The organism is Vibrio nomapromontoriensis (assembly GCF_050337205.1).
Taxonomy (GTDB): Bacteria; Pseudomonadota; Gammaproteobacteria; order Enterobacterales; family Vibrionaceae; genus Vibrio; species Vibrio nomapromontoriensis.
Genome location: NZ_JAKJSS010000016.1, coordinates 1 through 57,671, shown reverse-complemented (window position 1 = coordinate 57,671; position 57,671 = coordinate 1). Strand labels below are relative to the sequence as shown.

Sequence of the window (57,671 nt, the reverse complement as noted above, 5' to 3'; positions counted from 1 at the left end):
AGTCACTGTCTGTCGCTCGAATATCCTCTAACTTATCGAAAGTTAGGTCTTTAATCTGCCAAGCTAAATCTAGCTTACCTCGCCCCTCTGGCGCCCCATAGCTATAACGTATTTCACTATTTAAAAACTGGTTTTGTAGCGGTGTGGTCACGCCAAAAACACTCAATTGGGTCGGGCTGAGACCTTCGGTTAACTCAGTGCCCCTCTCTTGATGCCCCCAGTCTTGTTGAATAAACCATTCCAATCCATGCTTAAGGCCAAATCGCCAAGAAGATTGAAGCATTAAAAAATGATCGCTGTAGTCTTCGTCCGTTGCATTTTGGTAGCGAGCGTAATCGCCGGAGTAGACGAATACGTAACGATCTTCACCACGTTCACCAACCGCTCGCACATAAGGCGTCACCTTGGCATAATCTGAATCAATCGCGTTCGTCGGGTTAACTTGATAGGTCACATTAGAATCGTGACCGTATTCCACGCCAACCTGAGACTGAACATCAATACCCGCAACGCCAATATGTGACTTAGGCGTTAGCTCAGCGTAACAAGCGTTGCTGGTCAACCCCAGAAAAGCGGCAGCACCAATACTTAATAGGCTAGTACGCCTTTTCACTTACAAACCCTTTAAACACCGTCAGAAATACAATTTTTACATCCAGCCAGAGCGACCAATTTTGTAAATAAACAATGTCATATTGAACACGTTTACTCATTTTATCGACGGTTTCTGTTTCTCCCCGATAACCATTAATCTGAGCCCAACCAGTGATACCCGGCTTAATTTTATGTCTGATCATGTAGTTCGATACAATTTTACGATACTGTTCATTATGTGCCACTGCATGAGGTCTAGGGCCGACAATCGACATGGAACCTTGCAGTACATTGAAAAATTGCGGAAGCTCATCTAACGATGTACGACGAATAAAAGCACCAAACTTGGTCACCCTTGGATCCGATTGTGTGGCCTGCTTGAAGTCTTCTCCATTCTCCATCACATTCATCGAGCGAAATTTCCAAACCTTGATTTTTTTGCCCCCCAACCCGTAGCGATCTTGCTTAAACAAGATTGGGCCTTTGGAGCTTAGCTTTACTCCAATCGCCACGGCAGCAAGAATGGGAGCGATGAGTAGCAAAATGAGGGTAGCTAAGACAATGTCTTCAATACGCTTAATCGCCCCACCCATTCCATCAAATGGTGTACCGAAAATGCTTAATGTTTGTACATTACCAATAGACTTAAATTGGGAGGCGGAAAGGTTATAGCTGTATAAATCAGGCACCATAAAAGTATCGACGGTTGTGTCAGACAAAAGCGTTAAACAATCAATTATCCGCTCTTTTGCAACCATAGGGAGGGCGATATAAACTTCATCAACTTGGTTGTTTTGTGCCTTTTCAACCAGCATGTCGACTTTGCCTACGTAGCGAGATTTAATCATATACCCAAACCGCTCTTCCTTTCGGTCGTCATACAGCTCAATCTCAATATCCTGACGCCTATAAAAAGTCAGTAATTGTTTTTCAAGCGCGATCGCCGCTGGCGATAATCCAACAATCGCGATTCGCTTTACCTTTTTGTATTTTTTAAAGCACTGTCGATAGATCGCAAAAGCAATCACTCTAAATAACATGGTTGATAAAATAGCGCAGACAAACCAGATGTAATACAGACCATCACGAAAGTGGTTGATTCGGCTGCCCGCCAGATCCTCGACGTTATACTTAACGATTTCCATTGCTACCAATGTGAGTAAGGCTGTCGCGACAATGCGAACGATAGAAGACCCAAGACGGCGGCGTATGTGAACTCGGTATAAATGACAATACTCACCAAACAGCAAAAAGAATGTTGCGACAAAAAAAGCCGCAGCCACATCGATCGCGGTTTCATCAACAAACGCCGTATTGATAATAATCGCTAAAGATAAGTTTATTAATAAAAAGTCCGTAGCTTTAAATAGTGGCGCATAACCATCTTCTGCAATTTTCAGGGCTTGTTTTATGTTCATAGGCGAAAAAAGCTCTCTTGTTGCATATGCTGTCGGCGAAGTATAAGGGGTTTCCCCGCTGTACACTCGTAGGATTCGTAACTAAATGATTCTATAGAGTAAAGTTTAATACTTGGCCGCACCGTGTGGTTTCTTTGAGGTGATTCAGCTCATGAGCCTAACGCACTAGCCACCCAACCTAAAACCAAGCCTCTATAAAATTACATTCACTGCATGCTAACTATCTAAATTAGTATAAACCACATTTCCAGAAGGTATTGATTTAATGAATTAATTTTTGAAATACATCCGATCAGCGCACAATAACAGCACTAATTCGCAATCTTTGCTTACTAAAATGAAACATAATTTTTGTCAGAGTCCCCCTACTTTCTGCTGATTATCGGCCCATTTAAATAAATTAACTCCCACATCAATGCAACATCAACTGTTGCGTGCGCAACAATTGATGTGTATAGTCTACGTAAATCCACTATTCCTCACTAATCACTAAGGAAACGTTATGACATTCTCCGTATCCATTATCCACCGTATAGCTGCTATGACTGGCTTTAGCATTATTCTAACGTTTTTTCTTAGTACGCTATTCGTCGAATTATTTGCTTCAACCGCCGAGATCCTAGCGGTTAAAACGTTTATATTATACGCGGTTTGGCTACTCATTCCTGTTATGGCTATCACTGGTATCGCGGGCAATAAAATGGCACCAAATGTCACTTCTGGACCGATTGGAAATAAAAAAAGACGCATGCCATTTATTGCTATGAATGGTCTATTCGTCTTACTGCCTTGTGCGGTATATCTTCAGCACCTTGCACAGTTAGGGCAGTTTGATGTGATCTTTTATTGTGTACAAGCGGTCGAATTACTTGCCGGGTTCACCAACTTAACACTGATGACACTCAACATTCGTGATGGATTGAAGCTGAAGCGACAAAAGAAATAGCCAACCAGTGTTAATAAGAGGATTTAGTCTCATTGCCGAAATAAACATCATTCTGATTCTCCAACCACAACTCATGTTTTTCCATCACTTTTGAAAACATCCGGCTTTGCAAGTAATTGTCGAGCCAGCGACGTAAGTTAGGGTAAGGGCTTTGCAAATACCACTGTCGCTCGATACGAGCAAATTTTCGAATAAATGGCATAATGGCAATGTCCAATACGCTTTCAGACTCTGAAAATAAGAACGACTGTTTCGATAGTCGTTCTTCTAGTGTTGATAACACCGCTTCGCAAGCCTTACGACAAGCGTCTAAATTATCATCATGGTATCGTTTTGCGCAGCTGTAAGCTTCCAAGGCTGGCACAAATTCCGCTTCAAAATTGCTAATAAGATCGACCATTTCTGGTAAAGATTGAGGTTGCGTTGAGTCCAGTAAATCATCAGCATCGCTCTGTGCTAACGCCCATAGCATGATCTCTAAACTTTCTTCTAAGACAGTTGGCCCTAATACTAAAACAGGTACACTGCCTTTTGGCGAAGCCTCCAGCATATCGCGAGGCTTATTATTGAGTTTAATCGCTCGAATTAACACTCGTTGCTGAGCTCTATATATCGCAATTCGGGCTCGCATCGCATAAGGGCAATGCTGCAGCGAATACAATATAGGCAGTCCATCACTTTTTACATCCAGCCTGATCATATCTCGCATCCCATATTTATATTAAATCACATGAGTGTTACACAATACATGGTAGGGTTCAAAATCCACAGTACCGTGTCATCACTTAATTAGCGCTTGCTATTTAACGCCTTAACCCCAATAACTTATCTAACAGAGATAAAATAAAGGCGCGCTATGCAATCTCCTGAGGCATCCAGCAACATCGCTAATCTTGCCAAAGATTATACTCAGACGAAGAGCCAAAATCTGGGTATATTATTTGAGTTGATGGCATTTATCCGTCCCTATAAATGGAAGGTCATCGCGGCACTAATAGCATTAATCTTTACCGCCTCCTTAACACTTTCTGTCGGTCATGGCGTCCGCATCTTGATTGACGAAGGGTTCTCTCAACAATCGATACAAGACCTTGGACGTGCAATTCAATTTATTCTCATCGTAACCCTGCTCATTTCTATCGGCACATTTTTCCGGTTTTATTTGGTTTCGTCTGTTGGAGAACGAGTCAGTGCTGATATTCGGTTGGCGGTCTTCAATCATGTTATTACCCTGCATCCCAGTTACTTCGAAACCAACAGCAGTGGTGACATCATGTCACGAATCACAACCGATACCACCTTACTACAAAGTATCATCGGTTCATCATTTTCGATGGCGATGCGCAGTGCACTCATGTGTGTCGGTGCTATTGTTATGCTCTTTGCCACCAACATTAAATTGACGCTTATTGTCTTAGCCTCAGTCCCGTTTATTCTGATCCCGATTTTGTTATATGGTCGACGAGTTAGGGCTTTATCGCGTCAGAGCCAAGACTCTATGGCGGATGTGGGTAGCTATGCAGGTGAAGCCATTGAGCACATAAAGACGGTGCAAAGTTATAGTCATGAAACGCAAGAACGTGCTGCTTTTGCAAAAGAGGTGGAAAAGGCCTACGAGATTGGTCGCCAACGAGTCAAACAACGGGCAATTTTAATTTCTGGTGTAATAGTCATTGTCTTTAGTGCTATTGCTGGAATGCTTTGGGTGGGCGGAAGTGACGTCATTTATGGGACGATGTCGGCGGGTGATCTGGGCGCATTTGTTTTCTATGCCATCATGGTGGCCTCTTCACTTGCGACCATCTCCGAAGTATTAGGAGAACTGCAACGCGCCGCGGGTGCCACTGAAAGGCTAATTGAGATTTTACAAGTGGAAAGCCACATCATAGCGCCAGTAAACCACGTTCTAACGAGTCAGGTTCTGTCTTCTGATGTCCATTTTGATGACGTGACGTTCCACTACCCTTCTAGGCCCGACGAAGCTGCCACGCGCCATTTAACGCTGCATGCACAAGAAGGCAAAGTACTCGCATTAGTCGGTCCTTCTGGCGCTGGGAAAACGACCTTATTTGAACTATTGCAACGCTTTTACGACCCTCAATCGGGCTCAGTCATGTTGGGTGGCGTGGATGTTCGTGACTTTGATCCTATCGAACTACGTAAACAAATGGCGCTGGTTCCTCAGCAACCCGCGCTATTTAGTCACGATGTTTTCCACAATATACGTTATGGCAACCCAGACGCTACTGACGAGCAAGTGATTGAAGCCGCAAAAAAAGCCCATGCGCACGAGTTTATTATGAGCCTACCTGAGGGATATCATAGTTTTCTTGGAGAACGAGGAGTAAGGCTGTCTGGAGGGCAACGACAACGTATTGCCATCGCTCGCGCGATTTTAAAGGATCCAACTATACTGCTACTCGATGAAGCGACCAGCGCATTAGATAGTGAAAGCGAGTACCATGTACAGAAAGCCTTAGAAGCCTTGATGCGTGGAAGAACGACCATTATCATCGCCCATCGATTGTCGACGATACAGCATGCAGACAACATTGCGGTACTCGATCGCGGACAGTTAATTGATGTCGGTAATCATCAATCTTTGCTAAAAAGTTGCGAACTATATCAACGGCTCGTCGAGCTACAATTCAAACATTTAGAGCAATAAATCAAACATTTAGAGCAGTAATTACCACGCAAATTGGGCACAAAAAAACCACCGTTCAAGAGAGCTTAAACGGTGGTTTTAAAACGCTTACAACGCAAATCAACGCCGAAGCTAGAAGCTAGAAGCTAGAAGCTAGAAGCTAGAAGCTAGAAGCTAGAAGCTAGAAATAGTACCCGTCCTCTTCCTAGAACTACACTTATAACCCTTGAACATATTGGGCATTGGTACGCACTTCAACTAAACGATCTAACTGTTGTTGAGAGCCCTCAACACCCGCTAATAATCCTTCAAAGTGTTTGATCAATTCAACTTTATCTTGTTGCTCTTTTGAACCCGCGCCAATGTTAGTCAGATCGATAAAGAATTCGTCAAACAATCCAGACAAATCATTCACAATGTCGTAGTTTAAGAATTGCTCGTGATTGTAGATACTTGGATAACCGCCCTTCTGCTTATCAACAGCGAACGAGATACCTTTAACATTGGTAATCGTCGTTGCTTTCTCACATTTAAGCATACAACCCGCTTCTATCGCGGCTTTGTTACAACCCACAGTGCGTTGGAAGAAACACTGACGGCTCGTCATCATCAGAATTGGATGATAAATGCTGTAGAAAAGCTTAAAGTTTTCAGGGCGAGAAATATGACGAATCTGGCCATGATTGATTTCGTTAGAGATAAACGCACCCGCACAGTTCAACTCTTCTTTTAATGTAATAAGCGCGTGAGAGTTAGTGGTGTTCATAAATGGACCTGCCACCCATTCAATACCCATCTCATAGGCTTTATACGCGATACCCGTGTTGTTAGTCACAATACGCGCTGGTTTTACTTCTTCTAACACACGTACCGCTTCATCGTAATCTTTACCAATGAGTACTGCAGGGAACCAAGGGATTAATCTTGGGTTAGCAGCAAGAATATCAATGTATTTGTTGCAGCGCTTTTTAAAGCTTTCCGGCAATTTGAAGTAAATATCAGCCTCTGTCACATCACATAAATGCAGGTCTTTTTCATCTGCAATCAACATAGACAACGTCGGCTTATCGTTCACTTTGGCGAACTTTTCCAATGCTGGCACATCAACATGCTTAACGACGGCTACCGAGCCATTCAAAATAAAGTCAATCTCATCTTTCACAACCGACACTTCTCTAAACGGAATGGAAAGGTTCGCATCAACCGCAGAGAAATCATAAGATTCAATAGTATGAACGGCACTTTTTAGAGATTTAAAACGTTTTTGCAAGAATTCTTGGGTAATAGACTTCTCATCGGCAGCGGATAAAATCGATGTTGATGTAACCGTAAACGTGTCTGTATCCGAAGTCACCGTCACTGTTAATGGTTGACCCATTTTAGCGGTAAAAATCAACGTAACCGGTGTTTTACGAATGTCTAAGAACTCGATTTTTTCTCGCATTTCTTGGCCAAGTGCGTTCTTATCCGCATGAAGTTCACTGTTTACTTCTTGGATCTGAACAACCGATATCGCCCCTTTCTTCTCAGCTGCGTAGTTAGCGCTGTTATCACGAGGGTTATCGATAAACATGTCTTTCGTTAAATTGCCTTTTAAGAAAGAGTTAGTGAAGTCACGATTGAATACCTTGTGCAAGTTAGAGTCATCTTCAAGCAATAGCCCTTTCTCCACAAAACTATCAATCTGCTTGCGCCATGTATCAATAACCGTGTAAACGTAGTGCGCGCCTTTAATACGACCTTCAACTTTCAACGAATCGACTTTTGCATCAACCAATTCTGGTAAATCATAGTATGCCGAGTTGTCTTTCAAGTTAAGCGGGAACTTGTTACCTGCATTGGTAATTTCATACTCATCGCGACACGCTTGGCTACAACGACCACGGTTGCCTGAGTTACCCACACTCACGGAACTTGAATAGCACTGCCCAGAGAAAGCAATACACAACGCACCGTGTACAAACACTTCGGTTAATACATCATGATCATGAGCAACTTGCGTCAGCATTTTGATTTCAGGCAGATTTAACTCCCGAGACAGGTTGACGCGCGTTGCTCCAATCTTAGAAAGGAACTTGATTTGACCTTCATTGTGCGTAGTCAACTGAGTCGATGCATGGACATCTAACGTTGGGAAGTATTTCTTCACTAAGTCAAACAGACCTAAATCTTGAACGATAATGCCATCAACTTTCGTGTTCACTAATTGATTAAGCAGTTTAACAATGCTCTTAATTTCATACTCAAGCAGCACCACGTTAAGAGTAAGGAACACCTCACAGCCATATTCATGAGCAAGGCGAATGACACCATTTAACTCATCAAGAGATAAATTCGACGCTCGGTTACGAGCGTTAAAGGTGTCCAACCCACAATAGACGGCATTCGCGCCTGCAACAATTGCTGCTTTGATGGCTTCTACATCGCCGCCCGGTGCCAATAACTCAATTTTTCTGCTCATTAGAAAGTGCTCACTTGCTAGACTTGTATTTTTTTGAGGGCGTATTCTACCTAGATCACACTATTATTACCACTCGCGATACCCGCGATGTAAAAACTAATTTAAAACCATGTTAATAGCCCTAATATAAGCATGGACTAATCAGGTGGTTCTGTGTGATCGTACTCAATGAATAGCGTGTAAATCGATATGTATGACCCGTGACGCATTAGAAGAATAATGCTCTTGTGGCTCTATCTGTGAAATACAACAAATACAGCCACGATAAGAAAGCAGAATTGATTTCGGCGCTAGTTTAGAAAATGCAGCGCCCGTAGATTAGCTTTGTAGAATCAATAACGGCAGCCCAAGCATAGCGTCACCTGAGCTAGCAAGATACCAAATGATCCCCACTAAACTTGCCACGGTGACCACATACCAAATTGCAGAAACAATCTGACCAGAGCGATCAAGTGGCAATAGATGGCTAAAGTGACGAGCACGCCATTCAAAACCTATCTCTATACTACCAATCAGTAACATCAAACCCAAAAGAGTCAGGTTCAATGTATAGCTCAAATAAACCCCAAATGCCGCTCCCGCAATACACATCACCAATCCAACTAAAGAGTTCATGGAAAAGCTGATACTTTTTAAGATATGTCCGCCGTCGAGTGGCAAGATAGGCAGCAAATTAAACAAATTTAGCAGCGCATTAAACGCAGCAAGCCCTGCAAAAATGTCGGCCCCGGTAATCCAGTATGCGACCAAAGATAACAGCGACATAAACAAACCAAAGGTAGGCCCCATGATGGATATCACTACGTCTTGCCAGCGAGTATTAATTCTTTCGTCACTAAGCGCGAGCCCGCCCATAAACGGAATCAAATAGATCCCTTTGGTTTTCATACCAAAATACTTCATCGCTCGAATGTGCCCATACTCATGAAACACCAGACAGGCAATCAGCGCCAAAGCAAATTGTAAAGAAAACAGCCAAGAGTACGCCGCAACACTTGCCCCCATTAGCACCACTTTGATCACTTTGGCACTTTTAAGCAGCTTGAAGCCTAGCGAAGCCAAGCCAATTACACTCAGTTTGTTCTGTTTTTCAATGGGCGTAACAGGCGTCTGCTGTTCAATATCCTTTGTGTTTCTATCCCCTTCGGTCACTTGTTCATCATTAACAAACAATTGATAGCGAATAGTAAAAGGCTGCCAAGTTAGATCCGTAATAAGCCGAACTGTTATGCACTGTGCAGCAGCGACATCCACTGCAGTATCTGAAGCCGACACACCTTGCATAGGTTGCACAGAAAGTTCAAATTGGTGCTCTTTAACACCCTCATAATCCGTGGAAGCAGGAATGACCGAAACAACCTCCCCTCCCCAAAAGAGCTGCTGCCAACCCGCCATAGATCCTTCCAAGCGAAGTGATTTACCCAAGCAATCGATGTTTAATAGTTCCAATGTAGTCTCATTTAATCCAAATAATGAAAGACGGTGTTCGCCTTAAACGCTGGATATCAATATACAACGCCGCGTCGCGTTGTTCCATAAGAGGCTATAGTTCTAACCTATTTATAATGAAGATGGGTGGCATTCAATCACTACCTAGGGATCACAATAACTATCAACTCAATTAGTGTCGTTCGCGTTGAGCCATAAGGTGCTGGGTATCACCGTATCAGGGAGAGCCCCTACCTAACGAACATATTACAATGTTAACTCTGGGACCATCATTGACATTTCTTTGCTTTTCCTGATTTCACTGGGGCTAAATCCATAGTACTTTTTAAACACTCTGCTGTAATAATTAGGACAATCAAAACCGCTATTATAGGCACTTGTTTTGATTGACTTCCCTCCATAGAGTAACCTTATCGAGTGCTTTAGCCTTATAATATTAAGCAGCTGATTGAAAGTGATATTCTCTTTATAAAGAACACGATGCAGTTGTGTAAAAGTCATATTGGCTGATTGGCTCAACTCCTCTGCAGACCACTTCTTGGTAATATCCATACGCATAGCATTGGCAATTCGGTCTATTTCATGGGGAAAAGAGATAACATTAATAATTTCATTGTTTGATGCATTGCGAATATATTGAACCATAGCTAAAGAAAACAGTGCGTACAGTGAAGAGATATCACCGATCTTTGAGGAAATCAATTGAGCGGATTTGAAACTATCGATAATATTTAAGTTATCATTCGATTTATCATCTCTAATGCCAGCAATGTCAAAGCCATTAATAAGTGGTCTAAACTGGCTCTCCTCAATAGAGAACCGATTAATATTGATCGTGCATTCCTTCTCAACAGCACTCAACGAAATGCCAACATTCGTATATGCTGGAATAAAAAACACTTTTGACCCACTGCTTTCATGCATCCTGCCATTAATACATATAAAGCCTTTCGCATTCTCAACCATGACCAAATTATGCTTAGTCACCAAGTTAGATGAGGTTAATGTTTCGCTCTGAAACCGAATTGTACGAAATAACCCCTTGAAGTTATTCAATGGCTAAACTCACAGCCAATGACATAGGTTGACGCTGCTTTTTTACCCCACTATTAGCCAGAGAAGGACGATGACTTTTATCTTCTAACAGTGGGATCAAATTATCAATATTCGTTGGGTAATAATAGTAATAACCTTGCATATACACATGCTCCGTTAAGTGCATCTTCCTTTGACTTGCAGTTTCCACCCCTTCAATAATAAGCCTAGGCGCATACAAGCTTAATAGTTCAGCCAACATTTTAATTATTTCATCGTTATCATGATATAGCAGATAAGATTTATCGAGCTTAATTACATCCCAAGTAAAATACTGCAAAGCGTGGGTCTTACTTCTGTCCTTGTGACAGTAGTCATCTAACCAAAACTCTACACCATGGCTTCTAAGTTTCTTAATGTTCTTCGCTAATCCATGATGGTCTAATGATAGCTGCGTACACGTAATTTCAATCGCAATTGAAAAGTCTAAAATAGCAAGAAGATTATTGACGAAATGATCGTTATTCAAGCACGACAGCGGTAAGTTAAATGACATCAACATATCGTATTTCTTTATATATTGACGATAGTAATCGAGCTGAGCAAACATAAGTTTCTGAAGAAACTGGTCATTAATTTGAGCAAAAAAGTCCTCACCACTAATTTGTTCACCACTACAGTCCGTAACTTGTGTGAGAACCTCATAAGCATATACTGTAGCACTGACTGGATGTACTATTGGCTGGACCTTAAACTCAAACTCGGCAAATACTGCACAATCAACCGTTGAATATGCCAAAAATCGACTACTAGAACCTGCTTGTTGAATGGCGACTGACATACCACTATTTCCTTAAATTTCCATTGATATTGGAGAAGTAACTCCTAACGAATTTCGATGATAACGAGAAGTCGCTCATAACTTAATGAAAAAAATTCGTTGAACATAAAATAGTGCTTTATTGAAAGAAGATCCCAATTTCGTCAAAATTGTGACGCAAATGGTACGGCTACCCATTAACCCACTTAAAAATTATCATTTTCAGCATGAAAAATAGCGCTACAGGCTAAGCATCAATGAGTATTTAGTATAAAAGAGAGTCGGTTTCAATTGATACAAAGTAGAGTTATTACTTTATTGATAGAGTTGATTTTAATATACATGAAAATGTGGGTTCATAATCGACAAAACTATTTGTGTTGCCATCTTTACTTTATTACCTAGAAAAAGTCGCGGTAACATCGATTAACTCGACGTTACCGCGACCCTTTATCCAAATATTCTGACCATTAAATCACTGTTGGTTCAATTGGGCTTTGGCTGCTTCAACTTTCGCAAAATCCAAACCTAGTTCTTCGACAGCTTCTTTGATCAATGCTGGGTTCTGCATCACTTGAGTCATCAATTGCTGAAGTTGCTCTTGTGGAAGACCTAACTGGCCAATGGTTGCCATTGCTGCTAGTGGGTTTTGAGTGAGAGTTTGGAATAGCTCGCTTACCTGCTCATCACTGATATTATTTTCTTTTAGAATAGCTAGAATCGGGTTCATGTTACAGCCTCATTGAGTCTATTAAATCAAGTAGACACGCATTCTACCATCCAGACCTATACTGTGAAGTGCTTTCATTACCAATCCGATTAAAATACTTGGGCTAACATAGAGCTAGAACAGACAAGTACTTTGTTAGGGCAACAATGGACGCTTGGCAACACCAAGACGCTGCGTCGTTTGCCAATTGGGTGCAATCCATGTTGGTGCTTCAGACTTAGTAAGTGGCGATTGATTTAAGATAACGTCGGCGATTTTTTCTGCCACCATGATCGTCGGCGCATTTAAATTACCGTTCGGGATAGTGGGAAATACGGATGAGTCGACGACACGTAAACCACTAACATGTCTGACTTGGCAGTTTGGATTGAGTACCGCCATCGCATCATCATCCGCGCCCATTTTACATGTGCATGATGGATGATAGGCACTTTCGACATTTTGACGAACCCAAGCATCAATCGCTTCATCACTCGTCACATCGCTACCGGGTTGAATCTCTTCACCACGGTATGCATCCATCGCTGGTTGAGCCAAGATTTCTCGGGTGAGACGAATGCAGTCTCGCCAGTCCTGTTTATCTTGTTCTGTACTGATATAGTTAAATTCAATGTGTGGTTTTTGATGTGGATCGTTCGAGGTGACAAAAATCCGACCACGACTTTGTGGCTTATTAGGACCAACATGTACCTGAAAACCGTGTCCTGAAAATGCGGCCTGCCCATCATATCGCATCGCTGCAGGCAAAAAGTGGTATTGCAGATTTGGCCACTTTAACCCCGCACGTGAACGAATAAACGCGCACGACTCGAAGTGATTCGTCGCACCTAACCCATCCCTTCGCAATACCCAGCGCGTGCCTATCAAGCCTTTGCTGATTAAACCAAGTTTACTGTTTAATGTAATAGGCTGATGACACGCATATTGAAAATAGATCTCTAAATGATCTTGTAGATTTTCACCCACGCCAGGTAAATCAACCTCAACGTCAATACCCGCACGCTCTAGCACCTGTTTAGGTCCAATTCCCGATAATTGCAGCAGTTGCACCGAACCAACAGAGCCTGCGCAAAGCAAAACTTCCTTATTAATAAAAAATGATTCGACGCTGCCGTTGTTTTCAATTTCCACGCCAACGGCTTGCTTGTCTTGCAATAGAACCCGCCTAGTAACAACACCGGTCTTGACCGTAACATTTGGACGTTTCATTGCCCGTCGCAAGTACGCATTGGATGTGGATGCACGCACACCTTTATCCACCGTCATATGCATTGGGCCGAAACCCTCTTGCTGATAACCATTGTAGTCGGCGGTCTTTGGATAACCCGCTTGCTGCCCTGCATCAATAAATGCATCATACAACGGATTCAGTGTCATGTTATTGCCATTACAGGTTCCAACAGGGCCATCCACACCACGATAGTCATCTTCGCCCCCCATCCATGACTCTGCACGACGAAAATAAGGTAAACAATCTTGATAACTCCAACCTGCCGCACCTTGATCGTGCCACTCATCAAAGTCACAAGCATGACCTCGCACATACACCATTCCGTTGATAGATGAGCTTCCTCCTAACACTCGCCCGCGAGGACAATGCAAACGGCGAGCCTCTAAGCCAGCTTCTGGCTGCGTTTCAAATTGCCACGCATATTTTGCGCTGTTCATTGGATAAGACAGTGCCGTAGGCATTTGAATAAAAATACTCTTATCACTGCCTCCAGCCTCAAGTAACAGCACGCGGTGCTCTCCCGACGCACTGAGTCTATCGGCTAATACACAACCAGCTGAGCCTGCTCCGGCAATGATGTAGTCATACTTGGTGTTCATTTCCCTTCCCTTTGAATTCAATTGTGAGAATGCGCATTACGACTCAGCTAACCTTCTTAGTGAAGACGCTGATTTTCTATTCGTAAGGGCATTCCAGATCGCCGAGCTCGATCAGTACGCTCTTGTTTTGGGTATAGTGATTGAGCGTTTCAATGCCATTTTCACGGCCGACTCCTGATTGTTTATACCCTCCTACTGGCATCTCTGCCGGTGAGCCACCCCACGTATTGACCCAACAAATCCCGGCTTCTATTTGAGCAATCACGCGATGTGCACGAGAAAGGTTTTGCGTAAACAATCCCGCGGCCAAACCATATTGAGTATCATTGGCACGGCGAATCACGTCGTCTTCTTCAGAAAAACGCAGCACCGACATCACAGGGCCAAAAATTTCCTCTTTGACTTGAGGCATATCATCCGTGCAATCGGCAAAAATTGTGGGTTGAACAAAATAGCCTTTATCAAGACCATGTTTTGTTTCACGCGCGCCACCACAAACCAGTCTCGCACCTGACGCTTTGCCCGCTTCAATAAACCCCAGCACCTTTTCTAAATGCTCAGCCGAAATTAACGCACCAATTTGAGTGGTCATATCCGCTGGATTACCAATGACTAACTTGCGTGTTCTGTGAGTCAATTGCTCTAAAAATTCGTCATAGATCGCATCATGAACAAACACGCGTGTGCCATTGGTACAAACTTCACCTTGGGTATAAAAATTGGCAAGCATGGCGGCCGAGACCGCGTTATCGAGCTTAGCATCATCAAATATAATAAGAGGTGATTTACCACCTAGTTCCATAGTGACGTCTTTCAACGTACCGGCCGCATCTGCCATCACTTTTTTCCCGGTCCCTGACTCGCCTGTAAAAGATACTTTGGCAATATCAGGATGACGCGAGAGGCACTGCCCAACGCGATAGTCCCCTTGAACCACATTGAATACGCCATCAGGAACACCCGCTTCGGTATAAATCTCAGCCAGCTTCAGGACCGATAAAGGTGTTTCTTCTGATGGCTTGAAGACCATTGCGTTACCCGCAACTAGAGCTGGGGCCGATTTCCACATGGCGATTTGAATAGGATAATTCCATGCGCCTATACCCGCGCAAACACCCAACGGCTCTCGGCGAGTGTAGAAAAACTGACCATGACCTAAATCTTGTTGTTGGCCCTGAATACTCGATGCTAGCCCAGCGTAGTATTCAATAACGTCTGCGCCCGTCGCGATATCTACTTCCATCGCTTCTTGAATAGGTTTGCCTGTATCTTGCATTTCTAACTCAGCGAGTTGGTTATTGCGTTCGCGAAGTAGCGCAACCGCGCGCATCAAAATACGCCCTCGTTCCACGCCACTCATTGCCGACCATACTTTAAAGCCTTGTTTAGCGGATTCCACCGCGCGGTCCACGTCTTGAACGCTCGCTTGTTCGAGTTCTGCTAATGTTTCGCCAGTCGCTGGGTTACGCGTTAGAAAGGTTTCATTTGAAGAGGCTTGCACGGTCTTGCCGTGAATATAGAGAGACTTCATTGATATCCATGTTCCTTGATAATTCATCTAATTTAACGTGATACATCTAATTACGATTGAGACTGTGGCGCCGGGGGTAGTTGCTTTTCGAGATAGTCTGAAATAATCAACTGTGCGTTTTGAGCACAAATACCTTGCGGATTGAGCGCACCGCGCAACCAAATACCATCGATCAATGCAGCAATACCTTGCGCGACAAACTTTGCCTGTTGATCAGGCAACGCTTGTTTTAACTCTCGACGCAAGTGTGACAATAAACGACGTTCATTGACACGTTGAAGTCGATAAAGCTCCTTGTCATGCATTGACTGAGCCCAAAAAGCGAGCCAAGTCTTTGTCACCTTACTTTCAACTTGATAGCCATCAAAGTTCGCCGCCACTATGGCTTTCACTCTGGCACTGACATCTTGACCATCAACCGCGCTTAAATGCTTAATTGACGTAGCAGAGAGCTGACGTAAAACCGACCGCATGGTTTCTTCTAACAACCCATGCTTACCGCCAAAATAATGATTAATAATGCCAGCTGAGACGCCTGCTTTGCGGCTAATTAAGGCAACACTCGCACCGGACAACCCTACCTCATCAATCACGGCCATTGTTGCCTCTACAAGTTGTGGGCGACGGATCTCTGGCATTCCTACTTTTGGCATAAATGTTACCCGAATGTTTTTTAATTGAACGTTCAATTAAAAATAAATTTACACTTAACACATAAAAAGTCAAAGAAACCTCGAAAATCCCAATCAATAACATGACAAGAAACCGCACCTAGGAACTCATAAAACCATGAAATAATTATGTTTATTTAATTGAGTGCTTTGTTTAAAAAATTGATTCATTCGCACGCTTGCACGCTATTTTCGTGTCTGTAAAAACGCTATATCCCTAATCAATGAGAACATTCAATCCGTAGGTATGAGCCGGAAGCATTTTTGATCCATAGAAAAGGGAGCTGACCAATAGCGATCTGCTCCCTCTTTTTTATGCTGTTGATGTTTATAGCTCCGCGACCAGCTTTCTACTCGGGCGCTTATAGTAAATAAATTATAATTACTGGTTAAAGTTATATTCCATCACTGCACCATAGAAAGTCACATCATTAAGACGAATAAAATATCGCGTTGCCTGAATGCCAACCGAAAACTGACTCGTTATCTTGCCGTTAAATGAAACGCCTAGATAAGGGTCAATGCCTGATTCGCTAGATGTAATTGTCTTATTCTGATAGTCACTGGTAAAATCGGTTTTCCACGCATAAGCACCAGCAGCACCATTGACACTTAGCCACTCATTAGACCAAAACGCATAGTCCACACCGAAGCTTACTCCATTCCCCAGCGCAGGTGTCGCTTGAGACACTTTTGAATGATACTCTTCAGGCGTTGTATTAGCATCAGCGCTTAATGTCGCACTGGACTGCCCCAAATTAACGTAGCTCATTTGCAATGCCCAGTCAGATTCAAATCGATACCCTACCCCAAGCGACCAAGCGACATCCGTATCGTCTACGCTCACCACTTGAATATCCTCAGATAAACGATTTTCTGCCCGGCTTTGTCCTAGTTCACCTGTTACATACCAATTTGCCACCGCCTGCGGTGAACATACCATGTACAACGAGAGCACTAACAACCCAGCTTGCTTTCTTCGTACTAAAGCCACGAATGCCACAAGACCCAGCCATAACCCCCCAAATGAACCGCCACTTGCTGAGTTATAAGCCTTTCCGGTTGCTGAAAGATTCACGCTTACGGCCACTTTCGCATACGCTGTACCACCGTTACCATCACTCACGCTATATTCAATTTCATCCTTACCATAAAAGTTTTCAGGTGCTTGGTACGAGATTGCATTGTTCACAATAGAAACCTCGCCAAAATTAGCGCTCACTCCAGTGAGTATTAAGTTATCTTGATCAACATCGCTGTCATTTCTAAGGACATCCACTCGCACGCTACTGCCCATGACAACACTCGCTTCATCATTACTGGCGACAGGTAGATTGTTTTGTGACAGTGTCGCAACGCCTCCCGGATCAACAATCGTTCCGTTGGCGGTTGCGTCGTCATCGTTTGGTCCCCCATCTTGAATCGTCAGCTGGACGCACCAATGCCCTTCCGTTAATCCTACCTGCCAAGCTTCATCCCCAGGTGGTGGACAATAACCTTCGAAACCATGCGTAGAAGAGACAACGTTGTATTCATCAAGATAAAAATCCTTCCAGCCATCCACGTCATTGTATTTCCGATAAACGGCATCACTAGGGACAGGTAAGCGCTGAGGGATCACGATTTGATAGCTCTGACCTGCTTCTGGTAATCCATAAGCGATATAATCAAATACTCCGCCAACGTTATTCGCTCCACTATCTTCAGGTAGCTCCGAACCCATTAGTAGTGCGCCTCCGGATTGACTTTCTGCAATGGTTGATCCTTTGCGTAAGCACACTCCTGAATCACCTTCCACTAAATAGTTTTCTGATTCTAAAGCATATTGTTGGATAACATTGCACTCACTGATAGCATCTTGGAAATCCGGAATGCCGTCATTGTCTAAATCTGAATACCCTTCTTGAACATCTGGAATTAAATCACCATCACTATCTGCCATACCTAGTGACGTCAGCACCTCAACCACTTCGACATAAGCAGGGATCGTTACACTACCACTTGCACTATCCGTCACTTGCAAACTAATTTGGTAAATCCCTGCCGCCATTTCACTAGGGTCAAACTCGAACTGGCTGTCTAGCACGCTAACATTCGCAATCTCTGCTCTATCATTAATCCAGTGATAGCTATGAGTATCTTCCGAATTGGGATCTGAGACTGTCGCGGCAATAATAATATTGCCACCAGACTTAGATTGTACTGAACGAAGTTGATTATCTTGCTTGATAGATAACGTCACTTCTGGTGGGACATTCGACTCATACACGGTCAATGTATAGGACGATTTACTCCCCAGGTTAAGTGAATCATCCAACGTTACTGTCACCGTCTCATCACCTTCCGTTTGTCCATCATCAAAGATATTGAACGTGACCTCGCCTTCGGTCCCTTCATAAATGATAAATTCACTCGCAACCAGATCGTGGTCTTCTTGATTTGCAGACCCTCCAACCGTAAACGGAACGGTGACGGGATAGTGTGCAGCGATTCCGTTCAAGTATATTTTGATCGTTTGACTGCTGCCTTCCGCGACGCCATCATCCTTCCCTATCGATACTAATGGATGAACGGTAACTATCTGATGATCTTGCGCTTGTTCGCCATATGCGTCGCTGGCTTTCCAGAACACTTTATGCACGCCTGGCTCAAAAAACGTATCGCTATTGACAAGTGTGACGGCAAGTCGCTCACCACTTGCGTTTTCGGCCATCGCCACCCCTAAGTCGACTTTAGTAAAGAGACCCGTCGCATTGACCTCCACATCATTCGGAGCCGTGATTTCAGGTCCACCATTGGCGATAATTTCGAGCTGAACCTGACCAATAACTTGCGCCCCATTTCCATCGGTCACGCCATATTTAATCTCCACCAGTCCATTATGATCGAGCTCTAATACAATTTGATTATTATTGATGCTGACTAGCCCTTCATCCGATATTACCCAAGCGATAGACAAGCTATCCGCATCTGGGTCTACATCGTTGTCAAGAACACTGAACTGATAAATACCTTCAGAGGTTTGACCCATGCTCAGTACTTCATTTTCAACGATAGGCTCATCATTTACCGTATTGACGGTCACTTCAACGATATGGTCATACTGATAACCACTATCGTCAGTCAATGTGATCGTAAAGCTATCGTTGCCGTTATAGTTATTAGTCGGGGTATAGACAATACTTGTGCCATTAATAGATATCGAACCATATTCCGGCGCTAGCTTCTCACTAGCACTGACTACATCGCCATCAATATCGTCAAACGTATAAGTTAACGTTCCATCGATATCTTCATTTGTTACTAACGTAGAACTGATGGAGATCGTTGGCTCATCATTGACGCTATCAACGGTGACATTCACCGTTTTATCCGTGGTGAACCCACTACCATCGGTCAGCGTAATCGTGAAGCTATCACTGCCGTTGAAGTTAGCCTCTGGCGTGTAGACAATGTCCTCACCTGTGATGGTGATTGCGCCATGACTTGGCGCGGTTTTCTCACTCGCTGTCACCGTGTCACCATCCACATCGCTAAAGCTAAAGCTCAAGGTTTGGTTATTGTCTTCGTCAGTGGTGAGCGTAGAACTAATAGAGATCGTTGGCTCATCATTGACACTATCAACCGTCACATTCACCGTTTTATCGGTGGTGAAGCCATGACCATCGGTCAGCGTAATAGTGAAACTGTCACTGCCGTTAAAGTCAGCCTCTGGCGTGTAAACAATGTCTTCGCCTGTGATGGCTATCGCGCCGTGACTTGGAGCGGATTTCTCGCTCGCCGTCACCGTGTCGCCATCCACATCACTAAAGCTAAAGCTTAAGGTTTGGTTGTTGTCTTCGTCAGTGGTAAGCGTGGAACTAATGGTGATCGTGGGCTCATCATTGACACTATCAACCGTCACATTCACCGTTTTATCGGTGGTGAAGCCATTACCATCGGTCAGCGTAATAGTGAAACTGTCACTACCGTTGAAGTTATCGTCTGGCGTATAAACAATGTCCTCGCCACTGATAGCAATCGCCCCGTGACTTGGCGCGGTTTTCTCACTCGCCGTCACCGTATCGCCATCCACATCGCTAAAGCTAAAGCTCAAAGTTTGATTGTTGTCTTCGTCAGTGGTGAGCGTGGAACTAATAGAGATCGTGGGCTCATCATTGACGCTATCAACCGTCACATTCACCGTTTTATCAGTGGTGAACCCATTGCCATCGGTCAGCGTAATCGTGAAGCTATCACTGCCGTTGAAGTTAGCCTCTGGCGTGTAGACAATGTCTTCACCTGTGATGGCGATTGCGCCGTGACTTGGAGCGGTTTTCTCGCTCGCGGTCACCGTGTCGCCATCCACATCGCTAAAGCTAAAGCTCAAGGTTTGGTTATTGTCTTCGTCGGTGGTAAGCGTGGAACTGATGGTGATCGTTGGCTCATCATTGACGCTATCAACGGTGACATTCACCGTTTTGTCGGTGGTGAATCCATTACCATCGGTCAGCGTAATCGTGAAACTGTCACTACCGTTGAAGTTATCGTCTGGCGTATAGACAATGTCCTCGCCACTGATAGCAATCGCCCCGTGATTTGGCGTGGTTTTCTCGCTTGCCGTCACCGTGTCACCATCCACATCGCTAAAGCTAAAGCTCAAGGTTTGGTTGTTGTCTTCGTCAGTGCTAAGCGTGGAACTAATGGAAATAGTTGGATCATCATTCACGCCAATCACGGTAATGGTTGCCGATAAATTCAATTCCGTATTGCTATCATCTCCTCCATTTAATTTTTGCCCGTTATCCGTTAATCCGTATACCGCGACCGTTCGAGAACCCGACGTCATGTCCTCTGCCTCGTATTTATATTGCACAGAATCAAGGAGGGTTTGATAGGCGGCCTCAGAGTCTTCTTTTTGAACCGTTACAAGCAGTAACTCTCCCACTTGTAGCACTAAATATTGGAAGCTATTGCTTTGAGTAATGCCTACCGTACCATCTACCAGTGCAATATCCTCACCATCAACAATTAGGTATTCACTGCTTCCGTTCACTACATTAGCAACACTCAATGCCAGCGCTTTAACCGATTGCCCCATTTCTACAGTGCTCAACGTAGAAGATGCATACAGTGAAACCGATGTACCATTTTCTGTGAACGTTGGATTTTGTGGTGTTAACACTAATGTTGGTTCGTCATTAACCGCTTTCACTGCTGCTGTTGAAGCCAGAGTCAAGGTGTCGTTCACATTATCATTATCACCTGTTAGAGAGCCGCTATCCGTAATCTGGGTAAGTGTAATAACGCGGTCACCTTCCGTTGGATCATCCGATGTATTGATGTATGCCAAATTATCGAGCAATAGCTGTGCTTGAGAAACAGTTCCATTAACGTTTGATAGCGTGATGGTTGCTACATTTCCCGATAGTGACACGGAATAATCGATGTTGTTGGTCGAAGTTTTTCCTGTTCGTCCATCACTTAATAGTACTTCCGTAGCATCGATGACAATCGCTTCGCTGCCAGCATCAACGACTCCTGAAACCGTAAGCGTCGCACCTGTCAGTGACTGATCGCTCTCGATCGTATCAATGACTGACGAAGAATAGAGTAAACTCGCAGATGCCCCTTCGTTATAGGTAGGATTTCGCACGTTAGCGGTAATTGTCGGCTCATCATCAACGGCGGTTATCGTTACCGATGAAGTAATAGCTAAGTTAGACTTAGTGTTCTCACTCCCCGATTCCGAAATATTAGTGAGGGATACAGTACGATTACTACTTGCATTCGGATCATGACTGTCATTCTGATAAGTAATTGAATCGACGAGCGATTGAGATTCAGCTTCGGTCAGTGACCCACTAGTTAACGTTAACGTCGCAATTTGCGACTCAACCGATACCGTATAGCTTAAGCCACTTGATGTCGTGCCGGACTGTCCCGAATCAAGAATGATACTGACCCCATCGACCGTCAACTTTTCTGCGCCACTATCGGACACATTGCTGACGGTCATCGTCAACCCATTAATGTTTTGATTCGCCTCAACGGTGCTGACACTACTACCACTAAATACTTGCGCGGCACTGCTTCCTTCTATAAACACGGGATTAAGACCAAGCGCAGTAAGTGTGGGGGCATCGTTGATTTCAGTGATTGATGCAACAACGAGATTCGATCCCGAAGTGGTTTCTAACCCATCATTAAATACAAATTTCAGAGAAACCGAACTGGCGGGATCATTGGCGCTGTTCTCATAAGTAATGTTCTGCAGCACATTATTCACAACGGCCGTACTCGCACTACTATTAAAGGTCAACGTTAGCGAGCCATTGCTATTGGCTGTTACCGTACCCACAACGACGCTATTATAGGTGAGGTCTCCTCCCTCAGTTAACGTCCCCAATAAGCCCGAATGACCAAACACATCGTTACTACTAGCACCACTACTGCGTGAAATGGTAAGAGAAGCGCCATCATAATTGCCGCTACCTGCATTAAGTGCATCTAACTCTGCGTCCGAGATCGTTACATCACTGTCAATCACCACCGCCGAGCCATCTTCGGTATACGCAGGTGTCGAATCGAGCCCTGCAAATACAGGCACAGAGTTTTGATTAATCGTGACCGTGGCACTACTGCCACTGCCTATGTTTGCAACGCCTGACGATACTGAATCAAGGCTTGCAATAATCGTTTCGCCATTGTCATCCACCGCATCATCATACACAGCGGTAACGCTAAAGGTGGCCGATGAATTACCTTGATCAACCGTAATTTGGTTAGAGCCATTCAAGCCAGTAACGGTATAATCGTCCACCAGCGTCGCGACACCGGTAAACAGAATATCAATGATCAACGCTTCAGTGGCGGTAAATGGATTACCTTTGCCATCCAGCAATGCAACCGTATAGGTCGTTGCGCCAGCATTTTCAATAATATTACTTTGAGCAACGCTAATGGAAAGCTCTGGAAGCGTAACAAAATTGTAGACGGCGTAATCCGAGATCCCAGCAAAAGCATTACCGACACCATCAATAATGGCCTCTGAATCCACCACCAGCGCATACTCAGTACCAACCAAAAAATCACTGCTAGGGTTGATGGTCAACGTGTCACCGGAGCGTGTTAGCGTCCCCCCTAATGATCCTGTCGCAGAAGCGGTATCATCAATGGTGTAGGTTTCGAAAATCGCGGAATTGGTCACGTCATAAAGTTGGATGGTTTTAGTCGCAACAAGCGCCACCGCTTCACTAAAGTCTAGCTCGAGATTATTGGCAACCGCGATTCCCTTTGCATTATCTAACGGAGTAGAGCCCGAAGCATTAAAGGTTGGGGCTGTCTTATCGAGCAATAAGGATAAAGAACTGTCCGTAGATTGATTGCCTAGCGCGTCGCTGGCGGTAATGGTCACCGTGAGACTGCTGCCTTCTTGCATATTACTTTGAAGGTTTAGCGCTGGCGTGGTGACCGAGTACGTATTATTGCCAAGATTACTAAGCGCGACATCAGTAGCAAAGTCACTATCAAGGACTGATAAATTCGCGGTGACCGTTAAGCCTGCTTCGCCCAAGCTAGCGCTAATAGTGACAGCGTCACCTGCCTTGTATTTCCCGTTATTACTGTCAGATACAGAGCTAAAACTCGGCGCAGAATTATCCAGGCTATAACTTTCATTAGCGCCTGTCGGAGTACGTACTGAAATAGCATTTCCGCCACCGTCACTCAAATTATTACTGTCAGAAAGTGCTAGCACGACGGTTCCGTTCACGACGGATAAATTGCCACCCGACACGGTAACATCAACACTGGAACCAGAGTTTTCTGACACGTTACTTATCGTTGCTGTAGTACCAGAAACAACAAAGTCACTCGTATCAATGTTACTCACCGTTTCAGAAAAACTGATGGTCCACAGTAAGCTATCGGCATTCGTTGACTCAGAGTTGGGCGTTTTACGAGCAATAGAGGTTACAGTAGGGACTGTAGCATCAGTGGTATGAGTCGCTCCTGCGCTATAAGCCGCAGGTGTATTGCTGCTCTCATCAGCTATGTTGGTATTGCCGTTTAAATCAAGTCGAACGTCTCCTGCAACATTACTCACTGCGACCGTCACCGTCACACTACTACCGGAACTTGCAGACACAGCAGAGACCGACAGCCCTGCACTGACTGCACCGCCTAGTTTCGCTGTGAAATCATCTGTCGAAATATTCGCCACAGAGTCGGAAAAATTGACGATAAAGTCTATGCTCGTCGCATTTGATGCAGGCGACCCTGAAACCGTAATGGAGGAAACATCAGGGGCAGTGTCAAGTGTTGCCAGGTCAAGTTTAGTAGGTGCTGCTTGTAGGTTATTCGCATTATCTTGGGCAACAACGTACACATCGTAATTATCACCATCATTCAAGCCATTAATCGTCGCCGAGCCTACGGTACTCGTTGTGGTCATTGAGCCAGACGTGAGTGCGTTGCTTCCCGTTGCATCCTGCCCCGCTTTTACTTGACTGCTTGTAGGCGCAGAGGAAGCATCAGCGACGACAACGTAGTACGCGGTACCATCTTCATCAAGATCGACAGTGAGTGTTGAACTTGATGCCGTTGTTCCACTAAGGCCGGGAGTACTATTTTCAAATACCGGCGCTGAACTATCGCTTACTGTTGCATCTGACACCGTAAATGATGCCACGGCAATTTCCTGGAATGCGCTACTACCTATTACGCCGCCGTTACCATCTGCAGTCGTTGCCCAACTAACAACCAGTCTGTCTATATTATCCCACGCGGCATCATCCCCCCAGGTCCCCGAGCCACGAGTAAAAACTTCTTGATCATTTGCACCTAGTTGTGTCCATGACAAAGTATCACTAATCACCTGACTGCTGTCTTTAAAACCTATAACAGTAAACGATTGGTCATTACTACCCGTCGCGCCTCTTCGCCAAAGCTTCATAGCGTCAATAGAAAACGAACTGCTCCCAAGCAGCTGAAATCCACCCGTCGTATTATTAAACAACAGTCCGCCATTATCTACAGGTGCGATAACCAAACCGCTAGCAATCTCTACCGAGTGATCGGTAAACAGGCTATTGGCCTCAGTTCCCGTCCCCCAGTCAATCGTAAGATCGATGTTAGTGGTTAAACTAACTTGCGTCGTATTATCAGCGACCACTCCCGCGGGTGGTAACTGAGAGTAGTCCAGCGTGGCTTGCGCAGCCCGCACCCCACTGGAAAAACTACTAATTAACCCCAACCCTATCACTGATGCTAGTTGTACTGTTTTTATAACGTCCACGTTTTTATTCGCCTATCCATTTGCTTATTACGTTGTCAGCTGTGTTACAGCTCAAACTATCTAGTTCCGTGTTGGAAATGCCCCACTGACCGCCATTAGCCAATTCACTGAAAGCTGTGGGTTTAAGATATTAATTCTCGGCGTGCTCGATCCAGCATCAGCTATTACAACATCACCTCCAGCCGTTCCACCCCCAGTAACTTCTAGTCCCTTAATTTCCGTGAGAGTCGGTCTTGTCAAACTAGGTGTAAAATACATTGCTGCATTCGAGTTAGCACCTAAGTAACTACTGGACGTTGCTTCAGCCGTACCTGCAACATTCGTTGCCACATTAAAACTGGCAGTTATCGGGATATTACCGCTTGAACTAAATGTCGCTTCGTGGGTATGCCGAGGTAAATCACGCTCCGCTAACGTTATTTCTTCTCTTCCTTGAGCAGTACCCAGTAAGTAGCGATACCCTCCTGGACGGACACCAAAACCAACTGGGCTACGACCTTGCAAATCTGGCAGCCCCATATTGACTCGACCATCTCCGCCGTAGTACGTTCCGAGAACGGCATAAAGTGCTTGGTTTTGATTTATATCCAGTAATGCGCCTCTACACATCGCCCAACCACGAATGGTAAAGTCGCCGCCAAAAGGCATCATTGTTCCTAAAAATGGTTCCGTTGCCATCGTTTTATCCTTATCACTGTGTTTGAATCACTCATCGCAAATTCAATCCGCAAGACCATTAAATTTTCTGCTAATCTCATTATCGGCAAGCCGAAGCACCCAGTTCACTACCCGCATTAATCTGCCAAAGCTGCGCAAACCGATACCCACTCATTACTCCCTGAGGCGTAGACACAATATCTATCCGTACTTGCCCATCAATAGTCTGTACAACCAGCCCTGCCGTTAAACTCACCTCAACCACCGTTCCGGCTTTAATCCCAACAAAAACACCGTCAACCGCGGTTGCCTGCAGCAATTGAAATTGCCCGTAAGCAGACTCAGTCAACGCTCCCCCATAAAGAGGGTTGCCCGCCCGTGCCATATCTACCACCATCTTGCTACTATGCTGGAGCCAATCAATAACCAAGTCGTCACTCTCTACCCGTTTACCCTGCCATGAACTCGATACCTCTTGATGGCTTTGAGCACACCACTCAATCCTCCCCTCTCGCCAAGCATCAATAAAATCACACAGTAAATAAGGGGCAGATTGCGCGACTTTTTGGCTCACGCTAAGTAGGGTGTCAAAGGGATGAATATTGACAATTAATTGCGCACCAATATCGCCGGTATCGAAGTCGTGATCTATTCGATGTAGGGTCAGAAGCAGTTCTTGCTCACCATTTCGTATTTGCCAATAGATCGGTGATGGGCCTCTGTAGCTGGGTAAGTTGCCTGGGTGTAAGTTGAAAAACTTGTCGCCAAAATAGTGAATAGCAGTATCAGTAAATTTATGCCTGAAAAAGAAAGCCAGCCCAGCGTTGGCGCGCACACCGTCGAGCTGCGCAACCAAGTCGGCTTCGTTACCGTTTTGATATTGAATTACCGGTATACCACTCTGAGCAAGCACTTGAGTGAGTTGCGATAAATCTGGGTTGTTCTCACCGTCAGGCAACACCACACAAGCAAGTTGTTGTCTTTGTTGCAAAGCCGCAATCATCGACATCGCCATACTACTGCCAGTAAATATCGCAAATTTTAGCTCCATAACCACACCTCCTAATCCGCTTGTAATGCAACAAATCCCGGCAAACCCGTCAGTTGATAATAAAACTGAACGTCATGGCCACTAAACGTCAGAAAATGTTCAGGTTGCGCTGCTCTAGGGGGAGCATCGACGTAGAATGTCATATCGGGCTTAGGGTGAGTAATTCCGGAATCATACTCACTGATGAACTCATCTGAATATACTTTCAACGTCGCATAAATCGCCAAAATCCTATCTTTCATATCTTCAATGCCCATCGGCAACGAGATACGATTTGCTCTAACCATTTTGATTTGCGAAGGAAGCATCACCTCTTCCAACGCCAGCAAGCTCGATTTACTAATTCGGAAAATTTCGCCTAGCTCAACACGGTCTTGAACCACTTCTCTATCAAGGTTTGTCGAATGAGAAAATGCAGAATCCTTCCACTGCTGGTTAAACTCATTCTCTCCATGCACCATCATGGCTTGCACTGATATTTGCTGGGGAATTAACACACCATCAATGCTTAAGAACTGAATTAAGTGCTTGGCTATGCTCAATTGCCCCTCTTTAGTAAAGCCATGCTGCATCGCTTCCAAAATTAAAAGATCGAAGGTCTGCTCCGGCTCATAAAGTGTGGCATCAGCTTCAACAATATTTTCAATAAAACCTTGAATAGAAAGATCAGAGGCTAACTGAGTCACCGCTTGAATGGCACCGGGCTGGACGTCTACAAGAGTAATTTGGATCTGCTGTTCGGTAGCTAAATTATGATTCTGATAATACTGAATCAATGGTAAAACCAACGGAGCAAACGGACCGCACGCTGGATAAAGAACACGGATAACAGTATCGTTTTTTAAACGAGCCTGGATTGCCTTGTCTATTCCTCTAATAAAACGATGCAGACGATAGATATCTTTAATGGTTGTGCGACAGTTTAAAGGCGACATCACATACCCTGTAGGACTAAGGTACTCATGGGTTAGGCTCTGCTGTGAAATCTCCGCCTTTGCCATCGATTGCAGCACATGGTCATACATATCTTGGAAAATTTTAGTCAGTACTTCATGCTCAGCTGTTTCTTGCTGTAGCAATGTGGCAACGACAACGTTGATGCTTTCGCATAGATTGGCACGTCGCTGACAATCCGTCAGTTTTTCTGTCGTTAACGCTTTTAGCTGCTCGCGAATGGAGTACTGCAGTAGTGGATCCACTTTTGGCTCTGCGAAGTTCACCGTTAAATCTCGCTGATTTTCAAACGTCGTTTTCTGCGATGATATGTCCAATTTCTTCACCGATGATGTCCTTATCTCTCGATTTCACTTTAAAAAAGTAGGAAGGCAAAACACTTGTTTTTCAATTGCTAGACCGTATTCTATTGTGCAATCCAATATTCAAATCAGGTACATCCCGCTACCTGAGTCACTTCATGACTTTCATCAATCTGTTTTCTCAACCACGGTGATACTTTACAGTCAATGACAAGATTCACTCTTGAATGCTCACTTTGATTAATGACTTGGTGTTCTTGGTCGGTATTGATATACCAAACCTCTCCTCTTGCCATTGGGACTCTTTGATCGCCAACTAAGAAATCAACCTCTTCAGCTCCAGTGATTGGAATATGCAAACGCACCTCACCATTCTCTAGAGAAAGCCCCTTATCACGGTGAGGTAACACGACGGAATGAGAATGAAGACGCATTAATCGAACGGATTGAATGGGGGCGTCGAGTCGCGCAAGCAAAGCACAAATATTCGGGCAGTTGTCCATAAAGCTACGATTTTTCCACCGACCGTCAGCCTCAATAGAAAAGCTCTGTAGAATGGGATGCGCTGACATATATTTCTCCAATACACGCAGAGGCAATACATCCCAACCTCCCACGTAAGCGGCTTGATTGACATGGCTGACCCAATCACCATTATTGAACTGCTTACACTCAGCATCTACCTGCAATGAGTTAAATCTTATTGGTAACTTTGCAAACAAGACGATAACTGCACACCCTCACTATTGACAACCTACAAGTAAGCATATAGTTGAATTGAGAGCACTATCATATAAACTATATGCTTATACTGTTATAGCTTAGGTATTGATAAGTTCAAGTGATAAATAAGGTTAAAACATAACAAAAACGATTGCTTTTCTAGTCTTGTTGTCACTCAATCAACAGAGAAATAGAATTAGCAAAGAGAACAAAATTTAATTAAATCAGTATATTGAGATGTGAAATATGAGGAAGTTCTAAGACGGATTAAGCCGTACTATTTGTATAAATAGCACGACCTTTTAGCTTCGGTTTGATATTAGAAATCGGCTGTGACTTCGAACTCCATCGTATTTCCCGTACTTGGGTGTTGAAATTTCAAATAGCCGGCATGGAGATGCAAACGCGTACCCTTAAATCCATACAAATCATCACCGACAATTGGCGTATTGAGACCCGCTTGATGAGCACAATGCACACGTAATTGATGAGTTCGTCCTGTCTTAGGAAATAAGTGAATTTTAGTTCGGTTGTCTTTTACTTCTACGACCCTAAAGGCAGTTTCCGCTACCCTGCCATGATCATGGCACACCATTTGTCTTGGCCTATCAGCCAAATCACCTCGAAGTGGTAACGTGATAACCCCAGCGTCCTGCTGGATCTTACCTTCAAGTAACGCGGTATAACGCTTTTCTACCCTGCGCTCAATAAATTGCTTCTGTACATGCTTATTTGCTTCGGCAGAAAGTGTGAGCACAAGCAATCCGGATGTCGACATATCTAGGCGATGAACAATCATAGGTCCTGTAGCATGAGGGTATCTTGCTTGCATTCGAGCTTGCACCGAATCACTTATATACTTCCCAGAAACGGATAAGAATTCTGCAGGCTTATTCACGACCACCAGCACATCGTCTTCATAAACAATCTCTAATGATTTATCGTATGATGGAGTCTGCTCAAGAGGACTAGGATCAATCATTAACCCCTCCAACATATGCTGTAACACTTCAAAGCATTTACTTTGACAAACGGGGTATAAATTTTTGTGCTGGCGAATCTGATCATAAGGTGCAGCGCCCCACCAAAACTCTCCCAATGCCAATGGTGTCAAGCCTCGCTGAAATGCGGCTTGCAATAGTTTCGGCAAGTTTTGCCCACTAACATCAGAAATAGAATGTGTGTCAGCCTCCAAGGCTTTGCCACTCTGCAACCGTGGCTGATTGAACAGTTCAAAGTAACTTTTACTCTTACCCGATTGGTTTAAAAACTGGCAACACTTTTGTTTTTCAACAAGCAGTAATTGGCTAAGTTCATCAAGCTGATTTTGAGCACTCTCGATAGGCAACTGAAATTTATTCAGCAATGCTTGATGATCAAAAAGAATGGTTTCCCAGTGCTTTTTCAAAGATTTAAGCGCTCTTTTTTCACGGCTACTTTGCGCACCAAGTTCGTTAACCACACGTTGAAGCTCATCTTCATCAACCGATACGCCTAAACACTCTTCTAACTCTGCTCTCTGTTGTTTTCTCGCAACTTTCGCATAATGAATATCACGTCCCAATGTCGATATTTCTTGTTCCGATTGCATTGTTTTCGCGTACAGATCTTGTTGAATTTCCAGCCATTCTGGCGCGCTAGCTCTAGCTTCAATTTCGTGCTTTAGTGCTTGAATCTTTTCGGTTAATGTAATGACTTCGACAGAATAGTGATGCGATTGATAAATAGAATCGACCAAAAATGTTGGATAGTCGTGAGCTACTTCCTTTTCCTCGCCCTCATCACGTACCGATGACAAATAGCCAATTTCTCCGTCTAGGTTCGATACAACCAAAACCGCAAACATTTTCCCACAAGCGGTAAAATCATGCTGCCATTGGCTGTGAAATTCAAGATGATGTTGCAGTTCACTTATAGCCTTTAATGCTAGAGGGTGTGGCGAATAATAATAGGGAAACGTAAAGCGTTCTGGAGGCGTAATTTCACTAATATCCGTTAAAAATGGTGTGAAAGGTATTGCATCTGCCGCAAATCGAATCATTGTAATATATTCTCACTAATAAACCGTACTGTGCTAAAACCGTATTTTGTTAAAAAACCACAGAGTAAACGAAGCGCAGATCATAGCACAAAGCCTGGGTTGCAATCGCTATGATAAGGTATGCTTTCATACTTAACGTACGCCATTGATAAATAAACGGTCACTACATAGAAATACAAAACTAACCATTTGTGAGTTTCAAAAATTCCGCTCGTGTGATTTGATATAAACAGTGAGGTGAAAGTGCATGGTCAGTGGATAAGTGAGGATGGCTAAAAGTATGTCCCGTATTTCGCATTCCAATTTTTTGCATCACTCGCTTAGACGGCTCATTAGCAAGTGTCGTAAATGAATAAACGCACGGCAATTTAAGCGTTTCAAACGCATAAGTTAACGCCGCCATAGCAGCTTCTGGGGCGTAACCTTTTCCCCAAGCATCTGCACGCAGCCGCCAGCCTATTTCCACCATTGGGGCAAAGGGGAAGCCACTCTCGGCATTTTGAGAATGTAACCCCACAAATCCGATAAATTGCCCAGACCCCTTAAGTTCTACAGCCCAAAAACCCCAGCCGTTATTTTCAATCAGAGCACGTGCACGATTAGCCTGAGCATGGCTTTCTTCTGTAGACAACAATGCCGGAAAGAATCGCATCACTAGAGGATCAGCTGTCATGATCGCATAAGGGTGAAGATCAGACGCTTGCCACTGACGAAGAATAAGTCGTTCTGTTTCCATCATTCATTTAACTTCTATAGTGAATCGTTCATTAGGCGCCATCCTTGCACCTAAACAGACATTTCTTCTAACCAACTTGGCGGATTATAAAAAACACCATAAACCTCGATCGTCTTCACTTTAGACGCCCAGATTAACGCCCTTTATGACGGCCACGGGCTGTACGAGCTTTATATGTTGATGCGGCTTTAGCTTGTGACGCGTGAATAGATTCAACCGTCAACTGCATCGGCTCTTTAGGTTCAATGCCGTTCGCGAAAGTTCGCTTACGCGGAGGAATATCATATTCATCCTCTCTTGGCTTAGGCATACGCTTAAAGCGAGACAAATAAAAGATCTCTACTTTCTCTCTTGCCCATTCTGTTTTTTTCAAATACTTCACGCTGCTCGCGATAGATGGGTTGGTGTGAAAACAGTTCATACGCATCGCTGCGTCCAAAATGTCCCACCCATAATAGTCAACAAGTTCGGTCACCATCTCCTCAAGCTTAAGACCATGGAGAGGGTTATTTTGTTGTTCTTCTAATGACATGGGAGTCCTACAGTACAATAGTGATATCAAGCGTAGTATACGATGTTAATTCGCTCCTTGATAAAAAAATTCAATGCTAGGCGCATATTTAATGGTCCCGCCCCATAAAAGCAGACTCAAAACACCTAATAGCGTAATTTTTGTACGCACAGAGCCTAACTGAAACGATAGTGTTTACTTTAAAGATACTGTTGACCTAAGGTTTAATTACATCTACCATTAATCGTCTTTTAACGATTGGGATTTTTGATGACCTCGACTTGCCAAACAACGTTGCAAACCGATTTTACTCCAACGGCGGAAAGAGAACAGGATGAGCAGCAGTTTGCCGCGATGTGCAAAGCACTCTCACACCCTGCAAGAATTCGAATCATCAGTATTCTGTCCATATTGGAGAAATCCGGTGGATGCTTGAACAGTGACTTAGTGTCTCAACTAGGTCTTGCCCAATCAACGGTCTCCGAGCATTTGCGGATATTGCGACTCGCGGGCTTTATCAGTGCAGAAGCCATACCACCTAAAATGTGCTACCGCATAAATAGAGATGCCTTTGCAAACTATGATGCAATGAGTAAGAACATCCTAAATTAACCCTAATGCACGGCTATAAGCCATAAACCACGACGACATTGCAATGCGTACCGGCATGTCGCCTTCTACACAGCTCAATTACAATAACTCAACCACAATAACTCAACCACAACAATCGTTATTCGACGATAAACGATAACGGAGCAAGCAATGAAACCAACAATGAGTTTTTTAGATAAGTACTTAACCGTATGGATTTTTTCTGCCATGGCCATTGGTGTTTTTCTGGGGATTCAGTTTCCTCAAATTGAACAATGGAACGAAGCAGTATCCGTAGGAAGTACCAATATTCCGTTGGCAATTGGACTCATTGTGATGATGTATCCACCGCTTGCTAAAGTCGACTACCGCTTACTTGGAGCAACCGTCAAAGACAAGCGTGCCATTACACTGTCACTTATTATGAACTGGATAGTCGGACCGATCTTGATGTTCGCACTCGCTTTAGTCTTCTTAGGCGATCACCCTGGCTATATGGTGGGCATTATATTAATCGGCCTCGCCCGTTGTGTCGCTATGGTGCTGGTTTGGAACGATATTGGTGGCGGTAATAAAGAGTATGGCGCCGCATTGGTTGCACTAAACAGCGCCTTCCAGATTGCCAGCTACAGCTTTATGGCGTGGTTGTTCATCAGTGTCCTTCCTCCCGTTTTTGGCTACGAGGGTATGGTCGTTGACATCTCGATGATTGATATCGCCCACAGCGTGCTTATTTATTTAGGCATTCCATTTGTTGCTGGTTTTTTAAGTCGTAAAATTCTGGTGTCGATGAAAGGTGAACATTGGTACAACACGGTATTTATTCCGAAGATTTCTCCTCTGACACTCATCGCGTTACTGGCAACTATTGTATTGATGTTCAGCCTGAAAGGAGAAATGATCGTCGAACTGCCAATGGATGTGGTGCGAATTGCCATTCCACTCGCCATCTATTTTGTCTCTATGTTTTTCATTAGCTTCTTCATTGGCAAAAGACTGGGCATCCCCTATGACAAAAATGCCTCTATCGCCTTTACCGCAACAGGTAATAACTTTGAGCTGGCCATCGCCGTTTCGATCGCTGTCTTCGGCATTCACTCAGACCAAGCGTTTGCGGGCGTCATTGGTCCACTGATTGAAGTGCCAGTTCTAATCTACTTAGTGAACGTTGCACTAAAAATGAAGACTAACTACGTTCAAAAGAAATCTTCCGTTCTCGATTATAAGTAGTCGGTTTATCGATTCAAAAAAGGGCAGCCTACTTAGCTGCCCTTTTCGCCCTCATTCATGCTGCGCTGTGCCGCCGAACGTTTTAATGATGGATTTGGTGAAATCGTTATTGAGTCACTTGCTGATACGCCCAATCAAGCCAAGGCAGCAACGCTTCTAAATCTCGACTCTCCACCGTGGCACCCGCCCAAATTCGCAACCCAGATGGCGCATCTTTGTATGCACCAATATCGTATCCCGCTCCTTCCTTATCTAATAATGCGACTAAAGCTTTGATTTGGGCTTCACTCGCATCCAATGTAAAGCAGACGCTTGTATTAGAACGCTGAGTTTCTTCTTGCGCCAAAAAGTGGATCCAAGACCTAGAGGCAACAAAGTTCGTTAATAGCGCTAAGTTTGCTTGCGATTTTTCAATCGCGGCGTCAACGCCACCAAGATCAGACACCCAACCTAGTGCATCAAGATAATCCGCAACACATAACATAGATGGGGTATTAATAGTGGCACCACTAAATAGGCCTTCTATGACTTTACCAGATTGGGTCATTCTAAAAATTTTAGGTAACGGCCAAGTTGGCTGATAGGACTCAAGCCGCTTTACCGCACTTGGACTCAAGACAATCACACCATGCGCGCCCTCACCACCTAACACCTTTTGCCAGCTAAACGTTGTCACATCCAACTTGTTCCACGGCATAGACATAGCAAAAACGGCAGATGTCGCATCACAAATCGTCAACCCTGCTCTCGACTCACTGATCCATTCTCCATCAGGGACTTTTACGCCCGATGTCGTACCATTCCAAGTAAAGAGCACATCATTATCTGGATTAGCTTGCGATAAATCTGGCAGCTGACCATAGTCTGCCGAATAGGAATTCACGTCGCTAAGTTTGAGCTGTTTCACGATATCATTATACCAACCTGCGCCAAACGACTCCCAATGAAAGACATCGACAGCGCGTTGCCCCAACATCGACCACATGACCATTTCCATAGCACCCGTATCCGATGCTGGAACAATACCCACACGGTAGTCATCTGGAATACCAAGGATAGATTTGGTTTGTTGAATTGCCTCTGAAAGCGCAGCCTTTCCTACTGAAGAGCGATGAGAACGGCCTAATGTTGAGAGGTTGAGGTTGTTAATATCGTAACCTGGACGTTTCGCGCATGGTCCAGAAGAGAAATTAGGGTTGTTGGGTAACACTTGAGGTTTCATAAGCCTCCCTGCTTGTGAACACATAAATTAGGTTAGCATTTTCTCTCAATTGAATAATTAATCAACCATGAAACAGCGACTCAGACAAAAAAGGGTAACACCAAACGGTATTACCCTTAATCAATCTTAGTTTGCTCCGACTCTAACCAATATTAAACTTAACCAACAACGCTCACGGCTGCCTGCATAATAATGCCACAGATATACGCTCCGTACGTGCCAAGCGCGTAACCGAGTACTGCCATCAAAATGCCGACTGGCGCTAGAGCTGGGTGGAACGCTGCAGCAACAACTGGCGCAGAAGCCGCACCTCCAACGTTAGCTTGGCTGCCCACTGCCATAAAGAACAGCGGAGCTCGAATTAATTTAGCCACAACGATCATCAGTACCGCATGAATAGTTAACCAAGTAATACCAATAAAGAAGTAACCTGGATTATCCAGTATTGCGGTGACATCCATTTGCATACCAATGGTTGCCACTAGAATGTAAATGAAAGCCGAACCAATTTTTGACGCACCTGCATGCTCTAAAGTACGCGCGCTTTTGAAGGTTGACGCAATTAGTGCAAACGTAGTCACTAATACAATTAACCAGAAGAAACCTGACGTTAAGCTGTATTTCGCCAACTCTGGTGCATTGGTCTCAATCCATGGTGCAATTAAGTCAGAAAAGAAGTGTGCTAGCCCCGTAAGACCAAAGGCAATCGCCACAACTTTCATCATGTCAGTGGTCGTAATCGGTCTCGCATTCTCTTTTTCATAATGCGCGACAGTTTCTTTAAGCTCATCAATTGAAGAAGTGTCCGCTTTTAACCAAGCGTCTACTTTCTTTTGGCGGCCTGCCATTATCAGTAAGATTGCCATCCAAATATTAGCGCAGATAACATCAACCGTAATCATCGCTGAAAACAGCTTGTCGTCAACCTCGAATACCTCTTTCATCGCAGCTTGGTTTGCACCGCCGCCAATCCAAGAACCCGCAACCGTCGTCAGACCACGCCATACATCACCCGCAACTAAATCTGGGTTCACAGCATTAATGATCAGCAACGCAATTGGGCCACCAATGATGATACCGAGTGTACCGGTTAAAAACATAATGATGGCTTTTGAACCCAAGCCGAAGATTTTTCTTAAGTCCGCGGAGACAATCAGTAATACCAGTGCGCCAGGAAGAAGGTAGCGACTCGCGACAAAATATAAGTTTGAACTTGAACCGTCGATGACACCTGTCGTGTTCAACAATGATGGGACGAAGTAGCAAAGCAATAAGCCAGGAACAAAAGTATAGAATTTTTTCCAAAACGGATTCTGGCTGCTTTCTGTAATGAATACCCCACCCAAGATTAAGGCAAGCATACCCATTATTACTGCATCATTTGTGACCATTGTTATGGATCTCCATCTGTTATGTTCTTGCGAACATCGTTTATCAACTGGCCGGAGACTATACATGCAAGGCGAATGTGCTACAAATTGTAACAAATGGCGTCAAAAAAAATGCTTGCCAGAGACTACATAACAGCAACAAATAAGTATATACATTGCTTCTCGTTACCTACTCGAGCTTTCGATAGTGAATAACTCTAACATAAAACGACAGATAATCAGTACGTTAACTGAATGGAATAACAAATACAATTGCATTAATATTCGTAAAATTTGCTTTTAATGCAAATGTAAGCATTGAGTACTATTGGCATAAAAACAGCTCAAGGTGATTAATTATCGACCGCTTTTTTGATGACATTAATTTGACGCCCATCACATAAATATAAGTATTTACGTACAAAAATTGACAGAAAAACCTAAAAAGTAGTGGTTCAACCAACAATTCAACGCAAACTAAGCACGTTTTTGACCCTGAGTTGACGAGCTTAAAGCGACCTTCTCAAATTAGTGGCTGTTTTTTCTTCTTTCGCCCCCCCTACTGAATCAATCCAGCAACCACCAGTCCCATATACTATTCCTATCAAAGTGCGGCCTGCAGCGTTCACTACACTCTCCCCCATTCCTCGTCATCCTCCTTTCGCTTTATCACTTTCATTGCGTTCATACATCAAGCTAATAAATAAGCCCTACTCGGGACGTGTTTTCACTCAACGATGTCAATTACTGGATATTTATACAGCACCACTATATACTGATTGTACATACAGTATTTAGCGAGGTGTTGTTATGTTGCAAGAAAGACTAGATCGAATCAATGAACTGCGTAAACAAGCAATGGCTGACCCTAGTTTTGTTCAGTCCGCTGAAGCGCATAGACAAGCCATCCTCTCAGAATATCAAGGTCATCACAGTCAATCATCGCGAAAGCCCAAAACACTATCAGAACTGTACAGCCGTTATAACGATAACATTTAGTCAGCTAGGGTCGATTTGATCTAAATAGAAGCTCTGTTGGGACATGAAAAATCGAGGATATAGAAAAGTAGAGGATTTAGAAAAACGTAGCTACCGCAGAGCATGACAGTAGATACAAGTGTATTTCATACAACGTGCACCAAATACTTAGAATGATGGATACTTGAGTTAATTAAATTAGTGGCGAGATCGTAACTGGGGCTATCAACCCACTTACACTGAGCAATCTATGTAAGTGGGTACTTGTAATCTAAACTGCTTGATTAAAGTCTGAATCCATACATGCTAGGGCATCTGCTCTTTACGCTCAACCTGGCATTCGTAAGATCCCATTTCAAATTCGCGACAGATCCACGGTCGATTTTCATAGATCGTGCACATGTAAGTCTCACGATCCAGCGCTGAACACCAACCGTCATCTAACCGTAACATCGTTTCTGCGCCCCATTGGTCATAAGCGATATGCTCTTCGGGAACACCAGTATCAGTAATTATCATCACTTCCAAGCGGCAACAACAAGCGTGACAGTTTGAACAAGTGACTTCCGATTCTTCTGTGATGTTCTGAATTTGAATGGTCATAAATTCTGCAATCAATAATTCTGCAATCAATAGTGATGGCGCATAATACCTCAAACTTTGCCTTTTCGGTATTTGCGATTACTTCACGCTAATGTAATTCTCCTTTTCCCTACATTATTCCCTCTTTATATACTCGTGTTTACTGTGACACTAAACCGAGGGTACTACTCAATAATTTGATAGTGCCTTGCTACATTGACGGTCACTTTCCCCCACTCAGAAGCTTTAACTCGATCTTGGTGGCGTTCAAATGCAGATCGATCAACGAACTCTTCATAAACATTAAAGCGAGTTTGGTCGTTCGCATCCGGCTCTACTTCAAAAACTAAGCAACCTTCTTCTTTAAGCGTTAATGTCTTATGAATCACTAATGCCTCTAGCACCTCTTTTCGCGCTTCAGTTGGTACTACGATGTAGCCCTTTAGTATCACTTTCGACATATCTATCCTTGTTATCCTCTTTATCTATTTCCTGATGCTGCCATCATAATGCAATTGGCAATGAGTCTTGTACATTTCATAAAACACCTACGCTTTCATGCTCAATAGCATCACTTGTCTCGCATTGTTACTTTATCAATGGCTAGATATCGGTATAATCGCCGCCCTAGTGATATCACTCCCCATTTGTAAGCGAGTCTCCAATGTCAAAGTTGTTTTTTAAAGGTCGAATAGATACCAGACACAATCATGTTATGTCTGGCTACAACGTAAATCGTGACGTAAAAGCAGGCACTGAGGAAGCACCAATCTCAATCGTGGTGAATACCACAGAGCGTCAAGCGGAAATTGAACTGCAACTTGCAAAAGCAGAGATTGTCGCCAACATCACCCTTGATGCAGCTGCTGAAGAAAACATCGTTGAGCTTGAAACATTGCTTAATAAACCAAAAACCACCACATTTGAGAAAACACCGAACCGTAATGACCCGTGTTTGTGCGGCAGTGGGAAAAAATATAAGAAGTGTTGTGCGTAACGACTGACCATTCGTATCATGAGCCCAGCCCATGATTTGTCTTTCGCTTAAACACCTCTTAGATCTCTGGTTATTTAAGCGAAAGCATCAAAACGCTATTACCGATAAAGGGTTACCGGTCTTTATTGCTGCCCAGTAAGTTGCAATAAATCCCATTTATTGCCATAAAGGTCTTCAAAAACGACAACCACACCGTACTCTTCTTCACGCGGCTCTTCATTAAAAACAACGCCGTTTCGTTTCATCAACTCATAATCTCGCCAAAAGTCATTCGTTTGTAAAAATAAAAACACACGACCGCCACTTTGATTCCCTATAGCCTGACGCTGAAACTCACCCCTCGCTTGTGCAAGTAGCAAATTTGTACCGTTGGAGTTAGGTGGAGAAATTTGTACCCAACGCTTTCCATCCCCTAAATCCGTATCTTCAACTAACGTAAATTGTAATTTTTGGGTATAAAACTCAATTGCATCGTCATAGCTTTCCACCACCAATGCCACATTACCAATACTTTGTTTAATAGACGATGTCATTTTTCGATCCTAGATTAAAAATACCTGTTGCTAATTCACCCATAAACTAAGTAAAGGCCAGCACTTCAGCCACCCTCTCTTGAAGGCAAGGTAGGACCCGTTCTTGAAACCATGGGTTACGCTTCAACCATCGATTATTCCTTGGACTTGGATGAGGCAATGGCAGCACATCTGGCCAATAGTCTTGCCAGTGACTGACGACTTCCGTCAAATTCTTACGCTGCTGAGGGAGGTGATAAGCCATCGAGTATTGACCAATCACCAGAGTCAATTCAACATTAGATAATGACGCCAACACTAACTCTCGCCACGTTGCAGCGCAAACGGGTTTAGGCGGTAAATCCCCCGTTTTTCCTGTCCCAGGGTAGCAAAACCCCATGGGGACAATGGCAAAGCAGTCAGGATTGTAAAAGGTCTGTTTCGAAACGCCTAACCACTCCCTTAATCGCTCGCCACTCGGGTCATTAAATGGAATTCCAGATTCATGCACGCGTTTCCCAGGCGCTTGGCCCGCTATAAGTATGCGAGACTTACCGCTCATTTGAATAATAGGGTTGGGTCCTAAAGGCAACGAGTCAGCGCAAATGGTACATTGCTGAATATTCTTAATCAGTATTTCGTTTGAACTCATGATATCTCTCCAGCCTATAAGCAACAATATTATCACGCTACAATGGCGGAAAACATGATGGCAGAAAACCTGGATTCAAGGTCTATTTAGTACCTGCCCATACTGCTCGGCTTAACCCATACACGGCATGATCAATAACTCGACCGTTTAAATTTTCACTACGAGTTATTGTTCCTTCATGATTGAAACCAAGACGCTCGGCTACGCGTCGACTGGCATGGTTTTCTACAGCTGCCGAAATCTCTACTTTTTCCATACCAAGCTCTACAAAGGCTACGTTGATCAGCTTGGCAACTGATTTTGTGACAATACCCTTACCTTGATAGTCAGCACTGATCCAATAACCAATTTCGACCTTTTGTAAGCTAGGGTTGATAGTATTGAAGCTAATATTACCGACTACACGATCTTGCCAAACCATCGCGCAGGTCATGGACTTCCCGTCGGCGTAATCGTGCAATGCACGCTGAATAAAGCCTAAAAAGAACGCCTCATCATGACCAAGCATTGGCCACGCTAACCATTGAGATAAATAGTCACGCTCTCGCGCGACAATATCCAAATACGATTGAGCAAACTTGGGTTGAACCAACGCAAGTACCAACCCTTTCTCAACGTCCATTGAAAACATATTTTCTCCTATAAAAACCTTGCGCTTACTAAATGCGACTACTTTGCTGAACGAGGATACGCACAACCATCAGATTGCACCGCCGAGGCCGTCGAAGCATGACGGTGCACCCACACCCACCTGCTGGTCTTTTTTAGCATAATGCTCCATCGAATTGGTACCGAAAACTCCACCTCACCTTTGCTGAGATGAAGCGTTAAACATTGTGCTACAACAGCATGATCGTTGGATATCACCACATCAGACCAACCCCACTCAAACTGAGTCGCGCTTGCTTCAGAGAAATTTCTTAAAAAAAGATCTTTGACCTCATTTTGTCCACAGCAAAGTTCATCATTGCCTGTTCCAATTACGGATACGCTATTTGTCGAATCAAACACCTGCATCAAGGCATGAATGTCTTTCGCACAATACGCGTGTGCATACTGATCTAGCGTCGCCACAATTTGTTCATAGTCGTTCATCACGTTCTCCTTGGTTAGAGAAAGTGTAGACGATGTCATTTATAGACCAAGACCGCCGCAACTTTAGGCTGTCGAAGTGTTTACTGCTCGTGTCTTTAGTCCCATCACATAAAAACCTACCACGGCTAGCAGTGCCACTAGAATCACCCCATACCAAGTCACATCATAACCAAACTCATCTATGGAATAGCCGACCAAAATAAAGCTTGGCATCAACAACACACTGCGTAGCGTCATTAATACGCCTTGAATGCGCCCTCGATGGCTGACAGGGGAATGATTAGCTAAATACACGCCTTCCTTTGTCAATAGCAACACTTCACCAGCCGATAGAAAAAACCAAGCGATAAAAATGATGGGGATAGCAGATGTTGCCATAATTAGCGCATAGCCAAATGCGAACATAATCCCTGCATAGACCAAACTCATTGTTTCTGTTTTTGTCGACGTAAGCGTTATTAACCACGGCGTCAAAATGACGACTAGCACACAAGCCAATGTCATTAATTGCCCAAATAAAACTGGCCCATCAGAACCGTAGAGGTCACTCAAATAAAGTGGGCTCGTCATCGTCATTTGATTTAACGCAAACCACAGCAACCCACATAAAAAAGTAAACACAATCAAGCGCGGACGATCTTTTAGTACCGCCCAAACGCTCCCTTGTACTGGTTTTTCAAGATCACTGTCGCCAATTTCATGCCCAGCTTGAGGCACCTTAACCAGCACTGCTACAACAGCTATACCGAGAAAAGTCGCAATACCGTTACCCCAATAAATCCAATGCGTGTGTGTCCAGAAAAGATACCCCGCAATTATCGGCCCAACGGCAGAGCCAAAATTATAAGTCAAATAACTCAGTGATATGACGGCGTCTCTATTGGTGGGGGAAGAGAGATCCGCTACTAGTGCATTACTCGCAGGGAGAGCGATACCAATACAAAAATACGCCATAAACAGCAACGCGGGAACCAAGGTCGCAGACTCAGGATAAAAACCACATACCATGAGAAATAACGACCCGACGCATTCACCGGCAACCATTACCCGCTTGTGACCGAAATGATCAGAGAGTTTTCCACCAACAAATCCACCAGCCAAAAAAGCTGCGGTCACCAGCATTGCCAAGGAGCCAGCGACGGTTGCGCTGTAACCCAGTTTCTCAGTAAGCAGCAGTACCAAAAATGGGATAATAAAATTGCCCATCCCCAAGACCATTCTCGCGAGTGCAACATAATATATAGAGTGAGGTAACCCTGAGTACATTAATATGGATTTTTTTAATTTTAGAAACATAGCATCCTAACCGTCCCTAGCATATTAACTCCCCCTTATACCAAGTACCCATCGATTCTAACAAATAAAATTATTACTTTTTCATCAAGCTTATTGTGGCACTGGATACACTATTAACGCGAGAATTTTAATATAAAACACAAAATAGCAACGGAAATACACCAGCAATAAAGAACTTTGTGCTTAACGTCGAACGCTCTAATTTAGTGACAACGTAAGACTTAGGCTCTGTATTTTCAATTAGACTGCTAGCTGAAGCCCCAGCTACATTGCCGGGGTTACTGTAACCTACATTATGACCAGAGAAAGAAAACAATGCGCCAAGCTCAAACAAAACCAACATAGCATAAAACGCATAATCACTAGCATAATTAAGCTTGATTAAACCCGTTATAAGCTGACACAAGGTGACAAATGTTAATGAAGCAACATTCGATAACACTATAAAAGCGAGAACTTTGAACATATTGACCCCTACTAGATTTGTTAGGCTTCCTCTGTACACACTTGTCTATTCTTTAACATGCAAAGTTGTCACCAAATATCTAACGCCACCAACTTTTTCAAGGTGAGAAATTAGGCAAATTTATCAAGATCAATCTGGTATTTCTGCAATACTTCTTGCATTTGTAGCTTCTTCTGCCCCGCAGAAACAGCCATGACTTTTGCGGTCACATCTGATATTTCACCTTTGGTTATTCCTGCTTTTTTAGCTTCAAGTAAATAGTAACGAGTACAAGGCAAGCAGTTCATCGCCATTGCAGCAGATAAGCCTACCAATAGCTCTGTCTTGGTATCTAAATGATAATTATTATGAGTAGAACGATAGAATTCCCCATAAGCGTCTTGGTGCTTTCCTAGCATATAGTCTCCCTATTCAATCCTGAAAATCAGGATTGCTAATTAATATCATACTGAATAATGAAGTTAATAAAAAATAGAATTAGGCGTTCCACCCTATCACCTCTTAGCTTCTTTCACTTTCGCGCTAACTTGAGCTAACTCGCACTTTTGGACATAACGGCACTTTCCAAGACAATGATATGCGGTCTCGACCACTTTGACTTTATTAGATACCTTACATTTGGTTAAACTTATGTTTCATATTTAACAGATGCGCAACCAACACAAACCCTCTACTGTTAATAGTACGTTAATGACACAGAGTGGAAAATGATGAAGGTACTTATTCAATATACTCAGCCGGGTAAATATAAAGATCAGGCATGGGAAGCGTTAACACTGAGAACAAAAGGAAAAATCCAAGCGGTGACACCATCATACGCCGCGCAATTAATTGAACAGAACAAAGCCAGTCTCGTCATTTCTGAAGACGAACAAATCATCGTTCACGTCTAGCATTCAATAAAAAGAGCTCACCGATTAGAGCTCTTTCTTGCGTACCTGTCACGCCGTAACAGCAATCAGCCTGCCGTTGTAGAGTTAGCATTATTCAAACGCGCATCTATAACCACCCGCTCATTCCAGCGAAGTGTTGAGCGCTTTGATTAATCTTGCTGGCGTTCCACCAAACAAAGAGTCTGGCGTGACATCTTTAGTGACTACTGAACCAGCCGCAACCACTGAGCGGGCACCAATGGTGACACCTTGGCAAATAACAACATTTCCACCAATCCAAACATCATCTTCGACAGTAATTGGGAGGCATTGCACTTCCCATTTTCTACGATGACGATAATCAAGAGAATGCGTCGGCGTGTAAAACTGGGTGTTTGGACCAATAAGGACATTATTACCAATACTAATAGGCGCGTTGTCCAACATTGTCACGCCCATATTTATGTACGTATCTTTTCCGATTGAAATAGTTTTGCCGTATTCACAGGAAAATGGTGGGCAAACAACACTATTCTCACCAAGTTGCTTTAATAACTGAGTGACATATGGCCTCGCCGCCTCAAACTGTCGTTGATTGATATTTTGTAGTAGGTCAAATGCTTGTTTTCTGAGGATGTCAAACTCTGGACTATATGCGTCATACTCAATACCAAGGCACATTTTTTCAAATTCATTCATATTATTACTACCGCATCTGCTATCGACACTTCAATATAGCGAATTTGTATCTACACACCTTGAGGTAGCTCACTTACCACCACGAATTAACATCAGACTGACACTTGCTTAAGCAACCCGAGTGTAGGTGGATTGTTTTCAACATCAAAACACCATGGCATGATCCACCAAGAATCGGCCATCTTGATACACCAATACAATCTCTGCGACATACTCTCCTTCGACCTTCGAGCAATACTGTTTCCAAACAATTGCCGCTGAGTCCGGTCGCTTAAAGACGGCAACCAACTCCCGGTTTTCCCACGTCCCCTTCTCTGCCTGATACTTTTCACATACCATTTTTAAATGTTGCTCGGTGACAATCGCTTTCGCTCTTGCGGTAAAATCTTGAACATGTTTCGCATGGTCGATCTCTGTCGACGCTTGCATCAAATTATCCATAATAGGGGTCGCAACAGCCAATATTTCTTGTTCTTGCATTTCCATAAAGTTCATGTGAACACCCAGTTACTCATTGTTCAAATAAGGGAATCACTATTTTATGGCTTATAACTTGCGTTTTCCACACCCAGTGAAGGCAAGATATAGTTCACTATTAATTCAAGCGGATAGTCTTCGTCTTGATGTCCATACGCACCAGCTGTAGTCAGCACGATCAGTTTATAATCTGGGATGATAAACATATCTTGTCCACCACTTCCTCTCATACCTGCAATATCTATTCTGTTGCCACTGATACTCACATAGGGAAACCACCAATTATGCCCATACTGAATAGCACGTTCATTCCAAAACTTTCCCTTCGGTACTAGGCTTTCACCTGCCCACTGTTCAGAAAAGATACGCTTCCCACCCCAAATGCCCTTATTTAAATAGAGCAACCCCAACTTAGCGAGGTCCCTAGACCTTAAATATAATCCTGAAGAGCCAAGGTAATCGCCTGTTCTCTCATGTGGAAACCAATAATAATTAACAATATTGAGTGGTTCAAAAAGTATTTTGTGGGCATTTGACTGTAAATCAGAACCGGTGACATTTTCAATTAACCCGCCTAGTAATACACTCATCGCCCCTTGATAGACAAACTTCTCGTCTGGCTGATAAGCTATATTTTTATTGAAAATATATTCGTAAGGGTCTTCTGCTAGCCACATATTCATAGCATCACTATTGTCTACCCCCCATTCAGACCAACTAATACCACTATTAAAATCTAGAGCATGTCTTATGGTAATAGGTTTTTTCGAATCCAAATCAGGTATGTCTTCAGCGCTATAATAACTAAATATTGATGTATCGATACTTTCTATTTCATTTTTTAGCAAAAGGTTAGCGATTAGTGTTGCAGTCACTGTTTTTGTCACAGACTTCATATGGTGGAACGTATCTGGGCTAGGTGGATACGGATCTGGCATCGGAGTACCATCCGGGGTACTTCGATTTAAGTAGTAATGCTCAAAAATCAGTTTACCATTTCGAACAATGAGTAATGATTGAACTTTTTTAGCAGAATTACTCTTTACATTCTCATGCAGCTCAATGAGTTTAATTGGCATAAACCCTTCCCTCTTCGGAAGCGCTATTTCCCAATCATTTTGCTTAGATTCCTGCGTCCAGTTAAAATTGCTTTCATCAGGTTCGCTAGCATAATTAACAACGACCGCCACAATTATGATCAGCAAAAATAAACTAGCGATACGTCTAGCCGTTTCCACTCTACCCAATGTCATACTACCTTCATTTTTGATTCGTAAACACGTACTCATATACCATGGCTGACTTCGAAATCGGTCCAATCGATTGCCATGCACTATCCTGACTCATCACCGCTCTCGAAGAGATACCCTGATAGCAATAGTTATTTTCCCAATAGACTTGGCCATGTTAAACAATCACGGCACTAATACTCGCAGCAGGTAAATCCTGAACGGCATTTTTCATACTTTCATCTAACCGAACTAACGACTCTTCAAATAAATCAGAGCCATACTCGATGACTAATGCTCGCTTCCTGCGTATACCCACATAGGCTCTGTTTTCCCTGCTCTTTCAAAACCTAACGCGGTATAGAAGTCGACCGCCTCTCCATCCGCTGTCAACATTTGTTGATGGAAATCTTTGTACTTACTTTGCATCAACTCCATCATCCTTCTTCCTACCCCTAAGCCTTGAAAGCTTGGAGAAACAAGCATATGAGGATAATAGACAACTAAATAGCCATCAGAGATGGCATTACCGATGCCAATAAGTTGCTCATCTAAACGCGCAGTCACTAACGTGTCTGAATTTAATAAAGCCGGCATCAACCGCTCTGGTACATCTGCGGATGACCAGCCATTGGCACGATATAGTTCAACAACTTCGGCTTCATTTATGTGCTTACTAATTTGTACTACAACGTCCATATTCCCTTTAGCGTTCCCTTTTCTAACCAACTATACAGACAGATTTTTCATCTTATCTGGAACGTATCAGGTATAAGTGGCTAAGTTTATTCTTTGCGAAGCACTGCTCGCTTTTCTTTTTGCCGTTGTTTCTGTGCTTCTCATTCAAATGGGCTCACTTATTTTAGTTTATTCGCTGACTTAGCCACCTTATTAAACCAAGCTCTTTTACTAGTGCTAGTTGAGTGAATCACTGGACCAAGGTAAATTGAAGAAATGTTTTTAATTCCAGAGAAATCCAAAATTGAATGTTTAAGGTGTTTGTAAATTACGTTGCCCTTAACGTATTTGTACCAAATTGGAGGACTATCAAGAGTAATAATGAGTTCAGAAGTACGCCCACCTAATAGTTTCTTTGGCATTGACTGACCTTCGACATATTGGAATGCAAAACCTGGCAAAAATGCTCGATCAATCGCGCCTTTCAATTTTGCTGGTACCGTTCCCCACCAAACAGGACTAACGATCACAATATGCTCCGCCCACTTGATCTTGCTCTGAAACTCCACCAAATCTGGCTCTAAAGCAACGACACGATCATAACCATCACTTAAATTCAGGTCAAAGTTCAAATCTCCAATATCGATTTGCTTCACTTCATGCCGAACAGCTACTGCCGTCACATACTCTTCTGCCAGAGACTTACATAAGCTCGTGCGCTTTGGATTAGCGTTGATAACTAGAACATTTTTCATACACTTTCCTATAGAAATTATTTAGAAAGTGCAGTGTAAACTCTAACCTAAAGGTCAGAGTCAAGCCCTTGTAGACATCTATCGATGGACATTCGATAATTTTCAATACGCTGCTTTTTAATTTTCAATTCTGCGATTTCTTTCTCTACCATTTCCTGCTTTTTTATTAAGAAATCGCTTACTGACTGCCAATCAAAGTCCTCTTGTTCAGTTTTCAACGCTACCAAGTCAGAAAGTAACAGGCCGAGAGATTGAGCCTCTTTAATTATCTTAATCAGACTTATGTTCTGTCGACTATACACTCGATACTTCCCAGCTCTTGAAACGCTCAATAACCCGAGAGACTCGTAGAGTCTAATTGCTCTTTGAGTGGCGCCTGATAGCCTCGATGCTTCGCTAATAAACACTGCAATGTCCTTATAATAATATTCATATCAACCTCGCCAGTTAGATATTCACCTGCACGCAACTTAACGGGTTAACAATGAGCTCTTATACTGCATGTGCACAAAATGTTTATCTGATTTTGTGACTTGAAAGCCATGACGATCATATAGCCTATGAACTCGATTACCTTTTAGGTAGCGCAGTGATACTGTTTTTCCGGCAGCTTTAGCAAGGCAACGCTTCAAAATAGTGCTACCAATCCCGTATCCTTGAACGTGTGGCAATAGAAAGAAGCGTCCAAAGTAGTAACCGTCCTCATCAGGCATAAATAAATAGCTCCCGACCTTTTGGTCATTACACAAGACGACGACCGGTTTAGCCTCATTCCACTCTTGTTGGTGAAATCTCCGCTGTGTTTTTTCATTCCACCCAAACACTCGACAAACAGCGTCGTACTCTGCGGCTTTCTTTAAGGCATATAAAAACTCAAAGTCTTCGTCAGATACCAACTGTTCCTTGTATTTCATGCACTACCGACTCCTGTCTCGTTCATCTATGACATTCACCAGAACGCTCAGCACTGTCGAAATACGTCATATTTCGCATGACTATTAATACACTACTGTGAGCGTACCAACGCTTTCCAATAATCATAGAGACCATCAATATTAGAAGAACACATTAAACTCATTGCCCCCTTAATTTGCTCGTCATTCCATTCCCACCACTTCATCTCTAGCAACTGTGATATCTCAGTTTCGGTGAACCTATAACGTATATGCTTTGCAGGGTTTGAACCGACTATTGAATATGGTGCAACATCTTTCGTCACAACGGCACGACTTGCTATAATTGCCCCGTCTCCGACAGAAACACCACTCATAATCATGGCTTCAGTCCCTATCCAAACATCATTGCCAATAACCGTATCACCCGAACGCTCAAATCCATCTTTGGCATCGACGAAGAGTTCATTGTCTTGATAAAAAAACGGAAACGTACTCACCCAGTTATTTTGATGTCCTTGATTTCCAGCCATCATAAACACTGCACCAGAACCAATTGAGCAGTAACTACCAATAATTAACTTATCAACATCAGACCTATCTGCAAGCAAATAACGAGCACAATCGTCAAAACTATGATTATGATAATAACCAGAATAGTAACTATGCTCACCCACTATAATATTTGGATTCGTCACTTGTTCTTTAAGAGACTTACCTATAAAAGGACTTTCAAAATAATTATTCAACTACATTTCTCTCGACAACTTGTTACGCTTTACCAAATGACACTGACGACCAATTCAGCCAAACGCTAACAACTTCAACTTTAGACCACAACCACAAGCACAGAGCTTGCAACCATGAAATTTAACTTCTTTATCACCGCAACATATGTGGTGCTGTTATTTGCGGATCAGTCACTACACTTACATATATTAAGTCTTAACTATCAGAGCAGTACCACACGAAGCCAAAATACTACCGGAAAGTCTATGTAGCCACCGTTTTGATTGTTTTCCCTCAAGCAGCCTACCAGCCTTAGACGCCATTATTGCATAGCTACATAGAACGCCTCCAACAGATAGCGTCGATATCGCAATAATTAGAAAAGCATCAAGTACATCGATAGATTTTAAATCGATAAATGCCGGGAAGAACCCCATATAAAACAAGATTGCTTTTGGGTTAGAAAGCGTCATTAATAAGCCAACTAAAATGCTTGAGCCACTGTTAGAAGTTGCTTTAACATCCGAGCTACTGGTGTCCGACCATGTTACGTATGCGAGCCAAAAAAGGTACATAGCACCGACATATTTCAGTACTATCGCAAATTCGCCAAGCAAGCTAGACACGACAGATAACCCCGTAAGCGCAAGAAAAATAAACACATAATCGGCTAAGAGCACACCAAGAACAACCAAAAACCCTTGCTTCCAACCGTATGACGCTGAGCGAGAGGCCACTGCGAATACACTGGGGCCAGGTATTGCCGCAGATAAAATCATTGCAATAAATAAAGTAATCATTGCTGTTATAGTCATCAGTCCCTCCATAGATCTAATCAACTTATATGGCGAGTGGTACCCTGCCAAACTTGGTTTGACCACGGTAAACGCGCGAACCAACACCCTAACTTACTTGAGTAACAGCTACCCCAAACCATTAAACTAAAAAATAGCGATAGTGACCAGAATAAGAAAGACAGTTATGATACTCAATTCTATGCTAAGAGACGATCTTGTGGGGCGGGAACGGCGCCAATAATCAACTATTGACGCCATAATATCTTGTTATGCGAATAAAACTCAGTAGCTTACCTAACAGTCTAAACCATGAACCATATGTACTAACCGTTAACTACATTCAGCTCTTCTGTGTGGTACCAAAGGAAGCCTTTTAATTCCTTTCCATTTTTTGGTTCCATCCAGTGTTTTGTCTGCGGTGGAATCGTAACAACATCTCCAGGGCCAACTGAAACTACATTATCCCCTGAGTATATAGTGCCTTCCCCTTCCATAACAACGAACGACTCATGTTCTTTATGTTGATGTTCATTGCCGTCATTTTCAAATGTTAGAATTTCAATTTTTGGCTTTTCATTGAGGCTGAATAACACATCTTTGAATCCGAATGATGTTTTTTTCATGTCACGTCTCCTTAGCTTGATATCAATTCAAGTGGAGCCTAACACTTGCAAAAAATGAAGTATATTTGTTACCTACAGACACCTTAAGATGCTTACACTCGCTTACAATGGATGTGAGTTTAGGAAATTCGCATAACGCCGACTTAGGTGCAGCTAACCGTCACTCTTAAGTGATTTTTTAGCTAAATTCTGCATAATACTCTTCAATTTCATTCACTAAATTGGTTAATTCTTTTAACCCTTGGCGCTCGTCAGGAGTAAGATGGATGTATATGTTAGTATTTGGTGGTACATTCCTACTCCAAAGCCAACCAATCACTTTAGAAACAGAAGCAAAACGCCTAGTAAAAATGCCACGCGTTGGTAGTCGGCTTAAAGCACTTGTTATATTTTTCAGTGCGACATAGTACCTGAAAAGCGATCCTTACCTTTCCAGTACGAACATTGCGGACAATGTCCACCTTCGGGATAATCGATACCTTCCTCGTGAGGGCAGCCAATAATATCCTCGACCATACTTACCGTTTGTGCGCCGTTGTCATCAATAAATATCAGTACTTCTTTTAAAATCAGCTCATCTTTACGAATATCTGTCGCCTTGAACCATTTTTTCATTGGCTCCGGCTCTGCACCGTCATAAGGAATAATTGCGCAGACAAGCTTTGTTGCCGTTTTATTGTCAGCACCATAGAAAGCAACGGTAGCTATGGGAAAACCTTTATTCCCTTTGCGTACTCTCTTACTAAGTGCTTTCTTATTATTTCCCTGAGCCATTATTCACCCGTACTTAAAGAAAAATATAACGCCTTGCTAAGTTGCAGCTAACGAACACAACACCCAAGCAAAGCCACGTAATCAATGAACTCAACCAAACCAGAATCGCCGAGCGTTAGCTGCCTGCTTGTGCAAATTGTTAGTTGCACAATGCGCACTGAATTTTTTGTTTATTTTCAGTGATATATTCTATGTCACTTAGATAGGCTTGAAGATGACCTTGTTCTATGTTTTCAGCAAAGGATTTATTACCATTTTCAGCTTCACTGCGCATGAACAAAACTAAGGCCTGTAATCGCTGAATCATTGCGTCCGCTAGTTGATTCCTTTCAGATTCAGTAGCGCCGTAACTATCACAGAACAACTTAGCTCTAGCGACCTGCTCAGAGATTGTGCCTAACTTATCATTACTGTCAGTTTTGAAAGGTGACCAGCAATAAACTGAGTATGCTAAATCCCATATCCTTGGCGCTGGGTGCGCTGTATCAAAGTCAAACACACCTACAACTGTATTCTCGGATAGAGCAACATTGTATGGGGTAAAGTCACCATGACAAATAACCTCAAAAGGCTCTCTTGGCTCTAGCATCCACTTGTGCGTATTGACATCTACTTGCTCCAAAAGTGGCACAGTTGAGTCATGTATTTTACGCAATAATTTACCCGCAGACGTGAGTACATCCACAGTTGCGATTGCACCAACTAGAGGGTAGTTATAAGTATTACCAACGACAAAACTTAGGACTTCCTGCTCTTGGTTAACACCAAGAAATCTTGGACATTCAGCCACATTTTTTCGCTCAAGATGCTTCAAAATGAGGTGAATTGTAGGACTCCACGGCTGAAGAGGTCGATAGACAACTTCGCCATCTCGATATATGGCTGATTCTCTTCCACCTGATAATTCTTCCACGAAACCTCCTCGTGCAACTAACGCCGCGTTAAGTGGTGAACAACGCGACCACCAAACCTAAACCATTGTGCTGTAAACACTAAATTCAAAGAAAACCGAAAATGCCAAGCGTTGTGAATCCGTCTTAAACGCCTTGTATGGATAATAACTCATGAAATCGGGTAACGTGAGACCCTAGCTTTAGCCGCAACTAAAGCTCTTTATACAGTAGATCGTTTAAACGCTGGCTCCTCCATTGAGAGACCGATAACAAACATGATCGCTGTATAAAGCTCCAAGCACTAACCTCGAATACTCGACTGGGACTTGAGCCCGTATTACGCAAGCATGAGTTAGCTTATTATGAATCCTATTGCACTTCAAAACATAAATATCGGCGTTGATGTTGGTAAGTCACAATTAGACATTCACATCCGCCCATTAGACCTATTTTTTACTGTCGAAAACAATGATAAAGGAATAAAACAGGCAATTAAAACTATTGCGAAGCACCAGCCAAAACGCATCGTTGTTGAAGCAACAGGTCGCCTTGAAATGCCATTTATCATGGCATGCTCTGAGGCGAATCTTCCTTTCGTTATAGCTAATCCTTTACACATAAAACGCTTTGCTGGTGCGATTGGCAGGCGCGCTAAAAATGACAGACTGGACTCAGAGCTAATCGCTCATTATGCCGAAGCTATACAACCAAAACTAACCGAGCTAAAAGCCGAAAACATCCGGCTTATGAGTGACTTAGTCATCAGAAGAAACCAACTTCTCTCAATGCAAACGATGGAAAAAAATCGTATCCAAATCCTACCTAAAGAGATGCATTCCACCATCAAACCTATCTTAACTGCAATGAAAAACCAGATTGATAAGATAGAAAAGAAACTCATTAAATTAATCGATACTTGCCCTGAATATCATGCCAAGAACACCCTACTTCAAAGTGTTCCAGGAATAGGAAATATCGCAGCAGCCTCTATTATTAGTAACGTTCCAGAGCTTGGTTATATCACGAATAAACAAGCTGCTGCTCTAGTCGGTGTCGCACCCATCACCAAGGAAAGTGGCCGCCATAGAGGCAAAAGAGTTATTCAAGGTGGTCGTGCTCAAGTACGCACTGTATTGTACATGGCAATGATGTCCGCTATGCAATGTAACCCTGTTTTTAAAGCAACATATAAACGTTTATTGGATGCAGGAAAGCCCAAGAAAGTCGCTATCATTGCTTGTGTTAGGAAGATGGTTGTAACTCTAAATTCAATGCTGAGAGATGGAACCATGTGGGATGAAAACAGCGCCAATATTTAGCTATTGACGCCATACTCGTTTGTTATGTGCCGTTGCCGCAAAGTAATGTTCTAAAGGTTGTAAATGGCAAACCATAAATATAGAATGTCGTACCATTTAATGCATGAGACACTATATGAAAATTCGTGAACTAAAAGATGCGTTTCTAGACGTTGAACTAAACCGTGTTGGAAGCGTATTTCGTAACACTGTTGCTATCCTTTGTGCTCTATTTGCAAAATATGGTGCTTTGGGCGGCGTTGTCGTAATTTTATGGAACTGGGGGTTATTCTCTCTACCCAAGTACTCTCGATATCATGACTCGGTCTGGGAAGATTTGACTTCATTTATTTCAGTTTACGCTGTAGAAATAATTTCTTATTTTTCTGCTTATTTCGCTTTCTACTGTGTATATAACGTCGGCATCAAACGAATAATTCAATCTGCGATCAAAAAGTAAATGTCCAAAATACTGAAGTCTAAATATTTTCAGGCACATAACGCCTTGTTAAGTAGCAGCTAACTGCCACTGCACCTAAACAAAGCCACCGTAATCACTAAACCCAAATCAAACCAAAATCGCCGACTGTTAGCTGTCTGCTTGAACAAATTGTTATGATGCTTTACTTCTGACTAGCTTGGATAATTAGCAGCTCGATTTCTTGGTCTGACGTATTAACTAAACCATGAGTGCCAAACCGTTTATTTACTATCATATCGCCTGAGGAAACTTTGTGTTCTTCACCTTCAATTATCATCGTGCCTTCACCTTTTAAGATGATGTACATTTCCTCATCATCTTCATGGCGATGTTCGCCCATTGAGCTTCCGGCTGGCATTACAACTCGAATAGCGAAATCCCAAGCACCGTCAAAATCTTTACGCCTAAATGCTCGATAGATATCTATTGAACCATCGCCGCCATGGCTGTTTTTATCTACTTCCTTATCGCAAGTATAGAAATTTCGAATCATTTAATGTGTGTTCCTAATTATGAAATTGAATGTGAGCTTTGGAGCAACATAACGCCCTGCTAAGTGGCGCGAACGATTAACTTGCCCAGCGCACTTAATTTCAAACCAAAACCGCCAAGCTTATGGCGTCCACTTGAGCAGTTTGTTAGCTTTTTCGTGCGATAATGCCTGCGTTGCTCACCAAGATGTTGAAGTAACGCTCTCCCCTCAAAACCAATGACCAACATGACGGGGCAGAATTGAACTGTCCAAAAATTCGTAGCCTGAGTTGACGAAACTCAGAGGCAACTCAAAGTTTGCCACTAAGCCAACAACCACATGCGCCAATTTTCAATTAAGCGTAACTAACTCAGTAGCAAAGAAAAAGCACACGAGAAATGTGAGGTTACCACTAAAGAACAGATGTAAAGCTAGAACGATGAACCCATACACCAATAAACTAAACCGTGAAAGCTAACGCCGCATTAAGGTGTGAGCAGCGCTTGGCTATACTTGAGCGAAGCGAAACTGCCAAGCGTTGCGAATCACTCTTAAATGCTTTGTTATACAAATGGTTAATTGGATTCTACTGTCTCTTTAAAGACTAGATTAAGAGGTTTAACCAAAGAGTAAATCCACAAACCAAATGCTACAAAGCACCACATAAACAATGCTAGGAAAAAACTAAATATTGGCCACATCGCTAGTGCTAGTAACAGACCTGACAAACCTGTTACTGGTTTTTCTTCCCACTTTACAGTCTCCGCACCAAATATAGATGCGATGCCGCACATTAAAAAGAAAACAAAGAAACTTAGGCTAAAGCCGATAAAGAGCATTTTGAAAAGAGACCTTTTCGATATTTTCTTAACTGTAATTTCCATTTTCATCCCTGTATTTGTATAACGCCTTGCTAAGTTGCAGCTAACGAACACAACACCCAAGCAAAGCCACGTAATCAATGAACTCAACCAAACCAGAATCGCCGAGCGTTAGCTGTCTGCTTGTGCAATTTGTTATGTTTCTAGTCCTTAATTTCAAATATTGAGTCAATAATAATTGGCAAATTACCTCTCACGGATGTTGCACCGAAAACTGAGCGGGCATGCACACCTTTTTCACCAAAAACTTCTGCCATTAGATCTGAGCAACCATCCAGCACCTTAGGGTGTTGTTCAAAGTCAGCTGTGGCGTTTACGAAACCTTGAAGCTTGACGACTTGGTTAACTTTATCCAATGAACCTAACTCTAGCTTTAATGCAGCTAATATATCTAAGCCAGTTGCTTTAGCTAAAGCATACCCTTCTTCTGTGGTATATTCCCGGCCAAGCTTACCTCTGGGTACGACACTTAAACCAGCTACTGGACCTTTTCCTGAGACATAAAGTAAATTGCCTGTTCGAACGCAATTACAATAACTACCTTGCGGATCACTGGCTTGAGGTAACTCCAAGCCAAGTTCTGCTAATCTTCTTTCTATGTTCATCTATCCTCCGTGATTGAATGGAAACATAACGCCCTGCTAAGGGGTGAGCAACGCAATACCGAAGCCGCTGCATACCACCTTAATCACTAAATTCAACGCATAGTGAAAATGCCACGCGTTGCAAATCCCTCTTAAGCAGTTTGTTATATTTTTGTTTTCACATCTATCGTTAGGTTTTCTGGCAGCCTATAGAGTAGTGAACGTTTGATGTCCCCTTTAAAGCCAGTTCGGGCGCGGATCTCTGTTTTAAGATCTTCAGCTTCATGTCGTTCAAGCCTTGGGTCTAACATCATTTGAGTAATAAGTTCATGTGGGTTAATGCTGTACTTAAATATATTTTCAGCCCCCGCACCATCAGACCAATCACAAAACATTAATCGAACTTCATTTTCGTGCTTAAATGCACGTCGTTTAATTAATAATGAACGAAAAAGACCACCAAAGGTGATCCCTCCAGTCTCAGAAAAGGTTTCTCGAGCTCTAGTGACAAGTTCTGCCTCTCTAACGTAATCAACCTTACCTACACAATGATCGCAGTTAGCTTGGTCGTTTGTTGCCATGCAAATACTATCTAGAAGGTCGCCAATCTTAGTTCTTATTCTTACGCCACGCTTATCTTGAGAATAAATGCGCCACATTGCATCGGAAGCTTTCTCTTGTGTCCAGCACTGACCATACATCCTGTCATGGATATTATACTCAACTGTTTCACCTGACTCGTTGACCAATTTTGTTTGTAGAACAAAATTTTCAAAAGTGTCTTCCCACAAACTTGGCTTCACTAAGGTGTTTTGTTTTTCTTCAAACAATTGAAACAAGCGTTCCAAGGGTATTGTACGGTAAATATATTTCTCTAAATCTTGTTCTTCTAAATTCAAATACATCTGATTTACTCAATAAAAAATATAACGCCTTGTTAAGTAGCAGCTAACTACCACCACACTCAGACAAGACCACCGTAATCACTAAACTCAACCAAACCAAAATCGCCAACTGTTAGCTGTCTGCTTGAACAATTTGTTATGCATACGTCTCCACGAAACGTACCTCGTTGATCGCTCACAGGGGCATCTTCTCGAATTTAGGGATATTGTCACTTAAGAAACCCTCATCCCAATCAGCTCTTGAGCTAACAAAAAC

At 43.1% G+C, this 57,671-nt stretch carries 57 protein-coding genes (1 of these 57 running past the window's edge); 10 read left to right on the top strand and 47 right to left on the bottom strand.

Annotated elements, in window-relative coordinates; all coding sequences use genetic code 11:
- A protein-coding gene (locus L4D05_RS19535; RefSeq protein WP_428752550.1) for an outer membrane beta-barrel protein crosses the window boundary here: on the bottom strand, positions 1-613 show its 5' end (the start). 692 nt of this gene lie to the left of the window's left edge; only the first 613 of its 1,305 coding nucleotides appear in the window; it begins with the start codon at positions 611-613; the stop codon falls past the left edge of the window.
- Positions 597-2,012 (bottom strand): undecaprenyl-phosphate glucose phosphotransferase, encoded by a 1,416-nt coding sequence (locus L4D05_RS19530; protein WP_428795002.1) that lies wholly within the window; start codon positions 2,010-2,012, stop codon positions 597-599. Before L4D05_RS19530 ends, L4D05_RS19535 begins: the two co-directional genes overlap by 17 nt.
- 502 nt (positions 2,013-2,514) lie before the next feature.
- Here L4D05_RS19530 and L4D05_RS19525 point away from each other — a divergent pair.
- On the top strand, positions 2,515-2,958 hold the full coding sequence (locus L4D05_RS19525) for a hypothetical protein (protein ID WP_428795001.1): 444 nt from the start codon (positions 2,515-2,517) through the stop codon (positions 2,956-2,958).
- A 10-nt stretch (positions 2,959-2,968) separates the two neighbouring features.
- On the opposite strand, the gene L4D05_RS19520 is transcribed toward L4D05_RS19525, so the two are convergent.
- Positions 2,969-3,658, bottom strand: a complete 690-nt coding sequence (locus tag L4D05_RS19520) for a glutathione S-transferase (protein WP_428752553.1) — start codon at positions 3,656-3,658, stop codon at positions 2,969-2,971.
- A gap of 156 nt (positions 3,659-3,814) precedes the next feature.
- On the opposite strand from L4D05_RS19520, the gene L4D05_RS19515 reads away from it, so the two are divergent.
- Complete coding sequence (locus L4D05_RS19515; RefSeq protein ID WP_428795000.1) at positions 3,815-5,626, top strand: ABC transporter ATP-binding protein/permease; 1,812 nt, start codon at positions 3,815-3,817, stop codon at positions 5,624-5,626.
- A gap of 196 nt (positions 5,627-5,822) precedes the next feature.
- Here L4D05_RS19515 and L4D05_RS19510 read toward each other — a convergent pair whose 3' ends face one another.
- From L4D05_RS19510 to L4D05_RS19435, 16 genes are all read right to left on the bottom strand, one after another.
- Entirely contained in the window at positions 5,823-8,066 is a 2,244-nt protein-coding gene (locus L4D05_RS19510) for a peptidase U32 family protein (protein ID WP_428794999.1), read from the bottom strand.
- Positions 8,067-8,384: 318 nt separating this feature from the next.
- Positions 8,385-9,515 carry a site-2 protease family protein gene (locus tag L4D05_RS19505; protein WP_428752556.1) on the bottom strand — a complete coding sequence of 377 codons (1,131 nt, stop codon included), beginning with the start codon at positions 9,513-9,515 and terminating at the stop codon, positions 8,385-8,387.
- Between the two features lie 246 nt (positions 9,516-9,761).
- Positions 9,762-10,481, bottom strand: coding sequence for a helix-turn-helix transcriptional regulator (locus tag L4D05_RS19500; RefSeq protein WP_428752557.1), 720 nt, complete (start codon positions 10,479-10,481; stop codon positions 9,762-9,764).
- A gap of 82 nt (positions 10,482-10,563) precedes the next feature.
- Complete coding sequence (locus L4D05_RS19495) at positions 10,564-11,391, bottom strand: EAL domain-containing protein (protein ID WP_428752558.1); 828 nt, start codon at positions 11,389-11,391, stop codon at positions 10,564-10,566.
- Positions 11,392-11,845: 454 nt separating this feature from the next.
- A complete protein-coding gene (locus L4D05_RS19490) occupies positions 11,846-12,100 on the bottom strand; it encodes a DUF2999 family protein (RefSeq protein WP_428752559.1) in 255 nt (84 codons plus the stop codon).
- A gap of 135 nt (positions 12,101-12,235) precedes the next feature.
- Complete coding sequence (gene betA / locus L4D05_RS19485; protein WP_428794998.1) at positions 12,236-13,930, bottom strand: choline dehydrogenase; 1,695 nt, start codon at positions 13,928-13,930, stop codon at positions 12,236-12,238.
- 76 nt (positions 13,931-14,006) lie between these two features.
- On the bottom strand, positions 14,007-15,467 hold the full coding sequence (betB, locus tag L4D05_RS19480) for a betaine-aldehyde dehydrogenase (RefSeq protein ID WP_428795056.1): 1,461 nt from the start codon (positions 15,465-15,467) through the stop codon (positions 14,007-14,009).
- 44 nt (positions 15,468-15,511) lie between these two features.
- Positions 15,512-16,114: a transcriptional regulator BetI gene (gene betI, locus L4D05_RS19475; RefSeq protein WP_428794997.1), complete on the bottom strand. Its 603-nt coding sequence runs from the start codon at positions 16,112-16,114 to the stop codon at positions 15,512-15,514.
- Between the two features lie 400 nt (positions 16,115-16,514).
- Positions 16,515-25,409: a tandem-95 repeat protein gene (locus tag L4D05_RS19470; RefSeq protein WP_428794996.1), complete on the bottom strand. Its 8,895-nt coding sequence runs from the start codon at positions 25,407-25,409 to the stop codon at positions 16,515-16,517.
- A 60-nt stretch (positions 25,410-25,469) separates the two neighbouring features.
- A complete protein-coding gene (locus tag L4D05_RS19465) occupies positions 25,470-26,087 on the bottom strand; it encodes a phage tail protein (protein ID WP_428794995.1) in 618 nt (205 codons plus the stop codon).
- 79 nt (positions 26,088-26,166) lie between these two features.
- Positions 26,167-27,117, bottom strand: coding sequence for a methionyl-tRNA formyltransferase (locus L4D05_RS19460; RefSeq protein ID WP_428794994.1), 951 nt, complete (start codon positions 27,115-27,117; stop codon positions 26,167-26,169).
- An 11-nt stretch (positions 27,118-27,128) separates the two neighbouring features.
- Complete coding sequence (locus L4D05_RS19455) at positions 27,129-28,397, bottom strand: SAM-dependent methyltransferase (protein WP_428794993.1); 1,269 nt, start codon at positions 28,395-28,397, stop codon at positions 27,129-27,131.
- Positions 28,398-28,501: 104 nt separating this feature from the next.
- A complete protein-coding gene (locus tag L4D05_RS19450; protein WP_428794992.1) occupies positions 28,502-29,062 on the bottom strand; it encodes an aspartyl/asparaginyl beta-hydroxylase domain-containing protein in 561 nt (186 codons plus the stop codon).
- A gap of 353 nt (positions 29,063-29,415) precedes the next feature.
- Positions 29,416-31,137, bottom strand: a complete 1,722-nt coding sequence (locus L4D05_RS19445) for an RluA family pseudouridine synthase (RefSeq protein ID WP_428794991.1) — start codon at positions 31,135-31,137, stop codon at positions 29,416-29,418.
- 181 nt (positions 31,138-31,318) lie between these two features.
- Positions 31,319-31,876, bottom strand: coding sequence for a GNAT family N-acetyltransferase (locus tag L4D05_RS19440; RefSeq protein ID WP_428754998.1), 558 nt, complete (start codon positions 31,874-31,876; stop codon positions 31,319-31,321).
- Positions 31,877-32,006: 130 nt separating this feature from the next.
- Positions 32,007-32,405: a VF530 family protein gene (locus L4D05_RS19435; protein WP_428754997.1), complete on the bottom strand. Its 399-nt coding sequence runs from the start codon at positions 32,403-32,405 to the stop codon at positions 32,007-32,009.
- Positions 32,406-32,654: 249 nt separating this feature from the next.
- Here L4D05_RS19435 and L4D05_RS19430 point away from each other — a divergent pair, with 249 nt between their 5' ends.
- Together L4D05_RS19430 and arsB are read left to right on the top strand one after the other, a co-directional pair.
- Positions 32,655-32,996 (top strand): ArsR/SmtB family transcription factor, encoded by a 342-nt coding sequence (locus L4D05_RS19430; RefSeq protein ID WP_428754996.1) that lies wholly within the window; start codon positions 32,655-32,657, stop codon positions 32,994-32,996.
- Between the two features lie 150 nt (positions 32,997-33,146).
- Positions 33,147-34,205 carry an ACR3 family arsenite efflux transporter gene (gene arsB / locus L4D05_RS19425; protein WP_428754995.1) on the top strand — a complete coding sequence of 353 codons (1,059 nt, stop codon included), beginning with the start codon at positions 33,147-33,149 and terminating at the stop codon, positions 34,203-34,205.
- Positions 34,206-34,311: 106 nt separating this feature from the next.
- Here arsB and L4D05_RS19420 read toward each other — a convergent pair whose 3' ends face one another.
- Together L4D05_RS19420 and L4D05_RS19415 are read right to left on the bottom strand one after the other, a co-directional pair.
- Positions 34,312-35,427: a phosphoserine transaminase gene (locus L4D05_RS19420; RefSeq protein ID WP_428794990.1), complete on the bottom strand. Its 1,116-nt coding sequence runs from the start codon at positions 35,425-35,427 to the stop codon at positions 34,312-34,314.
- Between the two features lie 158 nt (positions 35,428-35,585).
- Positions 35,586-36,818 carry a DUF819 family protein gene (locus tag L4D05_RS19415; RefSeq protein WP_428794989.1) on the bottom strand — a complete coding sequence of 411 codons (1,233 nt, stop codon included), beginning with the start codon at positions 36,816-36,818 and terminating at the stop codon, positions 35,586-35,588.
- 789 nt (positions 36,819-37,607) lie between these two features.
- On the opposite strand from L4D05_RS19415, the gene L4D05_RS19410 reads away from it, so the two are divergent.
- A complete protein-coding gene (locus L4D05_RS19410; RefSeq protein ID WP_428754992.1) occupies positions 37,608-37,796 on the top strand; it encodes a hypothetical protein in 189 nt (62 codons plus the stop codon).
- Between the two features lie 285 nt (positions 37,797-38,081).
- Here the strand turns inward: L4D05_RS19410 and L4D05_RS19405 are convergent, their stop codons facing one another.
- Positions 38,082-38,378, bottom strand: coding sequence for a YkgJ family cysteine cluster protein (locus tag L4D05_RS19405; RefSeq protein ID WP_428794988.1), 297 nt, complete (start codon positions 38,376-38,378; stop codon positions 38,082-38,084).
- A 164-nt stretch (positions 38,379-38,542) separates the two neighbouring features.
- Entirely contained in the window at positions 38,543-38,818 is a 276-nt protein-coding gene (locus L4D05_RS19400) for a putative quinol monooxygenase (RefSeq protein ID WP_428794987.1), read from the bottom strand.
- 203 nt (positions 38,819-39,021) lie between these two features.
- Here L4D05_RS19400 and L4D05_RS19395 point away from each other — a divergent pair, with 203 nt between their 5' ends.
- Positions 39,022-39,354 carry a PBPRA1643 family SWIM/SEC-C metal-binding motif protein gene (locus L4D05_RS19395; protein ID WP_428754989.1) on the top strand — a complete coding sequence of 111 codons (333 nt, stop codon included), beginning with the start codon at positions 39,022-39,024 and terminating at the stop codon, positions 39,352-39,354.
- A gap of 122 nt (positions 39,355-39,476) precedes the next feature.
- On the opposite strand, the gene L4D05_RS19390 is transcribed toward L4D05_RS19395, so the two are convergent.
- From L4D05_RS19390 to L4D05_RS19360, 7 genes are all read right to left on the bottom strand, one after another.
- The gene (locus tag L4D05_RS19390) at positions 39,477-39,887 is read right to left on the bottom strand and encodes a VOC family protein (protein WP_428794986.1); all 411 of its coding nucleotides are present in this window, start codon (positions 39,885-39,887) and stop codon (positions 39,477-39,479) included.
- Between the two features lie 46 nt (positions 39,888-39,933).
- Positions 39,934-40,518, bottom strand: a complete 585-nt coding sequence (locus L4D05_RS19385; protein ID WP_428794985.1) for a uracil-DNA glycosylase family protein — start codon at positions 40,516-40,518, stop codon at positions 39,934-39,936.
- Positions 40,519-40,600: 82 nt separating this feature from the next.
- Positions 40,601-41,149 (bottom strand): GNAT family N-acetyltransferase, encoded by a 549-nt coding sequence (locus L4D05_RS19380; protein ID WP_428794984.1) that lies wholly within the window; start codon positions 41,147-41,149, stop codon positions 40,601-40,603.
- A gap of 38 nt (positions 41,150-41,187) precedes the next feature.
- A complete protein-coding gene (locus L4D05_RS19375) occupies positions 41,188-41,613 on the bottom strand; it encodes a nuclear transport factor 2 family protein (protein WP_428794983.1) in 426 nt (141 codons plus the stop codon).
- A 63-nt stretch (positions 41,614-41,676) separates the two neighbouring features.
- Positions 41,677-42,909, bottom strand: coding sequence for an MFS transporter (locus tag L4D05_RS19370; protein WP_428794982.1), 1,233 nt, complete (start codon positions 42,907-42,909; stop codon positions 41,677-41,679).
- A gap of 127 nt (positions 42,910-43,036) precedes the next feature.
- Entirely contained in the window at positions 43,037-43,375 is a 339-nt protein-coding gene (locus L4D05_RS19365) for a hypothetical protein (RefSeq protein ID WP_428794981.1), read from the bottom strand.
- Positions 43,376-43,485: 110 nt separating this feature from the next.
- Entirely contained in the window at positions 43,486-43,773 is a 288-nt protein-coding gene (locus tag L4D05_RS19360; RefSeq protein WP_428794980.1) for a carboxymuconolactone decarboxylase family protein, read from the bottom strand.
- 312 nt (positions 43,774-44,085) lie between these two features.
- Here L4D05_RS19360 and L4D05_RS19355 point away from each other — a divergent pair, with 312 nt between their 5' ends.
- Complete coding sequence (locus L4D05_RS19355) at positions 44,086-44,268, top strand: hypothetical protein (protein ID WP_428755005.1); 183 nt, start codon at positions 44,086-44,088, stop codon at positions 44,266-44,268.
- Positions 44,269-44,388: 120 nt separating this feature from the next.
- On the opposite strand, the gene L4D05_RS19350 is transcribed toward L4D05_RS19355, so the two are convergent.
- The 11 genes from L4D05_RS19350 to L4D05_RS19300 form a co-directional block, all read right to left on the bottom strand.
- Positions 44,389-44,946, bottom strand: coding sequence for a sugar O-acetyltransferase (locus tag L4D05_RS19350; RefSeq protein WP_428794979.1), 558 nt, complete (start codon positions 44,944-44,946; stop codon positions 44,389-44,391).
- Positions 44,947-45,090: 144 nt separating this feature from the next.
- Positions 45,091-45,441 carry a hypothetical protein gene (locus tag L4D05_RS19345; RefSeq protein WP_428754980.1) on the bottom strand — a complete coding sequence of 117 codons (351 nt, stop codon included), beginning with the start codon at positions 45,439-45,441 and terminating at the stop codon, positions 45,091-45,093.
- A gap of 44 nt (positions 45,442-45,485) precedes the next feature.
- Positions 45,486-46,676 carry a serine hydrolase domain-containing protein gene (locus L4D05_RS19340; RefSeq protein ID WP_428794978.1) on the bottom strand — a complete coding sequence of 397 codons (1,191 nt, stop codon included), beginning with the start codon at positions 46,674-46,676 and terminating at the stop codon, positions 45,486-45,488.
- A 154-nt stretch (positions 46,677-46,830) separates the two neighbouring features.
- Positions 46,831-46,971: a hypothetical protein gene (locus L4D05_RS19335; RefSeq protein ID WP_428794977.1), complete on the bottom strand. Its 141-nt coding sequence runs from the start codon at positions 46,969-46,971 to the stop codon at positions 46,831-46,833.
- Positions 46,944-47,351, bottom strand: a complete 408-nt coding sequence (locus L4D05_RS19330; protein ID WP_428794976.1) for a GNAT family N-acetyltransferase — start codon at positions 47,349-47,351, stop codon at positions 46,944-46,946. Before L4D05_RS19330 ends, L4D05_RS19335 begins: the two co-directional genes overlap by 28 nt.
- A 158-nt stretch (positions 47,352-47,509) precedes the next feature.
- Positions 47,510-48,085, bottom strand: coding sequence for an NAD(P)H-dependent oxidoreductase (locus L4D05_RS19325; RefSeq protein WP_428794975.1), 576 nt, complete (start codon positions 48,083-48,085; stop codon positions 47,510-47,512).
- 47 nt (positions 48,086-48,132) lie between these two features.
- Positions 48,133-48,492: a MerR family transcriptional regulator gene (locus L4D05_RS19320; protein WP_428794974.1), complete on the bottom strand. Its 360-nt coding sequence runs from the start codon at positions 48,490-48,492 to the stop codon at positions 48,133-48,135.
- Between the two features lie 63 nt (positions 48,493-48,555).
- Complete coding sequence (locus L4D05_RS19315; RefSeq protein WP_428794973.1) at positions 48,556-48,999, bottom strand: GNAT family N-acetyltransferase; 444 nt, start codon at positions 48,997-48,999, stop codon at positions 48,556-48,558.
- 92 nt (positions 49,000-49,091) lie between these two features.
- Positions 49,092-49,727 (bottom strand): type B chloramphenicol O-acetyltransferase, encoded by a 636-nt coding sequence (gene catB / locus L4D05_RS19310; protein WP_428794972.1) that lies wholly within the window; start codon positions 49,725-49,727, stop codon positions 49,092-49,094.
- 189 nt (positions 49,728-49,916) lie between these two features.
- Complete coding sequence (locus L4D05_RS19305) at positions 49,917-50,522, bottom strand: LysE family translocator (RefSeq protein WP_428794971.1); 606 nt, start codon at positions 50,520-50,522, stop codon at positions 49,917-49,919.
- Positions 50,523-50,827: 305 nt separating this feature from the next.
- Positions 50,828-51,127 carry a cupin domain-containing protein gene (locus tag L4D05_RS19300; protein WP_428794970.1) on the bottom strand — a complete coding sequence of 100 codons (300 nt, stop codon included), beginning with the start codon at positions 51,125-51,127 and terminating at the stop codon, positions 50,828-50,830.
- Between the two features lie 266 nt (positions 51,128-51,393).
- Here L4D05_RS19300 and L4D05_RS19295 point away from each other — a divergent pair, with 266 nt between their 5' ends.
- A complete protein-coding gene (locus tag L4D05_RS19295; RefSeq protein WP_428794969.1) occupies positions 51,394-51,534 on the top strand; it encodes a hypothetical protein in 141 nt (46 codons plus the stop codon).
- On the opposite strand, the gene L4D05_RS19290 is transcribed toward L4D05_RS19295, so the two are convergent.
- Together L4D05_RS19290 and L4D05_RS19285 are read right to left on the bottom strand one after the other, a co-directional pair.
- A complete protein-coding gene (locus L4D05_RS19290; protein ID WP_428794968.1) occupies positions 51,521-51,901 on the bottom strand; it encodes a hypothetical protein in 381 nt (126 codons plus the stop codon). The genes L4D05_RS19295 and L4D05_RS19290 overlap by 14 nt on opposite strands.
- Positions 51,902-52,040: 139 nt before the next feature.
- Entirely contained in the window at positions 52,041-52,814 is a 774-nt protein-coding gene (locus L4D05_RS19285; protein WP_428794967.1) for an aminoglycoside phosphotransferase family protein, read from the bottom strand.
- A 342-nt stretch (positions 52,815-53,156) separates the two neighbouring features.
- Between L4D05_RS19285 and L4D05_RS19280 the strand changes: the two genes are divergently transcribed.
- Both L4D05_RS19280 and L4D05_RS19275 read left to right on the top strand, forming a co-directional pair.
- On the top strand, positions 53,157-54,113 hold the full coding sequence (locus L4D05_RS19280) for an IS110 family RNA-guided transposase (RefSeq protein WP_428794966.1): 957 nt from the start codon (positions 53,157-53,159) through the stop codon (positions 54,111-54,113).
- A 115-nt stretch (positions 54,114-54,228) separates the two neighbouring features.
- A complete protein-coding gene (locus L4D05_RS19275) occupies positions 54,229-54,552 on the top strand; it encodes a hypothetical protein (protein WP_428794965.1) in 324 nt (107 codons plus the stop codon).
- A gap of 163 nt (positions 54,553-54,715) precedes the next feature.
- Here the strand turns inward: L4D05_RS19275 and L4D05_RS19270 are convergent, their stop codons facing one another.
- The 4 genes from L4D05_RS19270 to L4D05_RS19255 form a co-directional block, all read right to left on the bottom strand.
- Positions 54,716-55,066, bottom strand: a complete 351-nt coding sequence (locus L4D05_RS19270) for a cupin domain-containing protein (RefSeq protein ID WP_418642180.1) — start codon at positions 55,064-55,066, stop codon at positions 54,716-54,718.
- Between the two features lie 554 nt (positions 55,067-55,620).
- The gene (locus L4D05_RS19265; protein WP_428794964.1) at positions 55,621-55,935 is read right to left on the bottom strand and encodes a hypothetical protein; all 315 of its coding nucleotides are present in this window, start codon (positions 55,933-55,935) and stop codon (positions 55,621-55,623) included.
- Positions 55,936-56,069: 134 nt separating this feature from the next.
- Positions 56,070-56,531: a RidA family protein gene (locus L4D05_RS19260; protein WP_428794963.1), complete on the bottom strand. Its 462-nt coding sequence runs from the start codon at positions 56,529-56,531 to the stop codon at positions 56,070-56,072.
- Between the two features lie 143 nt (positions 56,532-56,674).
- Positions 56,675-57,409, bottom strand: a complete 735-nt coding sequence (locus L4D05_RS19255; protein ID WP_428794962.1) for a DUF2971 domain-containing protein — start codon at positions 57,407-57,409, stop codon at positions 56,675-56,677.
- Positions 57,410-57,671: the final 262 nt, after the last annotated feature.

What these genes read in the sequence shown, in the direction of transcription:
- L4D05_RS19325 (WP_428794975.1), bottom strand. Translation starts at nt 48,085, where the DNA reads ATGAAAAATGTTCTAGTTATCAACGCTAATCCAAAGCGCACGAGCTTA.
- L4D05_RS19465 (WP_428794995.1), bottom strand. Translation starts at nt 26,087, where the DNA reads ATGGCAACGGAACCATTTTTAGGAACAATGATGCCTTTTGGCGGCGAC.
- betA (WP_428794998.1), bottom strand. Translation starts at nt 13,930, where the DNA reads ATGAACACCAAGTATGACTACATCATTGCCGGAGCAGGCTCAGCTGGT.
- arsB (WP_428754995.1), top strand. Translation starts at nt 33,147, where the DNA reads ATGAAACCAACAATGAGTTTTTTAGATAAGTACTTAACCGTATGGATT.
- L4D05_RS19295 (WP_428794969.1), top strand. Translation starts at nt 51,394, where the DNA reads ATGTATATGTTAGTATTTGGTGGTACATTCCTACTCCAAAGCCAACCA.
- L4D05_RS19265 (WP_428794964.1), bottom strand. Translation starts at nt 55,935, where the DNA reads ATGAAAATGGAAATTACAGTTAAGAAAATATCGAAAAGGTCTCTTTTC.
- L4D05_RS19300 (WP_428794970.1), bottom strand. Translation starts at nt 51,127, where the DNA reads ATGAAAAAAACATCATTCGGATTCAAAGATGTGTTATTCAGCCTCAAT.
- betI (WP_428794997.1), bottom strand. Translation starts at nt 16,114, where the DNA reads ATGCCAAAAGTAGGAATGCCAGAGATCCGTCGCCCACAACTTGTAGAG.
- L4D05_RS19525 (WP_428795001.1), top strand. Translation starts at nt 2,515, where the DNA reads ATGACATTCTCCGTATCCATTATCCACCGTATAGCTGCTATGACTGGC.
- L4D05_RS19460 (WP_428794994.1), bottom strand. Translation starts at nt 27,117, where the DNA reads ATGGAGCTAAAATTTGCGATATTTACTGGCAGTAGTATGGCGATGTCG.
- L4D05_RS19530 (WP_428795002.1), bottom strand. Translation starts at nt 2,012, where the DNA reads ATGAACATAAAACAAGCCCTGAAAATTGCAGAAGATGGTTATGCGCCA.
- L4D05_RS19305 (WP_428794971.1), bottom strand. Translation starts at nt 50,522, where the DNA reads ATGACTATAACAGCAATGATTACTTTATTTATTGCAATGATTTTATCT.
- L4D05_RS19350 (WP_428794979.1), bottom strand. Translation starts at nt 44,946, where the DNA reads ATGAATGAATTTGAAAAAATGTGCCTTGGTATTGAGTATGACGCATAT.
- L4D05_RS19280 (WP_428794966.1), top strand. Translation starts at nt 53,157, where the DNA reads ATGAATCCTATTGCACTTCAAAACATAAATATCGGCGTTGATGTTGGT.
- L4D05_RS19330 (WP_428794976.1), bottom strand. Translation starts at nt 47,351, where the DNA reads ATGGACGTTGTAGTACAAATTAGTAAGCACATAAATGAAGCCGAAGTT.
- L4D05_RS19445 (WP_428794991.1), bottom strand. Translation starts at nt 31,137, where the DNA reads ATGATTCGATTTGCGGCAGATGCAATACCTTTCACACCATTTTTAACG.
- L4D05_RS19415 (WP_428794989.1), bottom strand. Translation starts at nt 36,818, where the DNA reads ATGGTCACAAATGATGCAGTAATAATGGGTATGCTTGCCTTAATCTTG.
- L4D05_RS19365 (WP_428794981.1), bottom strand. Translation starts at nt 43,375, where the DNA reads ATGTTCAAAGTTCTCGCTTTTATAGTGTTATCGAATGTTGCTTCATTA.
- L4D05_RS19315 (WP_428794973.1), bottom strand. Translation starts at nt 48,999, where the DNA reads ATGAAATACAAGGAACAGTTGGTATCTGACGAAGACTTTGAGTTTTTA.
- L4D05_RS19290 (WP_428794968.1), bottom strand. Translation starts at nt 51,901, where the DNA reads ATGGCTCAGGGAAATAATAAGAAAGCACTTAGTAAGAGAGTACGCAAA.
- L4D05_RS19515 (WP_428795000.1), top strand. Translation starts at nt 3,815, where the DNA reads ATGCAATCTCCTGAGGCATCCAGCAACATCGCTAATCTTGCCAAAGAT.
- L4D05_RS19375 (WP_428794983.1), bottom strand. Translation starts at nt 41,613, where the DNA reads ATGAACGACTATGAACAAATTGTGGCGACGCTAGATCAGTATGCACAC.
- L4D05_RS19345 (WP_428754980.1), bottom strand. Translation starts at nt 45,441, where the DNA reads ATGAACTTTATGGAAATGCAAGAACAAGAAATATTGGCTGTTGCGACC.
- L4D05_RS19395 (WP_428754989.1), top strand. Translation starts at nt 39,022, where the DNA reads ATGTCAAAGTTGTTTTTTAAAGGTCGAATAGATACCAGACACAATCAT.
- L4D05_RS19520 (WP_428752553.1), bottom strand. Translation starts at nt 3,658, where the DNA reads ATGATCAGGCTGGATGTAAAAAGTGATGGACTGCCTATATTGTATTCG.
- L4D05_RS19440 (WP_428754998.1), bottom strand. Translation starts at nt 31,876, where the DNA reads ATGATGGAAACAGAACGACTTATTCTTCGTCAGTGGCAAGCGTCTGAT.
- L4D05_RS19360 (WP_428794980.1), bottom strand. Translation starts at nt 43,773, where the DNA reads ATGCTAGGAAAGCACCAAGACGCTTATGGGGAATTCTATCGTTCTACT.
- L4D05_RS19380 (WP_428794984.1), bottom strand. Translation starts at nt 41,149, where the DNA reads ATGTTTTCAATGGACGTTGAGAAAGGGTTGGTACTTGCGTTGGTTCAA.
- L4D05_RS19370 (WP_428794982.1), bottom strand. Translation starts at nt 42,909, where the DNA reads ATGTTTCTAAAATTAAAAAAATCCATATTAATGTACTCAGGGTTACCT.
- L4D05_RS19490 (WP_428752559.1), bottom strand. Translation starts at nt 12,100, where the DNA reads ATGAACCCGATTCTAGCTATTCTAAAAGAAAATAATATCAGTGATGAG.
- L4D05_RS19270 (WP_418642180.1), bottom strand. Translation starts at nt 55,066, where the DNA reads ATGATTCGAAATTTCTATACTTGCGATAAGGAAGTAGATAAAAACAGC.
- L4D05_RS19500 (WP_428752557.1), bottom strand. Translation starts at nt 10,481, where the DNA reads ATGGTTGAGAATGCGAAAGGCTTTATATGTATTAATGGCAGGATGCAT.
- L4D05_RS19420 (WP_428794990.1), bottom strand. Translation starts at nt 35,427, where the DNA reads ATGAAACCTCAAGTGTTACCCAACAACCCTAATTTCTCTTCTGGACCA.
- L4D05_RS19355 (WP_428755005.1), top strand. Translation starts at nt 44,086, where the DNA reads ATGAAGGTACTTATTCAATATACTCAGCCGGGTAAATATAAAGATCAG.
- L4D05_RS19430 (WP_428754996.1), top strand. Translation starts at nt 32,655, where the DNA reads ATGACCTCGACTTGCCAAACAACGTTGCAAACCGATTTTACTCCAACG.
- L4D05_RS19390 (WP_428794986.1), bottom strand. Translation starts at nt 39,887, where the DNA reads ATGACATCGTCTATTAAACAAAGTATTGGTAATGTGGCATTGGTGGTG.
- L4D05_RS19385 (WP_428794985.1), bottom strand. Translation starts at nt 40,518, where the DNA reads ATGAGTTCAAACGAAATACTGATTAAGAATATTCAGCAATGTACCATT.
- L4D05_RS19405 (WP_428794988.1), bottom strand. Translation starts at nt 38,378, where the DNA reads ATGACCATTCAAATTCAGAACATCACAGAAGAATCGGAAGTCACTTGT.
- L4D05_RS19410 (WP_428754992.1), top strand. Translation starts at nt 37,608, where the DNA reads ATGTTGCAAGAAAGACTAGATCGAATCAATGAACTGCGTAAACAAGCA.
- L4D05_RS19340 (WP_428794978.1), bottom strand. Translation starts at nt 46,676, where the DNA reads ATGACATTGGGTAGAGTGGAAACGGCTAGACGTATCGCTAGTTTATTT.
- L4D05_RS19260 (WP_428794963.1), bottom strand. Translation starts at nt 56,531, where the DNA reads ATGAACATAGAAAGAAGATTAGCAGAACTTGGCTTGGAGTTACCTCAA.
- L4D05_RS19495 (WP_428752558.1), bottom strand. Translation starts at nt 11,391, where the DNA reads ATGTCAGTCGCCATTCAACAAGCAGGTTCTAGTAGTCGATTTTTGGCA.
- L4D05_RS19400 (WP_428794987.1), bottom strand. Translation starts at nt 38,818, where the DNA reads ATGTCGAAAGTGATACTAAAGGGCTACATCGTAGTACCAACTGAAGCG.
- L4D05_RS19510 (WP_428794999.1), bottom strand. Translation starts at nt 8,066, where the DNA reads ATGAGCAGAAAAATTGAGTTATTGGCACCGGGCGGCGATGTAGAAGCC.
- L4D05_RS19275 (WP_428794965.1), top strand. Translation starts at nt 54,229, where the DNA reads ATGAAAATTCGTGAACTAAAAGATGCGTTTCTAGACGTTGAACTAAAC.
- L4D05_RS19435 (WP_428754997.1), bottom strand. Translation starts at nt 32,405, where the DNA reads ATGTCATTAGAAGAACAACAAAATAACCCTCTCCATGGTCTTAAGCTT.